The organism is Pedobacter sp. 10L46_2 (assembly GCF_056395165.1).
On sequence record NZ_JBFTIZ010000033.1, the window covers coordinates 1 to 56,930 of the forward strand.

Below are 56,930 nucleotides of genomic sequence, written 5' to 3' on the forward strand. Positions count from 1 at the left end.
CAAGACATCCATGTGATATTTATACCAAGATCTGCAGCAAATTTCTGACACATGGGATTACTCGCTGTACCTGTTAGAAACATTGAGGACGTGATGAGGTTGATGTTATAACAACTTAATGTTAAATAGCCTCCTAGCTTACGGTGCGTTTCCGGTTTTTCTGGAACTGAATCGAAATTAAGGGCCATAGACTTCATGATCGGATAAATAATACCACCCCCTCTTGCAGTATTACTTGGAATAGCGGGTGCCAGTACAAGATCTGCAAGGCCCAATCCATAACCCAAACCTAGAGAGCTTCGGCCAAACACTCTGATAAAAAGGTAGGCAATTCTGCTTCCAAGACCCGTTTTTATAAAGCCCCTTGCGATGAAAAATGAAATGCCAATTAGCCAGATAACCTTATCTCCAAAACTACTTAAGGCCATTGAGATCGACTTACCCGGGTTTCCTGGTGCCAACACCCCTGTTAAAGCAACTATTGCGATAGCAATCATAGACATGGTACCCATGGAAGCTGCTTTTAAGATAATACCTAAAATAGTTGCTAAAAAAATAGCCAGCAAATGCCATGCTTCGGGCTTTACACCTTCTGGTACTGGTAAAAACCAGATTAACAACCCAAAAGCCAATGTAGCCAGCATCATTTTGTAGTTGATCTCTTTCATAATTTAACGGATTAGAGTGAATTAGATAATTAAAATCTTGCCTGAACCTGGCAAATAATCCTATTTGTATTGTACTGCGTTGTATTGGGGATATTTCTTTCGTATCTGTCCATTAGCAATCCCAATTGAACTCTAATGGCGTATGCTTCAGCAAAGGCCGCACTGATCATTGGAATATAACTTTGTCGGGAATTTCCCACTTGCTTAAAATCTGAATCGAGGTATTCATATCGCACTGCAAATTCCAAACTTTTGAGTCTAGCATTTTTAATACTGTAAGCCACATTTGGCAATACATAGATGCCGCGCATTGCATACTCACTTACCGGGATTACCAGATTTTCCTGGCCAAAGAATGCAACACTGTTTATCCCTTGTTTATATTCTGAAACAAGTTCTATACCCCACCGCTCATTCAGCTGCTTTTTATAATCAACATCGGCACCATAAGCCCATATTTTTTGGCCCATGTTTTTGCCAACTCCACCACTGGCACCCAACTGCGTAGTTTTACCTAAACCAACTACAATTCGGGCAGGAATTATTTTACCGTCGTCGTTATCACTTACCTGATTTCGGTTGTTGCCATTAAAAATACCTATATAATATTTTACAGGAACATCAGTATTTTTAATCTCTCCAAAATAAGTGGCACCTATTTGAAAGCTCTGCCAACTGTTTGAACCAAAAAGATAATATTGATTTGAATAATCAATGGAACGTACAAAATCAACAGGATAATTATCTTCCTGACCAAATTGAGGCCTGAACTGACCGAATTGGAAATTCACATAATCATTAATACTGTACTTAATGTATGCGTTTTCGAGCACTTTGTTTTGAGGGTTGCCTGTAAAATCACCAAAGTTGACCAGTATAACAGCGTTAATTCGATCGTTTATAGTAGCATTCAATTGTAAACGTGCCCGTTTTACAGAAAAAGAATTTCTGGAAAAATGCTCATCGCCGGCATGATGCATACCAGCAATATCAATATCGTCATCAAGCGAATAATTAAATTGAGTTTGCAGCATTCCTGAAAAATTGATCTTGGCTTTTTCAGAAACGGGAACGCTTATTCCTTGTGCTTTACTTAAAAGGGGGCTGCAAAATAAAAAGACGACCAGGAGGTGAGAACGACATTTCATAGGGATGATTTGTGTAAGTGTTTCTGTTAAAGCAAATTAATAAAAATTTGAAGTTAAAAAAAGTGTTCAGAGTTATTATTTTTAATAATGTATATCATTTTATTATAAAATGTTTCATTTTGAAAAATGTCCACGCTCATCTAAAGTAAAACAGCCCTGTCGCTATTTGCAACAAGGCTGTTCCGGAATTTAGCAATCGTTATTTCTAGAAATTTGTGAGGGCAAATACATTCCCTGCAAAATCTGCTACATAAAGGGTGTTTTCAACAACTGATAAATCAGCAAATATTGGAGCGCCCAGATTAATTTTCCTCAGTACATTTCCAGAATTTTCATCCAAGACATAGATATATCCATCAGAGGCTCCAAGAAGAAGCTTATTTTTATACTTAATAACTGAACATTCTACAGTAGCCGACTCGGGACCTGCATACGGAGCAGAATAAACAAGCGCATTGCCAGTAGTAGTATTCCACGTTTCTTGTAAAGTATTAACATCATAAGCAACAACTCCATGTTTAGCGGTTGGCATAATAATATGCTTATCTGTAACCAAAGGTGCTGCCATTACCTTAAATTCATAATTGGCATCAATTTTTTGAAGTGTCTTTCCGGTTTGAGGATCTAACACAAAAATGGCGTTCAGACCAGTGATGTATAATTTACCATTTACATACTTCCCGGTACTGCTTCTAAAACGCAAACCTTCGTCACTTCTTTTCCATAGTAATTTACCAGTTCTTTTATCATGACCGAATAGACTTTGCCAATTACTGCCGGTAATTATGACATCGCCCGCAATTGTCATCTTTTCAGGTGTACCTTCTCCTCCTCCCCACTCTTTATTTACCCAAATAGTTTTACCTGATTTAACCTCAAGTGCCTGGAAATAACCTTCAGCCCCTGTATAATAAATACCGTTCTCTGCTACCCCTGCAGAGATGTAGCCAGGCAAGCTCTTCATGCCCAGGTCTTTCTTCCAAACCAATTCACCAGATGATGCTTCTAGCGCATAAGTAAAGCCTTCCATATCTGTACATAGTACCAATCCGCGGTCATAAGCTATTTCATGTTTGATGGAGTTACGGGTTTTATAATGCCATAAAACTTTTCCACTCTGCGGATCAAGTGCTGTAATTCCGCAATTGATATTGTTACCATCATCTATTGTAGCCGCAAATAGTCGCCCTTCGGCAAACAGGGGTGCAGTTTTCCATATATTTCCTTTTATGTTACTTATCCATTTTAATGATGTTTCTGTATCAATTTTAAAAGACTGTTTCTGTATGTGCTGCTCGCCATCTGCAAAAACAACTTCGGTTTGTATTGTTAAAGGTTTCCCTTTTGCCAACTTAGTCACGGGTATTTTCCCTTCCCAATTCCAATCAGTATTTGCGGTCAAAGCTGTTTCGGCCAGCTTATTTCCTTTACCATCATAGATTATGCTCTTAACATTCATTACAGTAGTTTCACTATCGTAAACATTCGCATTTACGATTAGTGCTCCGTTTTTCACCTTTACCATATCCGACCCGGATGGAGTAGTTACCACCAGGTGCTTATGCAAATAAGTATAATGTGGTTTTACTTTTTTTACACCATTTTTATCAATTTCTATAGACAGGAATTGTCCTGCAGAGTTATCTATTCCCCCTTTATCAGGTGGTGCAGATGAAATGTAATGAATCCCTGTCTTTTCGCTTTTCCTTACAAAATTATTGTGCCAATGGCCATAAACCCATGCTTTTAAATTATTATCATTTAAATTGATAGAATCGTTTTTACCTTTTAAAATGAATTGATCGTTGTAAGTAAGGAGATCATGATTAAAGATAATTACGGGTTTGTTTTTATCTACAGCAGCAAGGTCATTTTTCATCCAGCTGATTACCTCATCCACTGTATACGATGGCTGAAAATCGCCAGACCTCATTGGAGTTACAATAAAATGTGCTGGTCCGGCATCAAAAGAGTAATATACCGGGCCAAACAAATTTTCAAACAGTTCCTCGCCATAAGCCCCTTTAACGAGGTCATGATTACCAATACAGTAAAAAATTTGCTTACCCAATGTTTCAGATGTAATCTGGTTGGCATGGAAGTTTAATCCCTTTTCGTAACAGATATCGCCGGTATGAACAATAAAGCTGATGCCCTGTTTTTTTGCATAGTTCTTTACATTCACAATCCAATCGTTGTACTTATCAGTCTCGGTATCCGTAATCTGAAGCATTTTAACAGATGTTCCGGCACTTGTAGGATCTTCAACTAAACCAAAATTATATACCTTATCTGTCGTCTCACCTACTTTGATATAATGTTTATCAGTTAGTTTATAACCAGCAGGAATAGTAATGAATATAAACCTCGTTTTTGAATGACCAGGCAGGTTAAAGCTACCCTCTTTATCTGTGCTTAATACATTTTGCCCATCAGATACGGCTACATTGGCTATACCCGGCTCAGATGTATCAGCAAGTTTGTTCTTATTTTTATCTAGAAAAACCTTTCCCTTAAATTGGGCATTTGCTATACCAACAAAAGATAAGTAAAAAAATAAAATCGCTAGTATTCTCATGGTTTGTTTGTGTGTAAATTTAAAAAGCAGCAGGCGATTAAACCTGCTGCCGGAGAGTGCTGTCATTTTAATATTATTACCAGCCAAACACTTGTTTTAAGGCCGGGTTAACTACAGTTTCACTTATTGGTATTGGCCTGTAATAATACTTTGGTTCAAGAAATGTTCTCGGCTGATCTCTATCGCGCGTAAATGCTACAAAACCAGAAGTGCCATTAGTAAGGTAAAAATTCTGGTCCTTACCGTCTTTATCTTTTAAGTAGTATTTAGATAGGTTCTTTTTCACATCCTCTGGGAGATTTGCGATCGCAGATTCATCATTAGGAGAGGTTAGAATTGCAATATCAGGTATACCATCTCCTGTAACATCCAATCCACCCATTGCCGGAACATACATCCCTTGCTGACTGTTTTGTAAAACTTTACCTACTTTCCAACGAACTATATCATCATACCTTAAACCTTCGCAAGCCATCTCCACCCTTCTTTCCCTGCGAATTTCAAGCAATACCGCTGTATTTGCTCCCATGGCATTAGGGTAAGTAGCTGAAAGTACCGGATCTAGTGCTACCCCCATGCTTAATGCAGGCATTTGCACCCTATTCCTTAACTTATTAATTGTCTGATCCAGGTCGGCTTGAGTAATCGTTCCGGATTCAGCCTTTGCCTCTGCATTTATCAAAAGAACCTCAGCATATCTAAATATTGGCAAGTCTGTGTAGTTCATTACCCAGCCTTGCATTAAATCAGCAGAACGGGGATAAAATTTAATTTGATTATAACCTCCAAGGGTTGGCTTTATTCTATATGGCGCCGTAGCATTATTCGGCCCTCTAAATGCCGGATTAATAATAGTTTCTGCCATACGAGGGTCGCGACCGGCAAACACTTCTGTATATAACTTGGTATTGTAGCCGGGTGTTGAGGTAAATGGAGAACCATCTGTTTTAAGATAAGTATCAGCCAGATTTTTACTAAGAGACCAGATATAGTCTAATACTGTATGGCTATTTATTCGCGGCTAAATTTGCACTTGAAAATAAGGCACGATAGTCTTCACCAGCCTTTCCTGTATTGTAGATAACAAAGCCACCGTCTTTTATAATTTGGGCCGTAGCGGTTATAGCAACGTCAAGAAAACGCTGATAGTCGTTTGTTAATGCTATCTCATCATGGTATTTCCTAAAAGTACCCTCGTGAAGCGCAAAGCGTGCCAATAAAGTAAGTGCCGCCCATTTGGTGACGCGTGTATTGCTTCCATCTGCTTTAATATTATTTGCGGCATAAGTAAGATCGTTCAAAACCGAATCGGCAACCATTGCTCGTGGATCCTGACCTTTATAAAGATTAGGATCTTCGGAATTTACAACCTTTGAAAACCATGGTACATTGCTATAGGTTTTGATCTTTTTAAAATAATAAAGGCCACGGAAAAAACGGGCAATACCTACATAATGATTAATTAGTGTTTGATCACCTTTTACCTGATTAATATGATCAAGCATATAGTTAATTTGACGCAAATCTGCCCAGTCCTTTTTATCCCAGCCACCAACGTTTGAAGATGATATGCCGCCTCTTACCAGATTATCAACCTCACCATTTGCATTATAGTTAGCAATATTATCAGAGTTAATATCATCGTACGAAGGGCTCAACTGCTTGTAAAAGCCATTGCTATATGTTTCGAGGTCTGATGGTGACTGAAAAAAGACGGCGTCAGTAATTTGTGTTTGAGGATTACGTTGCAAAAAATCCTTCTTGCAGGCTGTTATTGCTATAGCTATAAATCCTATTATAAGGATATAATTTATTCTTAGTTTCATAATACTTTCTGCTTGAGTTAAAAATTAAGGTTTAAACCAAAAGAAAAGGTTTTTTGGAATGGATAGACCTTACCATCGAGCCCTTCAGGATCCAGATTTGCTTTAATATGAGATACATCAAATATGTTTTCTGCACTGAAGTAAAGGCGCAGTTTATCCAGTTTTATCCGATTCGTTAAAGTTTTTGGCAGTGTATAACCAAGTGTTAGGTTTTTTAACCGTAAATAAGAAGCATCCTGCAAATATTTAGTCTGTGGATTTCCAAGTTCAGTAGCATCTTCTGCAATATAGGCTTTAACCCTCGGGAAGTAAGCATCTGGTGTTTCGGGAGTCCAGTGGTCAAGATTATGAACCTGAACATTGGCCCATGGTTGTGCATAAACGCCCCAGAAATAATGGTTGCTTGGACCAGGATACCAATCTCTTTTACCAACACCTTGGAAGAATACCCTTACATCAAACCCCTTCCAGCCTGCGTTCAAGTCTATTCCATATTGGTACCTTGCCCTATTATTACCAATGATCTTCTGATCTCCATGATCGGCAAGTGTATTTTTACCTTTATCTATTTTGCCATCACCATTTAGGTCCTTGAATTTTAAGTCACCCACATCAAATTTATACCCTGTATCATCAGCCCCAACAGCAGTTTGGTCAGCATGGTTAGCAAGTTCTTCTTTGTTCTGGAAAAAGCCTTCTGTTTCCAAGCCCCATATCTCTCCGATTTCTTTACCAACATAATGATCAGATAACAAACCATTTGGATTATCAAATCTGGTAATATACGAACGACTATCGCCCATATTAAATCCTATGTTATAGTAAAATTGGCTTTCAGCGAGCATAAATCTGTACCGGGTATAAGCATCAAAACTCAAATCAAAACGATTTTTGAGAAAGCTTACATCACCACCAAAGTTAATTGTTGATACCTTTTCCCAGGTTAAACTTGGGGCAACTGCTCCTGGAGGGAGAACTTGAATGGGTCTTTTGCCATCAAGAATCTGATCAATCTGCCCAGATGCCATAGAAGGAATGTATAAATATGAATCCACATCCTGATTACCCAATGAACCATAAGACGCACGTAGTTTTAATAAATCAAGTCCGATGCTTTCTGCTACAGGCTTAAAGAAATTTTCACCCGTTACTACCCATGCAGCTGAAGCTGAAGGGAAAAATCCCCAACGATCGTCGCTTGGGAAACGTGAAGTGCCATCATAACGGCCATTTAATTCCAGAATGTATTTATTATCAAAAATATAATTCAAGCGATAAAACCATCCCCTTACTGCCCAATCTTCAATTCGTTCACTACCGGTCATATCACCGGTTGCTAAAGAAATAGACGGTAGTGTATTGCTGATCAATCCCTTGCGTGTAACAGAATTAGTGGTACGATATCTATATTCCTGATTAAAGCCTGCCAATACTTGCAAATAGTGTTTTAAACCAAAGGTTTTATGAAAATCTGTATAAATGTTATAAATATTATGTCTCACAAGCCTAGTATCATTTTGAGCCCAGGTTGGGTTCGAACCACTATAACTTATGGCCGAATTAGGTCCTGTTTTATATGGTACGGGTACATCAAACGATCTGCCTGCAGTATCTATTCTTCTAAAGGTAGCATCAGCCTTTAAATCCCATACATCCTTTACCAGTTCAGCTTTGGCATTAAATGTTGTTTGAAAATTATTGCTTCTGGTTACACTACGTCCGCCACTTTGTAATCTTCCCAATAGAGCGGCACCGGTCGAGGTCCAGCTTCCATCAGGGTTCTTTGGAACATCAAGAGAACTCTGCCTGTTAACATTATGAAAGAAGCCTTCCCCGCCATAAACAGATTCATCATAAGTGCTAGACATAAAAGAGGTATTATTACCAAGAGTTAACCAATTCCTTAGCTTATAATCTGCTTTTGCTCTTAAATTATACCGATCATAGTTATCATTTCCGTAGCGCAACATTCCTTTATTTGTGAAATATTCACCTGAAGTATAATAGCTTAGTTTTTCGTCTCTTTTAGATATGCTGAAATTAGCGCTATAAGTTGGGGCAGTGTTATGATACACCTCATTCATCCAGTTTGTAGATCCATAATATGCCCATGCATTAGGATCTGTTGGCGATATAATTACAGACGGAAGAGAAGGATTTTCTGAACGTTGTCTGGCATACTCTCTTACATTTTCTGGAAACAGGTTGTATAGCGGATAAGCAGCATCGTGCTTAAACTCCATGGTCTTAAGGGGATCAGTTACAATATCAGGAACCTTACCCAAGGTACGTATTGCGTAATAAGTATTTGCAGATACCTTAAGATCGTTACTCTTAGCAGTTTTTGTTGTAATCAAAATTACGCCAAAAGCTCCTCTGGCACCGTAAATTGCAGCTGATGCTGCATCCTTTAAAGTCGACACACTCTCTATGTCATTAGGATTTAAAGCCATTAATTCATCGGCAGTAAATGGCACATTATCAACCAGAATATAAGGTGATCCGCCATTTAGTGATGTATAACCTCTGAGGTTAAAAGCTGGTGCTTTATTAACCTGTCCACTTGAAATAGTTATATTAAGGTTTGGAATTAGTCCCTGTAAACTAGCCCCTACGCTTGAAAAAGGCCTGTTTTCGATTTCTTTACTGGTTATTCCATCAACTGCACCGCTCAAATTTATTTTTTTCTGTGTGCCATATCCAACCACAACAACTTCATTCAGAATCTTCTGATCGTCTTTTAAAACGACATTGATCTGTTGTTGTGTACCTACAACAACTTCCTGAGTGGTTAAACCCATATAAGAAAACACTAAAATATCAGCAGAGGACGCTACATTAAGTTCATAAACTCCATTTACATCAGTAGTTACAGAAGAAGTGGTCCCTTTAATCTGTACCGTTACTCCTGGCAATGGTATACCAGTTTCGTCGGTTACTTTTCCCTTTATCAATTGCTTCTCTCCAGACAATTCATTCCTCTTCCTGAAGATCACAATATTTTGATCTATCTCCCTATAGGAAAATGGCGTCTGATCTAATAAACGTACAAGCACTTCGGTTATCGGCTCGTTAGATACGTTTATCACAATTCCTTTTACCTTTCGTAATTCATTGTTGTTATAAGAAAAGTCAAGCTTACTTGTTTTACTGATCTTTTCAATTGCTCTTTCTAATGATTCGCCATTAAGGTTGAGAGTTACCCTAACATCTTTAAGATTCTGGCTAAAAACAGTTTCTGCTAAAAGGGTTCCGGCAGAAGTAAGTAAAGTAGCAAACACTATTAATCCTACCTTCATTATCTTAAGAATTAGTGTAGTAATGTTTTTTTTCATATTTTTAATCGTTTTATAGTTTAAATGAAACACAAAACAGCCATACGGAAGATTTTTCGACGAATTACCCGCATGCTGTACATTTAGATCAGTATCTGCTCCAACAGGTACTGATCATTATTTTTTCTGGTCTAATTACACCCGTTTCCTGTTATCAGTACCTCCTTTTCTTTAATTTGATAAGTAATTCCCTGAATCAGGGCGATTAGATCTAAAGTTTCTTTAAGACTTTGTTTCGCGTTAATGTTGAAGGTATTCTGGCAATTCTTAAATAATTCCTTGTCATAATCTATTTTAACTCCGTATGCATTTTCAACAGCGAGAACAGCCTCTTCAAAATACACTCCGTTTAAATTAACTTTGCCATTATTCCATTCTGTTTTTTCAACAGCCTTAGTTGTAAGTGTTTTCGGCTTGTGGGTAACTTTATTATACACCACCTCTTGATTGGGGGTAAGTACACTGATCTGTTTGTCATGATTACTAACCGCTACCTTTCCGGTTACAACAGATACTGAGGCTGTAGAGAGGCTTTTATAAGATTTAACAACAAATGATGTTCCCAGAACAAATGTTTTTAACGATGAGGACTCAACAATAAAAGGTACTTTTTCATTGTGAACCACATTAAAGAACCCCTCCCCGTCTTCCAGATAAACTATCCTTTTCGCTCCAAACTTTTTGGGATATTTTAAGGTACTAGCGGCGTTAAGCCAAACAGTGGAACCATCGGGTAGTGTAACCAATTGGGTTTTGCCCATAGGCACTTTAACTATTACAAAGTCGTTGGCTTTAAAATAAGAATTGTAATAAAACACGATACCAGCCGAGAGCAGAACAAAACTAATGGCCGCAGCCATTGCCAGCATCAATTTCTTACTTATACGTTTTTGCTTGTTTGCGGATTGTTTGTCATGAGCATACCTGCTTGCAGTAATGCGCGCAAGCATCTCCTTGCGTAACTGCTCTTTGTCATCCTGATCCTCAAAAAATTCTGAAGGATCGGAAATGCCAAATTCTTTATAGATTTCTTTTTTATTCTTAGCGTCCATTCTAAATACATAACGAACAAGAATTAAAGAGGTACTATGTAGAAATAAAATATTTTAATTAGCCTGATATTTAGACCTAAGTCTTTTAAGAGCACTCGTAATTTGATTTTTTACGGTTTGAGAAGAAATGGATAATTTGCCGGCTATTTCATTAACCGAAAGCTGTTCTTCCCTACTCATTAAAAATACCTTTCGCATTCCGGAAGGCATATCTTGAATTTCTAATTGCAATTGCTGTGCCATGTCCTTAGATACAAGTTGGTCAAACACATCATTATCTGCGAAAGGATGGGTCTTTATTGCTTCATCATCGTGCTTAATACGAAGTGTTTGCCTGCGATTAAGATCGGTAAGCTTATTTTTGAGGATCACGTAAATGTATCCGACAAATGTAGTGGTGATATTGATCGAATGACGTTTAACCCAGATGAGCATAAACAGATCATGTACAACATCCTTTGCCTCTTCACGGTCATTTAGTTTTTTACAGGCAACAGCGTACACCAAGTCCCAATAGCGTGCATAAATTTCATTAAATGCATCATCGCTATCATCTTTTAGTAAATCCAATAAAGCTAAATCAGTCAGGCCCTTCAAAAGATGTTGGTTTTAAAATCGTTTGGTCATCACAATGTATTAAAAATTTCAACAAAAGTAAAACTCTAAAAAAGCTTAAAGACTAACGATACATTAACTTTTTATTAACTTATGGAAACTATTTAAAATTTCACATCGCTCTGGATTTGCCCTGATTCTTAAGCTAAAACGGATGTGCTGTAACTTTAACACATTGCACTTACGGCATAAACAGAAGTTGTTTTATTATTTAAATAGTCCTAAATATATTTACTGAACTCATAAACCCACATCAAATGGTGGGATAAACATAATAGCATTACGTATTGTAACCCCAAGTATGGCCTGGCTTTTGCTATTGGTCAAAACATGAAACTGTTTTCGATATCTATCCTTTTTCTATTTTCTATTTTTACAAGTACGCAAGTCAAAAACACATCCGACGACTACACATGGTCTAAAGAGGAGCTAAAAATGGCCAACACCGCGGGCAACTCCAGTTACCTTACCGGGGAAGAAAAGGATCTGGTTATCTATATGAATCTGGCGCGTATGGATGGCGAAAAATTCTTTAATACTTATTTTCAGGATTTTGTGGAGGCACACAACAAAAAAGCCATGAAGTATAGCAACTATGATGAGCTTAAAATAACCACAAGTAATAAGTACTACCGGAGTCTGGCACAGCAGATTAGAGCGGTAAAGGATCTTCCAATGCTTTGGCCAGACGAGGCTTTAAGCATAGTAGCAAAACAACATGCAAGGGATATGAACCGCAACAATTTTAGCGGGCACAATTCCAGTGACGGAAGGTCGGTTAAAGATAGAATATCAGAGATTTACCCTAAAAGATCCAATGGTGAAAACCTTGCATTTGGTTTTTCTTCGGGTCTGGACAATATTTGTATGTTATTGCTTGATAAAGGTGTTCCAGATCTTGGACATAGAAAAATGATCTTAAATGATTCCTATGGGTTAAACTATATTGGGGTAAGTATTCAACCTCACAAAAAATACGGCTATTGTGCAGTAATTGATTTTGTGGCATTACCCAGGTAGTTCCTCGTCATCAATATTTCAAAAAGAACATATCGTAAATTTATTGTTAACAAATCGTTTTCAAAATACTTAGTTTTACTGCCTCTAATTAAAGGCAGTTGAAAATTAAGAACACAAAAGAGGTAAATCTTTACCTGGCACTGGCATACCGGTTTTTTATTGTATTGGTTTTATATACGCTTTGCAGATTGGGCTTTTATGCCTTCAACCATAGCTTATTTCAAGGCATTACTTTCTCTAAGTATCTTGTTATCCTATATGGAGGTGTGAAATTTGATGTTTCCGCCCTGCTGTACATTAACCTTATATTTATATTATTACATGTTATTCCCTTCACTTTCAGGTACAAGGAAGGATATCAAAAGTTCTGCAAATGGCTTTTCATTATCACCAACAGCATAGGTATAATGGCAAACTTTGCCGATTTTGCCTATTATAAGTATACCTTAAAGCGTACCACAGCAACAGTTTACAGTCAGTTTAAAAACGAGCAAAACAAGCTTAAACTATTAGGTGACTTTCTTGTCGACTATTGGTACCTTCTGATCCTTTTTGCGGTGTTTGTGTGGTTATTTATTAAGCTTTACGAGCTTGTTAAAATTAACAAAGCACCTCGTTTCACCTGGCCTGTTTATTTATTACATACCGCGCTTATGCTAGGTATAGCGCTAGCCTGCCTTACTGGAATTAGAGGCGGCTGGGGTTTTGGAACTAGGCCAATTACACTTAGTAATGCCGGTGAATTTGTGGATACACCTGATCAGATGAACCTGGTTTTAAATACACCATTTTGCATATTCAGAACACTTAAAGCTTCTAAGTTAAAACCTGTTCATTTTTATGATGAACAGACATTAAATTCTATTTACAATCCGATCCACATCCCTACTGATACCGGTAAGTTTAAGCCGCTCAATGTAGTTTTTCTAATTATTGAAAGTTTAGGGAAAGAGCACGTGGGAAGCCTAAATACTGATCTGGACGGAGGAAAATACAAAGGCTATACTCCTTTTCTTGATTCTTTGATTTCCCAGAGTTACACCTTCACTCATACCTATGCCAACGGCCGCAAATCTATTGATGCTTTGCCTTCTGTTATTACGGGTGTTCCAAGTATCAGAGAGCCCTTTATTCTTTCCATCTATTCTGGCAATAAAACTACCAGCATTGCTAAGCTATTAAGTGATAAAGGATATGAGACGGCATTTTTTCATGGTGCCCCAAATGGTTCAATGGGTTTTTCATCGTACACCCACCTTGCAGGTATAAAACATTACTTCGGACAAAACGAGTATAAAAACACTGGTGATACCGATGGTACTTGGGGAATTTGGGATGATCCTTTTATGCAGTACATGGCGCAAACCATGAATACCTTTAAACGGCCGTTCTTTTCAAGTTTCTTTTCTTTATCATCTCATCATCCGTTTAGGTTACCGGATGAATACAAAGGCAAGTTTCCTAAAGGCCCTCTTCCGGTACAGGAAATTTTTGGCTATACAGATATGGCTTTGCGCAACTTTTTTAAAACAGCGTCAACTATGCCTTGGTATAAAAACACCTTGTTTGTCCTTTGTGCAGACCATGCAACTGTTTCTTACTACCCTGAATATCAAACAACACCAGGATATTTCTCAATCCCAATTGTGTTGTATTATCCGGGCGGAAACTTAAAAGGAAAAGCTGATAAAGTTGTGCAACAGATAGACATCATGCCAACCGTATTAAACTATTTACATTACGATAAGCCTTATTTTGCATTAGGTTTTGATGCATTTAAAGAAGGTAATGATAACTTTGCTGTGAATAATAACGATGGTACTTTTAGCTTTTACCAGGGCGATTATCTGTTAATTAATGATGGGAAAGAAAATAACGCTTTGTATAATTTAAAAACAGATCGTTTAACAAAAAACAACATTCTGGAAAAAGAACCGTTAATTGCAGAGAAAATGGAGAAATACCTGAAAGCATTTATCCAGCAATACAATAACAGGATGATTGAAAATAAACTAACAGCAAACTAATTGCATGAGGAAAGCCTTATTAAAAATAATAGATTTCTTTTATCCTCCATTCTCTCGCTGGCTACCCATTCATACATTCAGATACATGGTGTCTGGCGGCACCACTGCAGCCACTGGAATTGTAGTATATTATATTTGCTATAACTGGGTATTGCATCAAAAAGATGTTCATCTCTCTATACCTTTCTTTCCGAACCTAATTACTGCACCAACAGCAGCTTTGGCCATAGAATCTGTAATTACTTTCTTTATTGGTTTTATATTAAATAAGTATTTGATTTTTACAAAATCAGACTTAAAAGGACGGATCCAGTTGTTTAGATATGGATCTGTAGTAGCTACAAATATTCTGCTCAACTATGCCCTGCTTAAGGTGTTTTTATCTTTCGGATTTTACCCAACTATTTCCAAGATTATTATTACCACTATTCTAACTGTTTTCAGTTATTTTTCTCAAAAGCACTTTTCGTTTAAAGTAAAAAAGTAGTTCGCTGTGTCTATAATCCAATTAATTTTACTTGTTTAAAGCCTGTTATAGCCTTAACTTAGACGCTTCATATTCAATTTTAGAAATGAGCGATTTTAATGACTTTAATAATCCACAAGTAGCTAAGTTGCCAACGCATCTAAAGCAATTTATTGTAGAGCAACATTACGAAAGATATACGCCAGTCGATCAGGCAGTATGGAGGTATGTGATGCGTCAAAATTATAGCTATTTAAAACATGTTGCTTATTATCCATATATAAAGGGCTTACAACGGGCAGGTCTTAGTATTGAACATATTCCTGATTTGCAAAACATGAACGACAATCTTGGCAAAATAGGCTGGGGTGCAGTTACTGTGGATGGATTTATTCCACCTTCGGCATTCATGGAATATCAGGCATACCGTGTACTTGTTATTGCAGCCRATATCCGTCAGATTAATCATATAGAATATACTCCTGCTCCCGATATTATTCATGAGTCGGCAGGTCATGCACCAATTATTGCGGATACTGATTATAATAATTACCTAAGTTATTTCGGCTCTATTGGTGCCAAGGCGATGTTCTCTTCAAAAGATTTTGACTTGTACGAAGCTATACGACACCTCTCTATATTAAAAGAGGCTGCCGATGTTCAGGAACAGGAAATTGCAAGGGCTGAACAGCGCTTACAACAAATCTCTGAGGATATGGGCGAGCCTTCAGAAATGGCTTTATTGAGCAGATTACATTGGTGGACTGTAGAGTATGGCCTGATAGGCACCTTAGAAAACCCTAAGATTTACGGRGCTGGCCTGCTATCATCAATTGGAGAAAGCTCCTCGTGCATGAAGCCCGATGTAAAAAAATTATGGTATAATAAAGACACCATAAATTACCCATACGACATTACTAAGCCACAGCCTCAATTATTTGTAACCGAAACTTTCCAAAATCTGATTGATGTTTTGGAAGATTTTGCAGATACAATGGCATTCAGGCGCGGAGGTTCAGAAAGTATTGTTAAAGCTATTGAATGTAAAAACCCGGCAACTGCTGTTTACAGTTCTGGTTTACAGGTAACTGGAGTATTTACAGATATGGGTATCGATCAGAATGATGAGCTTACGTTTATAAAAACCACCGGACCATCGGCCCTTGCTTTTGAAGGTCAACAACTTGAAGATCATGGCAAATTTCATCACAAAGATGGTTTCTCATCGCCGGTAGGTAAACTGAAGGGAATGGATACGCCGCTGGAAGATATGGACACATTTCAATTATTGAAATGCGGTATCAAGCCTTTTAATCTGGCCATCCTGGAGTTTGAAAGTGGTATTTCTGTAAAAGGTATTGTTAAGATCATCCATCAGAAAAATAAAAAAACTTTCCTTATCAGGTTTGAAGATTGTACAGTTAAGGAAAGTAACGGAAATATACTTTTCCAACCAGACTGGGGCGTATACGACATGGCTGTTGGTGCGACCATTGTTTCTGTATTTAATGGTGCGGCAGATAAAGGTTCTTATGAGGAAATTACACATGTGAGCGATAAGCACACTCATAAAGTAAGTTACGACGAGAATACACAAAAGCTTCATGACATCTATAAAAGCATGCGTTTGATAAGAGAGAACGAGGCAGGCTTTGAGCAATTACCTGTTTTGTTTGAAAAAATAAAGACAGAACATCGCCAGGATTGGCTTTCAGCACTTGAAATGCTTGAAATTTTACACCATAAAAAACTTTTCCCCGAATTGGAAAAAGAGGTCCGCAATTATTTAGAGCTTAAGTCTGAGAACGAAGCTGAACATAAAAAACTGATTAATGATGGATTACATGTAATCGAAAATCCCGTTAGTCAATTAATCACTGAAGAAGATAATTAATGAATATAGTATTAACCGGTGCAAGCAGCGGAATTGGTTTTGAAGCCGCTTTAGAATTTACATTAAGTAGTGAGAACAAGGTAGTATGCATTGCCCGGTCTTCTGATAAGTTACGTAAACTTTTGGAAATAGCAAAAGGCATTAATCCTGATTGTACACTGCTGCCCGTAGAGTTTGATATTGTAAATGACGACTATGCGGCCCTAATCCCCTTTTTAAAAGAAAGACTTGGCAAGGTTGATATTCTAATAAATAATGCTGGCGCATTAATTAATAAACCATTTCTGGAAACTACTCATGCTGATCTTTATGAGATGTTTGAAAGCAATGTTGTGGGGCATTTTAGTATGATCCAAAACCTAATTCCTTTGATGGGTGAGAGTAGTCATATCGTAAACATTGGCAGTATGGGTGGGTTCCAGGGAAGTGTTAAATTTCCGGGGCTTTCGGCCTATTCTTCGAGCAAATCTGCTTTACATACTTTAACTGAATGCCTGGCATTTGAACTGGCAGAAACTGGTATTAAGGTAAACTGCCTGGCTCTTGGTTCTGCGCAAACAGAGATGCTTGAGCAAGCATTCCCGGGTTACCAATCGCCGGTTTTAGCTTTCGAAATGGGTAAATATGTCGCTGATTTTGCCAGAACAGGACATAAATTTTTTAACGGAAAAGTAATTCCTGTTGCGGTAACAACGCCATAATCAACAACTTATCAACATTTTTAGGGTTCAAAGATAATTTTAATATCTTTAACCCGATTGATATGAAGAAAACCATTATTCTATTCAGTGTAATACTTTTAAGTTTTACGGCAGCTAAGTCGCAAACTTCTATACCCGTTCAATTTCAGGAACTGGTGCATAAGCTTAGCCAGGAAGTACCAGATCAGGATAAGAAATCAGCAATCAATGCTTCGCCAAATCGCTTATTGGAATTTGCAAGATCTATGCTTGGTATCCGGTACCGCTCGGCTTCCAGTAGTCCTAGCAAAGGTTTTGACTGCTCCGGCTTTGTCAATTACGTTTTCAGCAATTTTGGTTTTAAAGTGCCTCGTTCATCCAGAGAATTTGCAACAAGTGGTGAAGCCAAAAAGCTAGAGGACGCAAAAATTGGAGATGTAATCCTGTTCACCGGAACGAATAGCAGATCAAGAACCCCCGGCCATGTTGGGATTATCTATTCTATAGATGGAGATGAAATCAAATTCATTCATTCTTCTTCGGGAAAGAAAAGAGGAGTAACAATTACCAGTCTGGATGATGGTTTTTACAAAAAACGTTTTATAAAAGTAATCAGTATCCTATAGCAATACTATCTTTAGCGCGTCGTTCACCTTGCCCTGCGCCAGCCACTCTTTAGCAAGTTCATGGAGCTCACGTTCACGATTATTAGCATCACCAATAGTTGCGTCTAAAATCTCCTTAACATCTGGTACATTTCTGAATGCGTCAATTTCATCGTCAGTTGGTAAATGTTCCATATTACCAAGTTTCCCTAGGTCGTTACCCGTTAATACAGTTGAATTACGAACTGCTTTAGGTAATGCGTCCACACCTATTCCAAGTGTTGTTAATGGCTTAGCTACTTTAAACAAATTTTCTGGTGTCACCCTGCAATACCAATCGCCCCCTAAGCGTGCTACAAGATCAATTTTCGCCTGATCAATTTTCCCCTCTTCGTCTAATATCTCTTCTTTAATGTGAATTAGCTTTACCTCGGCCAATATAAGGTTCCCTGCCCCTGGATTTTCTCCCAGGTGAATTACTTCCCTGACCACACATTCCATCTGCACAGGAGCCTCTGCAACCCTTGGTGGCTTAACCAATTGTGAAGGGAGCATGGTAAACCCGGCCTTTTCAAATTCATTTATTCCTTTTGGGTATTCAGTACTCGCTAAACTGGTTTGCTGTACCATAGGATAATTTACAATATTAATAACACACTCCTTAACCTCTAATATGTTTTCGAGTGTATGTTTGGTTGTATTGTCCCGTACCCTTCTTGCCGGAGAAAATATACACAATGGCGGGTTGGTACTAAACATATTAAAAAAACTAAAGGGGCTCAAATTAATATTTCCAGCCTGATCGATAGTTGTGGCAAAACAAATTGGTCTTGGTGCAATTGCATATTGCATATAGTTCTGCAATTGCATAGGGCTTAAATCGGAAGTATTGAGGGTTAGCATAAAGTTATTGATTGATATATGTTATGTCATCACGACAAGAGCCCGTCATCTCTCCTATCGTCGAGATGACGTAGACATACGAGATGACGTAGCCATAATAGTCGAAAGGAAATAATTACTTCTTCTTCAAGGTCAAAATAGAAAAATCGGTATCGACCTTCTTAATGGTATTACTTAAATGACCAAGACCTGTGATTTCCATTTCTACAACATCACCGTCCTGCAGCCATTGAGGCTTAAAATTTGGGTCATTTAATAATCCTGTACCATTCAATTCAAGAAAACATCCTGTTCCAACAGTACCGGATCCGATTACATCGCCTGGTAAAATATCTACACCATACGCGCAACGTTCAATAATTTCAGCAAAAGTCCAGTCCATATCTGCCATGTTTCCTGCAGACACTTGTTTACCGTTCACGGTACATGTCATTTCAAGATTATAAGTATTACCAGTGTGTCCTGATTTAGCTGAGGTTTTGTATTCTAACAACTCATCTGGAGTTACCAGCCATGGTCCTATTACGGTAGAAAAATCTTTGCCTTTGGCAGGCCCAAGATTTAACAGCATTTCTTCCATTTGTAATGTTCTGGCACTCATATCATTCATAATGGTAAAACCAGCTATATAATCATCTGCCTCTGCAGCTGTAATATTTMTTCCTTTTTTGCCTATTACTGCGGCTACTTCCAATTCAAAATCAAGTTTTTGGAAATGATCGGGCATACATTCAATTTCGCCGGGACCCTGGATGGCATTATGATTGGTAAAATAAAAGATTGGATATTGGTCAAACTCCGCAATCATATCAACTTTACGATTTCTTCGGGCAGCAGCTACATGCTGACGAAATGCATAACCATCTCTGCACGAGGCTGGATGAGGTACCGGAGCAAGCAATTCAAAAAAAGCTTCCTGCTTTGGTGACAGCTCTCCTGATTTGATCTGACTATCAACTTTTTTTGCACGGCCCATCAAAACTTCACCACCTTGCAAAAAGGCATTCATCTCATCAGGCAATTGTTTATCGCATGAATTTAAATTGTAAATGTGTCCGTTTACAAAAACACCAAGGTGTTCTCTGTCTTCTGTTTTATAGGATACCAGTTTCATATGATCAATAGTTTTTTGTAGTTATTCAAATCTATATAAAAAATAAGGCAAACAGACTAAATAATTTTCGCAGAGAATTATCGCCTACAATTTGTTGATTAGCAGATTAAATACTTAATTTAGCCACCGCAAAAGAAAAATGATACAAAGCAATTTTATATATCAGAGTCAGATAGCCAGGCAAGCATTGGCTTCATTTAGATATGCCATGCTTTCCAAAATCATTTTCGCGCAATATTCCCTTTAAGCTCCAAACCATCCTGCTTTATTTAAAACGTTTTGCACGTTTTAATCGTTATTAAATTACATTTTAACCAAATACCTACTGCTATGCCTATATATCATACCTTAGGAACTATACCTGCTAAACGCCATACTGTTTTTCGTAAACCAGATGGTAAATTATATGCAGAAGAATTAGTCTCTACTGAAGGGTTTTCAAGCCTATATTCACTCGTTTATCACTGCCATCCACCTACTATTGTAAAGTCATTAGGAGAACCATATTCTGTAGAGCCTAAGATTGCCCGTGAAAAACATTTACGCCATACCAGTTTAATCGGTTTTAATATCAAACCTGAAGATGATTATTTACAAAGTCGTAAACCAGTATTGGTAAACAGTGATTTACACATTTCTCTGGCCGCTCCAAGAAAATCAATGACCGATTATTTCTATAAGAATAGCCAGGCAGATGAGGTAATTTTTATACATGAAGGTACCGGCACCTTAAAAACAGGCTTTGGAAAGATCCGCTTTGAATATGGCGACTACCTGGTAGTGCCACGGGGAACCATTTATCAGATGGAATTTGATGACGAAAAGAATCGTTTGTTTATTGTAGAAAGCTTTAGCCCTATCCGATCACCTAAGCGCTATCGTAATGAATATGGACAATTAATGGAACACTCCCCTTATTGCGAGCGGGATATTAAGCGACCAACAGATCTGGAAACCATTGATGAATTTGGTGATTTTAAGGTGCTGATTAAAAAACAAGGACTAATGTATCCTTATATCTATGGAACCCACCCTTTTGATTTTATAGGATGGGATGGCTTTCATTACCCGTGGGCATTCTCTATTCATAACTTCGAACCAATTACTGGTCGTTTGCATCAGCCACCGCCTGTTCATCAAACATTTGAAGGACACAATTTTGTGATCTGTTCTTTTGTGCCCCGCAAATACGATTACCATCCCCTTTCTATACCTGCTCCTTATAATCATAGTAATGTAGACAGTGATGAAGTACTTTATTATGTTGACGGAGATTTTATGAGTAGAAAGCGCGTAGTTAAAGGCCAGATTACTTTACACCCGGGAGGTATTCCGCATGGCCCACATCCGGGTGCAGTAGAAAAGTCTATAGGCAAGGAAAGTACAGATGAGCTTGCAGTTATGATAGATCCTTTCAGACCATTAATGCTTACTGAAGATGCAGTTAATATTGAAGATGAAAGTTATCATAAAAGCTGGCAGGAAAATATCGAGTAAAAAATTCAGCTGTTGCCCGCTTCCTCAAAATCTTGAAGGGAAGATTTTGTATGTCAGTTCACAACACAGAATTTTTTAAGGAAAAAGAAGATAAAAACTAACTTATTATTCAAATAATACTAAAATGACTACACAAACATTTGCAGAAAAGATTGCCAAAGCGCAAGATTTTCTTCCTATAAATGGAACAGATTATATAGAGTTTTATGTAGGAAATGCCAAACAGGCTGCGCATTTTTATAAAACAGCATTTGGCTTCCAATCATTAGCATATGCAGGTCCGGAAACAGGGGTACGTGATCGGGCATCTTATGTACTGCAACAAGGAAAAATCAGATTGGTATTAACAACGGGGTTAAAATCTGACAACCAGATTTCTGAACATGTAAAAAAACATGGTGATGGAGTTAAAATATTAGCCTTATGGGTAGACGACGCTTACAGCGCTTTTGAAGAAACCACCAAACGTGGCGCTAAGCCATATTTAGAACCGGTTACTAAAACTGATGAGCATGGTGAAGTACGCATGTCAGGTATTTATACCTATGGCGAAACGGTACATATGTTTATCGAGCGTAAAAACTATAATGGTTCCTTTTTACCGGGATATCGGGATTGGGAAAGTGATTACAACCCCGTTGATACGGGTTTGCTTTATATAGATCACTGTGTTGGCAATGTGGGCTGGAACCGAATGAATGAAACTGTTAAATGGTACGAAGATGTAATGGGTTTTGTAAACATTCTTTCGTTCGATGACAAACAGATCAACACAGAATATTCAGCCCTGATGAGCAAGGTGATGAGTAATGGGAATGGCTACTCTAAATTCCCGATCAATGAACCAGCAGAAGGCAAAAAGAAATCGCAGATCGAGGAATATCTGGAGTTTTATGAAGGCGAAGGGGTGCAACATATTGCTGTAGCAACTAAAGATATTTTAGCTACGGTAAAGGAATTAAAAGCTCGAGGGGTTGAGTTTTTAAGTGCACCCCCTGAAGCCTATTACAATATGATGCCAGAACGAGTTGGAGAAATTGATGAAGAAATAGTACAACTAAAAGAACTTGGAATTCTTGTAGATTGTGACGAGGAAGGCTATTTGCTCCAAATATTTACTAAACCGGTTGAGGATCGTCCGACTTTATTTTTTGAAATAATACAACGTAAAGGGGCCCAATCTTTTGGTGCAGGAAATTTCAAAGCACTGTTCGAGTCTCTGGAACGCGAACAAGAACTAAGAGGGAACTTATAAAAAAAATAGTTACTTTCGGGGTTCAAGGCTATAATGTGCAAATGGAGATTAATAGAGTTAACAAGATAATGCTGTTTTGTATACATTTCAAAGCAGCATTTAAATTATTTCAAAAAAACGATCCATTACGTTTAGCTGGGGCCACCGCTTTTTTTGCAAATTTTGCACTACCTCCTATCCTGATTATATTAATTAGACTTTTTGGGTACTTTATTGACAGAAAAATACTCGCTTCAAGAATGTTCGAGCGTCTGGCCAGTATTTTGGATGATACCAGTACAGGGCAAATCAGACAGACCTTAAGAAATATAAGAGGAATTGATCATAAATGGTATGCAACTTTACTCAGCTTTATTTTCTTCTTATTTGTAGCCACTACACTGTTCACTGTTATTAAAAATTCTATGGACCAAATCTGGTCTATTGCAAATAAAGAACATGCAGGGTTTATGTTTAAAATGAAGTTAAGGGCACGCTCAATGATAATCATTTTACTGGCCGGACTGTTATTTACGATGGGTTTTATAACCGATAGCATTCAGGCATTTATTGGTTCGTACATAAACACGGCCGCTCCTACTTTTGGAAAAATATTTCTTTCAATGTTAAATCAGCTTTTATTTATAGCCATTGTAATGATCTGGTTTACAGTACTGTTTAAATTTTTAACTAATGGCCGGCCAACCTGGAAAGCTGCACTAAAGGGCGGTTTGTTAACAGCGGTATTATTCACAATAGGTAAATATATACTAAGAATAATGCTTCCGCTCAGTGGAATAGGCAACATTTATGGTACTTCTGGTTCTATTGTTCTAATTATGTTGTTTGTATTTTATTCTTCTTTTATATTCTATTTTGGGGCTTGTTACATTAAGGTACTAAGTGATTCCAAAGAAACTCCTATACGCCCGATAAAAGGGGCGTTTGAATATGAAATAAAAGAAGTGTTAAAAAACACTTAGCATACCTGTGGTTTGGAAATCTGCTCAAACCCATGCATTTCAAATACTGCCAGCTTACTTAATAAATTGTAATGTAAAGTGCCAAAGAAGTTAACAATCCCATCTTTGTTTTTACCTTCAATACAAATGTTTTCTTTAACAATCTCCTGGTGTTCTAATTTATGATCAGCAAGAAGGACATCTTCATCCTGAATTTTCACATCATTTGCCTCGATTGAGAACTGATTTAGCAGCTTAGAGAAGCTTTGACCGTTTAGCAATAGTTCTTTGATATTCATGATCAATTTGATTTAAGTAGGGACGGAAGCATCATCAATTTTAAAGCCAAAAAGAAAGGGTAAATGATTTACATTTACCCTTTTATACAAAATGTGGAAAACTTTTATTTACTAGAACACCCTGTAAGCCAGTCCGAAAGTAAAAAGGCTCAGTTTGGTATCGTTATAGCCATCTTTTCCGATTTTAGAAAGCCCGGCTTCGTATCTTAGATCAAGACCTAAATTACCAATATCGACACCTGCGCCAAATTGCCAGGCGAAATTCTGTCCTTTAAAATTACCTTTAAATACGCTTCCTGCGGCTTGTCCAAATGACTGTTCATCGTCCAAAATAAAGGAAACTACGGGACCTGTATTTAACCTTAGGCCAACACCAGCTGCGCCAAGTTTTGTACCTATCAGTATAGGTACATCTAAACTGGTAAACTTAACTTTATTTTCTTCTCCTGAACTCGCTTTTAATGTGGTGTTTTTACCACTCAAATAAAGCTCTGGCTGCAAATGAATACCTGCTGCACCGATGCGGGTCCATATACCAGCATAGTAACCAGCCCTATTGTCACTGCTAAATGTATTTTCCGTACTTAATTTTGAAAGGTTTGCTCCGGCCTTTAAGCCCATTTGGAAGCTAGGCAACACCTGACTAAAAGCAACCAGATTAAAGCAAACAAATAATGCTGATAAGATTAATTTTTTCATATTAGAATGATTAGTATTTTATTAATTAAACGACTATTACTATGTAAAACTAAGAATATTTTTAATTTGTATCTAAATTACGTAGTTTTATCTTAAAAGATCAACACAATATCATTGTTGTCCTCTTATCCCTCATTATTATTACCCTGCTGTTTAATGGATTTTACATTTAATTTATACTCGATTGTTCTAATTTTATTTGGCACAGCTACTCTCCTGCTATCTTATTATATCTATAGAAAAGAAGGAGGAGCCGTTCGCTTTTTTGGCATTATGATGTTCTCAAGTGCCATATGGTCATTTGCGTATGGCTTTGAGTTAGCAAGCACCACAATTGAACAAGCAAAACTTTGGATAAGTATTGAGTATATAGGTATCTCTCTGCTTCCATTATCCTGGCTTCTATTCTGTTTAAAACTATCAGGAAAGGATCATTGGTACCAGAATAAAATAAATATGTTTATTCTAATTGCCACAGCAGTTATTCCCATATTAATGGTTTGGACAAATGATTATCACCATTTACATTTTAAAAGTTACCATATGGACACTACAGGGGATTTTCCAATGGTTGCTCTTGAAATGGGACCATCATTTTGGATATTCACTTTATATTTCTATCTGTTATTGGCTACTGGAAGCTACTTATTAATTATCACGTTTCGCAAATCAGACCCTATTTACAAAAGTCAAAATTATAGTATAATAATAGCTGCATTTATACCCTGGATAACAAATATCACCTATTTTTTGGGGTTCAGACCTTTCGGTCAACTCGATATTACCCCTTTTGCTTTTATTATTACAGTATTTTTAATCAGCATTGCCATCTATCGTTTTAAGCTCTTCGATATTTTACCTGTTGCAAGGGAAAAAGTATTAGAACTAATGCAAGATGGTTTCGTTATACTGGATAGCAAAAACAGGGTAATTGATTATAACTCTTCTTTTAGAAGATACTTATCAGATATTAAGAAAAGTAAAATAATAGGAACTCAGATTGAAGCGCTTTTTCCCGACCACAAAAAGCTTGCTGCATTGATTAAAGAAAGGCAATCGGGGAAAATCGAATTAAAAATAGAAAACCATAACGGATCATTTGAACTGGAAGCAGAAATCAGAACTTTAAATGAAAATCAGCTTAAATTAAACAGCGAGGCGGTCATTATAAAACTACAGGACCTTACTACATTAAGAAAGGAAGCGCTACGTTCTAAATCACAGACAACAGAACTTCAACAGCTTAATCAACTTAAAGACAGGGTATTTTCCATAATCGCTCATGATTTACGAGGGCCTTTGGTTAACCTTGGAGAAATCCTTAAAATGACCTCAGACGATGTAATTACTATTGAAGAATTCAAAACACTGTCGCCCACTTTAAGCAGAGACATTTTATATACCACAGAACTTTTAGATAATATTTTGCATTGGTCTAGAAGCCAATTAAAAGGTTATGGAATCGATCGGGACTTCTTTGATCTGAAAAATATCCTGGTCAATGAAATCAACTATCACTTACCAGCGGCAGAGGCAAAAAATATTCGAATAATACAAGATGTTTTTCCAGGTGAGATGGTTTATGCTGATAGACTGATGATACAGATTGTAGTTAGAAACATATTAAACAACGCCATTAAGTTTTGTAATGAAAATTGTGAAATACATATAACAGCTGTATACAAAAATGGCTTTATTGAACTTCGTATCGAGGACAACGGCGTTGGAATGTCAGAGATTGCACTCCAAAAAATACATAATGGAGATAACATATCCACAAGGGGTACAATGAATGAGAAAGGCACAGGATTAGGCCTGGTGATATGCAAAGAGTTTATGGAGAAAAATGATGGCAAACTTATAGTCAGAAGTGAACTGGGTAAAGGCTCTTCTTTTTGCATATATCTACCGGTAGATCTAAAGTAAAATGCCCGCAAGTTGCGGGCATTTCATTGCGTTTAGACTTTTATTTACCTGTGGCGTCGTTTATAGCTTGCTGTTCTTTTAAGGCATCAACATTGTTTTTGTTACCAAAGTTTTGAGTTTTATCTGCAAAATAGTCGAGTATGCCAACAATCGTGTCCAAATTATCTGAAACTCTTTGATGCATATCAGGCAAATCCTTCTCTAACCTTTTATCTCCAAGCTCTATATTATCAACTTCAATTTTCCCTATTTTTTGAATTATTGCTTGTTGTGAGTGCTGTAAGTCTTCTAATTCTCTTACGATTTTCTGCATCAATTCAAACTTCTTTAAAGTATCCATATTCGTATTTTAATTAAGATTAATATTCATTTTATATTATAATTCAACCAATTACCCTGCCAATATGTTTTGATTTTTTTAAAAAGCATTTATGCTGAGGATACTCAGGATGAAAAAGAAATATCGCAACTTGCTTATGCCAATATGATGGCAGGCAAACTTCCGGAAGCAGAAAAAAATTATTTAAAGCTCCACGATAAACAACCTCAGAACTTACCAGTATTGTTTAGCCTTGCAAATATCAACCTTAGAAGAGGAAACGATGAAAAGGCCAAGGCATATTACATGGATATCCTTAAAATCGATAGCACAAATTTTACTGTATATAAGCAATTAGCCAATTTGAATAAGGGAGAAATGAACCTGGCTAAAATAGGTTATCTTAAAAAAGCGAATGAAATAAATCCTATTGATCCGGATGTGGTATTTGATTTGTGCGAGCTCTATTTTAAAATGAACTTTTTTGACAAGGCAAGTAATATATTACAACCGGCCTTAGATGCAGATAGCACAAATCTGCAACTGCTCAAAATGAAAATGCCTATTAGTATGGCGAATAAAAAATATGATGAAGCTATCAAAACCGGAGAGAAATTATTAAGTTATGGTGATAGCTCGACCTTTGTCCTCAATAATCTGGGAAAATCTTATTTTTTCATTCTTGATTACAAAAATGCATTAAAGAATTTTTTAGTAATAGAAAGTAAGTCGATGGATAGCGAAGCATTATATTATTCCATTGGACTTAGCTACAGAGGATTAAAAGATTATAAAAATGCTATTCCTTACCTCGAAAAAGCAATACAAGAAGGAATATCAACCAAAATTGCCAGCTATTATGGCTTACTTGGAGATTCATTTGAAGGTGTAAACAAGAATACTGAAGCAAATGCAGCATATAAAAAAGGCCTCCAATTCGAAAACAATGGAAGCCTGTTGTATAATATTGCTCTTGTCTACGAAACAAAGCTTAACGACAAGAAGAATGCAATTGACTATTATGAGCAATACTTAAAGACAATCAACCCTAAAGAGCAAACAAAGCTGATCGGATTTATTAAAAACAAGATTGTCGAATTAAAAAGATAACTACCTGTTTATTAGTCTGGCAACGTATTTACCTATAATATCAAACTCAAGGTTTACTGTGCTACCTACATTAACCTCATGTAAATTAGTGTGTTCAAAGGTGTAAGGTATTATGAATACAGAGAATTCATCAATATCTGAATTTACTACCGTTAAACTGATACCATTAACTGACACAGATCCTTTTTCTACGGTAACATTCCCACTATTAGAATCATACTTAAACCTGTACTCCCAGCTCCCGTCAAGCTCAGCTCTCTTAATGCATACTGCTGTTTGATCTACGTGGCCTTGAACAATATGCCCGTCCAATCGTCCATTCATTAACATGCAGCGCTCCAGATTTACTTTATTACCTATCCTTAACTCATTGAGATTGCTTTTCTGCAGCGTCTCTTCTATTGCCGTAACCGTATGAGTATTTTCTGACAACGCTACCACAGTTAAGCACACCCCGTTATGCGAAACACTTTGATCTATCTTTAGCTCATTACTTAAATTCGATTGTACGATATAATGTTTGTTTGTACCTTCCGACATTATATCTGTAACCTCCCCAAGTGTTTCTATTATTCCTGTAAACATATTTATTAATTAAACTTAACTCTATTTTTTCTCCAGTTGCTCACTACTTCCACCTGGTTTTGTATCGGCACCACATCGGGCTTTTTCAATGAAATTACCGCAATTAAAGCTGCCATGAGGGCCTCATCCTCATCTTCATTTTTCAAACTTTCTGCACTAAAGTATTTACTTACAAAATGAGTATCAAAATTACCACCTTTAAAAGCATTGTGCTGCATTACAAATTTCCCAAAAGCAAGAGTAGTTTTTATACCCGTAATGTCATATTCATCAATGGCACGGATCATCCGTTCAATTGCCTCTTCCCTATCCTTACCGTATGTGATTAACTTCGCAATCATTGGATCATAATAGATCGGAATTTCCATGCCCTGTTTAAAACCATCATCAACACGAACTCCGTTCCCCTTTGGTGTATTGTATGTTTGCAATACGCCTATATCCGGCAAGAAATTGTTTTCCGGATCTTCAGCATATACTCTCAGTTCAAGCGCATGCCCATTAATCTTCAAATCCTCTTGTTTATAGGAAAGTTTTTCACCTCTGGCAATCTTAATCTGTTCTTTTACCAGATCCAAACCGGTTATCATTTCAGTAACGGGGTGCTCTACCTGAAGTCTGGTATTCATTTCAAGGAAAAAGAAATCGAGGTTTTCATCCAGAATAAACTCAACTGTTCCAGCACCCACATAACTTACAGAACGCGCTACATCTACTGCACAGGCTCCCATCTTTCGACGAGTTTCTTCAGTTAAAATACTAGATGGGGCTTCTTCAATTACTTTCTGATGTCTTCTTTGAATAGAGCATTCACGTTCAAATAAATGAACAATATTACCATGAGTGTCTCCAAGAACTTGAATTTCTATATGTCGTGGCGACGAAACATAACGTTCAATAAATACAGATCCATCACCAAAGGCTGATGTAGCTTCACTAACTGCCAACTGCATTTGCTCTTCAAAGTCGGTCACTTGCTCTACCACCCTCATTCCTTTTCCACCGCCACCGGCAGCAGCTTTAATCAGAATCGGGAATCCAACTTCAATGGCTCTTGCCTTTGCTTCTTCAATATCGGTAATTGCTTCTTCGGTGCCCGGCACCATGGGAATATTATATTTCAAAGCAGCTGCTTTGGCCGATAATTTATTTCCCATAATTTCCATTGCCTCAGGCGTTGGCCCAATCAGAATTAATCCTGATTCTTTAACTAACCTTGCAAAGCCAGCATTTTCCGATAAGAAACCATATCCAGGATGTATTGCTTCAGCTCCGCTAGCCTTGCAGGCTTCTATTATTTTTTCTCCTAATAAGTAAGATTGATTTGACGGAGCCGGGCCAATGCAAATTGCTTCATCAGCATAAAGTACATGTAACGCTTCTCTATCAGCCTCAGAAAATACAGCAACTGTTTTTATTCCCATTTCACGTGCAGAACGCATAATGCGCAATGCGATCTCACCTCTGTTGGCTATAAGGATTTTATTCATCTGTTAAAGTTATTTATGGGCAATTGGATGTAAATGTATTATGTTTTCGATTGCCATGTCAATCATCTCCGAAGAAACATCTAAATGGGTGACCATTCTGATCGTATTTGGACCAGTAGTATTACAAGCAATACCTTTTTCAGCCAAAAGAAGAACGATATCATTAGCTCTAAATCCAGGTGCCACATCGAACAGCACTATATTTGTTTGGACAGGCAGTACAGACGACACATAATTAACTTCATTTAAAGCACCTGCCAATGCAACTGCATGCTGATGATCGATGGCTAAACGCACTACATGATGGTCTAAGGCATAGATTCCCGCTGCTGCTAAAAAACCTGCCTGTCTCATCCCGCCACCAAATGCCTTACGTATCTTCCTTGCCTTTTTAATAGTTTCCTGAGATCCTAGCAGTACAGAGCCTACGGGAGCACCAAGCCCCTTTGATAAGCAAACCGATATTCCGTCGAAATACTTTCCGTAGTCCTTTGCATGATCGCCGGTAGCAATTAAAGCATTAAATATCCTTGCCCCATCTAAATGAAGTTTTAATCCTTTAATATTACAAAGTGTATGGATCGGTTCTATTTGATCTAAAGTATAAGCTATGCCTCCGCCCTTATTTACTGTATTCTCTAAAACTACCAGGCTGGAGTTTGGATAGTGAATATTATTTTCATTTATTTCTGGTTCAATTAACTCCGGTGTTAATATCCCTCTGTCTCCATATAACAGGCGAACTGAAGCCATAGAGTGATAAGCAATACCGCCACCCTCATAACGATAAACATGAGATGTTTGGTCACATATCACCTCGTCCATAGGCTGAGTAAAACACTTAATTGCAATCTGATTGGTCATTGTACCTGATGGGCAAAACAATCCGGCTTCCATATTAAATATACCCGCCAATTTCCTTTCCAATTCATTTACTGTCTCATCTTCGCCAAAAACATCATCACCTATTTTTGCACTCATCATAGCTGCCCGCATTTCTGCTGTAGGTTTTGTTACTGTATCACTTCTAAAATCAACTTTTATCGCCATGTTATTTTTTACTGAATACAAAGATTTATTTTTAATGTTCTTAATGAAAGAAAGATTGATAATATTACAAAATACAATATAAAATAACGGCTTTAGATAAAAAAAGAATTAACAACGCCTTTAAACAGATAAAAATCATATTATCGTTCATTTTTAACCAAAAAACTACTATTATAGCGGCTGTAACCTAAATTCATAAAAACAAGAAATTTTATAATTTGGATTTTAAAATAACAAGTGTATTTTAGCCTTAGTGTTTATTTAACAATATGGTAATCTAAAAATCACGAGCAAAATTAAAAAAAACACTGTTTTTAAGCATTTAAAGGCAGAAAACTAACAACTAACCAAAACTAAAAAATTAAATTTATGAAAAAAAACCATACGAAAGTTGTAGGATTATTTACTTTTATCCCGAAAAAATCAAATTAAGATGATAGTTATTGCAGATGGTGGTTCAACTAAAACCAATTGGTGTTTAATTAATGAGGCTGGTAGAAAAATTCATTTTAATACAGAGGGCTATAACCCGTACTTTTCGAGCACAGAGTACATAGTAGAGTCATTAAGAAAAACCTTACCTGATCACTTGGAAACTGACAAGTTGAAAGAGGTAAATTATTATGGAGCGGGCTGTTCTACAGACGCCAAACGTAAAATTGTTGCTGATGCAATGAAGCAGGTTTTCCCAAATGCGGAAATCAATATCGGCCACGACTTATTAGCTTCATGCAGAGCATTATTAGGCGATGAACCTGGTTTTGCCGCAATCTTAGGAACAGGAACAAATTCTTGTCTATACGATGGAAAAGACATCACTTTAAACATTGATTCACTTGGATATTTCCTTGGTGATGAGGGAAGTGGTTGTTTCATTGGAAAAAGAATTCTTTCAGACTACATGAAAGGCTATATGCCAAAAGGCCTTAGAGAGAGCTTCTATGATAACTTTGCATTAACCAACGAAGATATTTTTGACCATATTTATAACAAACCATTGCCAAATCGCTTCTGCGCAAGCTTTAGTAAGTTTTTATATGATTTCAAAGACAATTATGAAGATTATACATTCTCCACAGTTGAATATGCATTTACTGCATTCTTTGAAAACCTTGTAATTCATTATCCTAACTATAAAGAGCATTCGTTAAACTGCGTAGGTTCTGTTGGTTATAGCTTTAGAGATATATTGAGTATAGTAGCAGACAGATATGAGATGGGTGTTGGTAAAGTTATCCGCTCACCTATAGATGATCTAGTTGATTATCACTTGTTAGTAGCCAACAAGTAATAGCTAAAAATAAGCACAATAAAAATGGCCTGTATCATTGATGATACAGGCCATTTTTATTATATCGCACATGCTTAAAAAGAAATCTCCTTTTCAAACAATTTGGCATATTTCCTCTTGTCAAATTTATACAAGGTAGCCGCCCTAAAGGAAACACCTTGTTGCTTTTCCTGAAGGTCTCGTAAAACGCCGAAGCTTAGCATTTTCTTTCTAAAATTTCTTTTATCCAATTTCTTGTTCAAAATAATTTCATAAACATTCTGCAGCTGGGTTAGTGTAAACTTCTCCGGCAAAAGCTCAAATGCTATTGGTTGATGTTTAATGCGGCGCTTTATCTTTTCAAGCCCTTTATCAAAAATCTGCTGATGGTCAAATGCCAGCCTTGGCAAATCTTTTACATTAATCCAGTGTGCCCGCTTTGCATAGGTACTAATAGGCTTTACAGCCTTATCACCACCTAAACGCAAAAGTGCATAATAGGCAATACTTACTACCCTTCCCTGTGGATGTCGGTTAACATCGCCAAAAGTATAGTACTGTTCCATATAAATGTTACTTAGTCCGGTAAGCTCGTTTAAGATCCTGGAGGCCGATTGGTCTAAACTTTCAACCTCTCCAACAATATTACCCGGCAATGCCCACCAGTCTTTAAACGGCTCTTCATTTCTCTCGATTAAAAGGATCTTTAATTCTCCCTCGTCGAATCCGAACACCACACAGTCAATCGAAAAAGTGGAATCAAACTTTGGTAAGACTTCTTTCAAAATATTAAATATTAATTACGCTAATTACTCGTTATACAACATGAATTTCTCCATAAAGATAGATAAGAATCCCAATTTAGCAATATTTTCCATTCCTTTGAAACCGGGTTCAAGCTAGACACTTATTATTCTGTTTCAATATATTAAATTTTTAAATATTAAAGCAAATAAATATACTTGTCCCCAAATTACACAGAAAATAAAAAATAAATTACTTAGTGTAAAAAATACACCCTATATTCGTATAATAAATCATGAAACCAAATATCAAAAATATCGCTGTGTTGACATCTGGAGGAGATGCTCCGGGAATGAATGCTTGTATTAGAGCTGTAGTAAGAACCGGAATATACAATGGTATAAATATGTTTGGAGTTTTGCAGGGATACCAGGGATTAATAAACAACAATATTAATCCAATGGATGCAAGGTCCGTAAGTAACATTATCCACCTCGGAGGAACAATATTAAAAACAGCACGTTGTCTGGATTTCAAAACTGAAGAAGGACTAGATATTGCTTTTGAAAATTTAAAAGCAAGAGACATAGATGGACTAATTGTCATCGGTGGAGATGGAACTTTTACAGGAGCCCAGAGATTTGCAAAGAAACATGGCGTAAAAGTTATAGGTATTCCCGGAACTATTGATAACGATTTATACGGATCAGATTTTACTTTAGGATATGATACGGCAATAAATACAGTTATTGAAGCCATCGACAAAATCAGAGATACCGCCGACTCGCATGACAGGTTGTTCTTTATTGAAGTAATGGGCAGAGATTCGGGGTGTATCGCCTTAAGAAGCGCAATTGCCAGTGGTGCAGAAGCTGTTTTATTACCTGAAAGGGAAACTAGTGTTGATGAATTGGTGGCGCAACTGGAAGCAGGTGCATCTACTAAAAAATCTTCGAGCATAGTTATTGTTTCTGAAGGACATAAAGACGGTGGAGCTTTTGACATTGCCAAAAAAGTTAAGGAGAGGTTTAACCACTATGATACAAAAGTGACTATCTTAGGCCATCTTCAACGTGGAGGCAGCCCGAGTAGTTTCGACAGGATACTTGGAAGCAGACTTGGCTTTGCTGCTGTAAATGAACTTTTGAAAGGAAACACCATGCAAATGGTTGGCCTGCGTGGTAATGATATACACACCACCACTATTGAAGAAGCACTTACAAAGCATAGCTTTAAATTGGAAAGTGATTTATTGGAAATGACTAAAGTCTTATCAATATAAATATGATTGCAGTAGTTTATAGCGGATCAAAAACAGCGTTCTGGAAAATTGCACGGGATGGAAAAACCATCGCCGAATGCACTATGCCCGGTATAAACCCTTGTTTTAACGATCAAAAAGCAATACTGCAATTTTTAAATAAGAAGGCTACGCTGATTAATCATGCCGAAAGCATAAAGAAAATATATGTGTTTGCTGCAGGAGCTTCCTCAGTAGAAAGAAGGAACGAATTGGCAGAAACGCTTGGTATCTTCTTTAAGTATAGCAAGATCACCGTTAAGGATGATCTATATGGAGCAGCAATTTCAGCGTGTTACAACAACAGTGGCATCGTGGGTATATTAGGCAGTGGTGCCAACTGTGCATATTTTGATGGTAAAAGCCCCGAGAAAAATAACTTTGGCCTTGGATTTATTCTGGGCGACGAGGGTTCAGCAACCTACCTGGGAAAGATTCTTGTAAAAGCCTTTCTTCAGGAAAAATTACCAAAAGATTTGCAAAGTGAGTTTGAGGTTAAATACAATCTGGACAGACCGCAAATACTTGAGCGTGTGTATAAAAAACCAATGGCTCAGCAATTTTTCAGTTCTTTCTTCGATTTTTTCCTTGAAAACCGCAACCATAAATATATACTAGATCTAATAGATAAAGCGTTTGAAAGTTACTTCAATATATATCTGTTACCAACAATAAAACTACATCCTGGAAAGGAAATACATTTTGTAGGTCTTGTTGCAGGAACATTTCAGGAGCAACTAAGGGAAACAGCAGAAAAACACGGATTAAAAATAACATCAATTACTAAAGAACCAATATATAATTTACTAAACTACTATTCAAATTAATAAGATGAGCAAAATTGGAATAAACGGCTTTGGCCGTATCGGCAGACTGGTTTTTAGAGCTGCTTTAAAAAGAGGATTAGATATCGTTGCAATCAATGACTTAGTTGAGCCTGATTACATGGCTTATATGTTAAAGTATGATACTACACATGGTCGTTTTGATGGTACTATCGCTGTAGAAAATGGAAATCTTGTAGTAAACGGAAAAACCATCCGTATCACTGCTGAAAAAGATCCGGCAAACTTAAAATGGAATGAAGTTGGTGTAGAAACTGTTATTGAGTCGACTGGTTTATTCTTAACTCAAGCAGACGGTGCAAAACACATTGCTGCAGGTGCAAAAAGAGTGGTATTCTCTGCTCCGGCAAAAGACGATACCCCTACTTATGTAATGGGTGTAAATCATCATAAATTAACTGCAGACCAAACGATCGTTTCAAATGCATCTTGTACTACTAACTGCTTAGCACCAATTGCTAAAGTATTAAATGATAATTTTGGTATAGTAGAAGGTTTAATGAGTACTATTCACGCGGTAACTGCAACTCAAAAAACAGTTGACGGTCCTTCAGCTAAAGACTGGAGAGGCGGACGTGGTGGTTTCTCTAACATCATCCCTTCATCAACAGGTGCTGCTAAAGCTGTAGGCTTGGTACTTCCTGAATTAAAAGGTAAATTAACTGGTATGTCTTTCCGCGTTCCTGTAGCCGACGTTTCTGTAGTCGATCTTACTGTACGTTTGGAAAAACCTGCTACTTACGAAGACGTAAAAAAAGCCATGAAAGCTGCCTCTGAAGGTGAGTTGAAAGGCGTATTAGCATATACTGAAGACGAAGTAGTTTCTTCTGATTTTATCGGTGATGAGCATGCATCAATTTTTGACGCTAAAGCTGGTATTTCATTGAATGATAACTTCGTTAAAGTGGTTTCTTGGTATGATAACGAATGGGGCTATTCTAATGCATTAGCTAAATTCGTAGAGTACTACGGAAACTTAAAGTAAAACCCGTTCATACAGGTTTATATTTGGTTAGAAAAGGGATGTGCGTGGATGCGACATCCCTTTCTTTATTTCTAGCCTCTTATACCCCATGTATTTCAACCAGTAAGACTCCCACACTAAGGTTCAACATGTGTTAATAATTCTGTTAATTGTATTGCGATATTGAATGCTAATATAGGCATCTACGCTATGTATCGAAGGTCTTGTCCCCCATTTTGTCCCCGTGTTTGTCCCTATTAAATTTATTAGAATCATCCATCAGTACGGCTATTAAATCTCTTTTGAGTTCGCTGTTAAACCGAAAGGCTGGCTGAACCAACCCTACCCGCAATAATGTGTTATGTGCCATAGTTATATTAAATTATAGCACTCAAAAACCAAGCTTTCAAAGCAATTAAGGAACGGAATAAATGGGCTATAAGGCTGCTATGTGAGCGTTTATGCCATAGTTTCTTTAAGCGTGTTGTGGTGACAAGCTTAACTTTGTGTAATGATTAATACACTCGCGAATTCACACTTCGTACCTATTTGTAAACACTTATCCGCGTTCTTTTCCAAAGCAGGTAGTAACCAAGTGCCACTCCGAGAATTGTCATGGCAATGGCTAGACCACCATCTTTTACTTTATATTCATCACCGTAAAGTTTTATATCAGTGCTAGTAATAAGTAGACCGAGAAGAACTAACAGTAGCCATATGCCGCAAATTACGATGGTTGTTATCCACTTGTATTTGGGAGCAATCCAATGCGCCAAAGTTACTGAGAGGAAGGAGATTATCAATCGACTTGAGGCATAATTATACTGCTTTAAGGATGACCCGCTAACAAAATAAGATAGAATAAACTCGATGATCTATGAAGCAAGTAATCCAATTCCTATGGAAAGAGGGAGCAAAAATACCCAACGTAAACAATAAAAAATGGAGTCTCGGGTGATTATTCTTTTGGTAGTAATAATTACTGGAGTGTCTAACTTATTACATATCTCATTCCGAAGTTGGTCTGGAATATTATTCCATGTAGTTTTAGTTGTTAACAACAACTGGCAGTCACACTCATCTTTAACAACCTCAATGATATTGCAGTACCATTGATAATAGCACCGCTCTCTCGGCTTAGGGGGAATAAAGCCTCTTCATATTGGTATCCCAGTAAACTTCAGTAGCACTTCTCCATGTCCAGTCCATGTTTTTACGATAAAACATAGAGTTACCTTGCAATTTCAATTATGTCATATTGGGATGTGGTACTAGCATACCTTTGCACAAAGCAGGTATTCTACCCATATATCAAAAAAATTATTTGCGGACACGACTCAATGTTTCCTGAGACATCCCAAGATAAGATGCGATATATCCAAGTGGAATTCGATTAAGTAAATATCCTTCATGAGATAAAAAACGTTCATATCGTTCTTTTGCAGATAATGTGCGTAAAGAAATTGCCTGTTCCTCTGATCTTACATAGTATGCCTCAATCAGTTTTCTTCCAATATAATTGAACCGAGGATGTTTTGTATAGATTTCCTCCAGATGACTTTTACTCAATTGAAGAAGCTCGCAGTCCTCTATTGCTTCGAGGTATTCCACTGAAGGATTTCCAGTAAAGAAACTATTAACAGACACAACGATATCATTCTCTATTAAGATCCAAGATACCTTTTCATTCCCATCAGAATCGATATAAAAACTTCGTAAAGCACCAGATTTGATAAAATAAACATGCTTACTAATATCTCCCGGTAAGAGCAAATATGTCTTCTTGCAAACAGTCAATACTTTACTTTTTGAGAGAATATCAGAAATAACATCGTCGTTAATTGACTGGATGGCAAGAAGCTTTTTAAAAATTGAAGAATGGATATCATCAGCCATATCGTTTTTGATTTTTGTCAAAAGTAGAGTAAAACTAATCATTTAACTTGCCCAAATCAATAACTGATCAATTATGAAAATAGACAACTACATCATTAGTAAATTAACCTTTATGAAGGTAATTTTCCCTCTATTTTACGGACTTTTTGTAGTGGCATTAGGTGACAAACTTTCATTCCCCATGTTTGCCTATCTTTTGATAGCTCTGTTAAATCTTGAGACCTCGGCACTAGGGATTATTGGATATGGGAGTATCTTCTATCTCATATTTACCGGCTTTTATCACTTCGATAAAAATTGGAATTATCGATGGACAATAGCTTGTAGTTTAGCACTCGTACTCTTAACTGCAATACCCATATATTGCAACATCATTAATGGTGGTCGCTACGTATTTATCTTCATTGCCATTGCATTACTGATGGCTGCATTTGTTATATACGGCAGTATTTTAGGCCTTCGCATATTAAAGTTTGCAAAAGATTAATGTAGTTTACTTTCATTCTCCAGATCCATATGTAAAAACCATTTTATGAATGTCGTAACTTATCCCTTCATGTACCATTGTTTTACTTTTCTCTGGTAAGAATTTGAAACCGACTGACTCATAGCATCTAATTGCCGCATAATTCTTTTCCCATGTAAAAAGTTCAACAGTATCAATCTTAAAAAGTCGCTTAGATTCTTCTACTAGCAATTCAATAAAGTATCTGCCTAATCTTTGACCCCGAAGACTTGGTTCCCCCACAAGAATCCTGGCTAGCCTAGGGGCGCCACTTTCTTGAGGAATGATCTCACCAAAAGCAAACGGAAGCTTTTCTAAGGTATAACCTATATAAAGTAGACGATCTGGATAGGTATTCTTATAATCCTGGATTTGCTGTTCTGTTAAAGGATAAGAAAAATCTGTGCCCGAGAACTGAAGCAAAAGTTCAGCATCTGTCACCCAAGATTCTAATAATCTGAAATCCGAACTATCATATGGTTTTAGCATGTTGACGATATCTTGTATCAAATCTATAGCTATAGTATTATACTTCCAAACTCAATAAAAATCATATCTAAGATAGGTCTTAGTTCATCATCTGATCAATGTCACACTTCCTTTTAATGGTTTATCACTTTTGCTGCTTTTTATCTGATAATAATAAACTCCAACCGGAACATCAGTGCCTTTGTAGCGACCATCCCATACGGGATTTAGACCCCTCGTTTGAAAAACCAGCACTCCATATCGGTTGTAAATTGTAATCGTAGCACTAGGATCATTTTCCAGTCCGGCAACATACCATAAATCATTTATGCCATCTCCATTAGGGGTGAATGCATTAGCCACAATGATCTCTTTACACCAAGAAACAACTTTATAAATAACTTTGGCGGTACAACCGTTTACATCCGTTACAGTTAACTTGTAGTCACCTGGCTTGGAAACGGTAAATGCATTGCTTGAGCTAGTCAATCCATTCCAATTATAGCTCAGATATCCTGGTTCAGCAATCAAAGTAACCTGTTCACCAGATGTTGTACAGATTTTAGAATCCAGGGGTTCAGTCAACAAAATCCGATCGTTTACTAAAACATTTACCACATTGCTTTTGGTTGTACAACCAAAAGCTGAGGTAACCTCTACAAAATAATTGCCTGCTTGATTTACCTGAATCGAAGATGTGGTTGCCCCCGTGTTCCATCGGTAAGTTGAATTCGGGGCAGTTGAGACACTTAAGCTTGCCGATTCTCCATAACATAAGCTTTTCGTTGGAACGGTATTTACTGAGATTACAGGAAAGGGGTAGATTTGCAAATTAAATGGGTTCGATTTCTTTTTACATCCCTCAATATTTTCAAAAATAGCCTCGTATATCCCAGCCGAGGATACCTGGATTTCCGTCTTATTCTCCATAGTCCTTAATTCAATACCGTCCTTATACCAATGTATCTTATGGCTTTTCGTGTTTTCGATCTTCAACAAAGCGATATCGCCGAAGCAATAAGTTGATTTATTGGGGGTAATAATAGGCGCAGACAATATAGCTATATCGATCGCCACGGCTGACGAGGTTACAAAACTCCCGGCACAATTACTCACCTCTACCCTATAACTACCTTTTGAACTAACCTTTAACTTAGCTACACTCTCCCCTACAATTTCAGCATCGTCCTTAAACCATCGATAGGTATAACCGGGTTTATCAATGGTTGAAAGTTCTTTGCTATTCCCCTCACACAAAGTAATTTTTGCGGGGTAGTTGAATGTAATTTCTGGAGTAGTCTCTGTATTTATGACAAAGTTTTTAGAATGCATGCTCACCCCTTCACACATGCCAATCAGTTCAGCCCTGTAACGTCCTTTATCCAAAATCCTAACAACTGATTTTCCTGCCCATTCAGGTAAATCCACACCGTTCTTTGTCCAATGAATAGATATTGCACCATTATTTATAGGATCTGTAAAGTTGGCATTAACTTCCAGGCTTTCATTTCCGCAAAGTGTAAAAATAGATTCCTCTACAGTTTCCATATCAGGGTCTTTATCATAAGTGAATCTGGCAAGTAGCTTTTCTTCATAAATTGCACCATCTAGTTGCGGATATACCTTTTTCACGCCCTGATCAGTAGCCAGCCAAATTACATTTTCACATATATACCTTGGATCATAAGCAGGTCTACTTCCCTCTGGAGAAAAACTTCTATAATCAATTGCAAAATTATTGACCCTGGCATTTAGTCCTGGCAACTTTTTAAAACTGACCTCTTCTATAGGAACCCAATCAAACAGCATACTTTTAACAAACTTTTCGGTGTAAAATAATCCAGTATTGGAGGCTGCCAATACAAATGTAGTGGGCGATAATACGTTAAACATCCGTAATTCCTCTATCGAATTGATTTGTTCATTTTTAATTGGCTGCGTTAATCCAATACCACAACGCCCCCAATACTGAATATATAATCCATTATTTGTTCCCCAATATTGAGAATTCTGATTTATACCCATATAGTCACTGCCTTTATCATAATTAAACATAGTACAGTTAAAATCTCCATATGGGTCATGCTGCGGTATATTGGAAACATATATTGTGTAATCAATATGTTGAATTACACTTTCTCCCTGAGGCCATCCACATCTATAATTTACATCCAAATTTACTTTAAACTCTACTCCTTTGATACCTGATTTTGTAATTTTGTAGCCTCTGAAATCAAAGCCTTGTTCACGATAAATGTCATACAACATTACTGTATTATCATTTCTGATGATTCTATATAGATATTTATCAGTTGCAACCACCAGACGATCATCGCGCCAATAGTCATCAACATCAGGATAGGATTCAGTATTCTTCATACCATCAAGCTTTACGGCAATTCCATTTATCTTCGTAATTTCAGGATCATCCAGAGGAATCATGTTTTTGTTACCATTTTTAACATGAATAAGCCGTTTGGGTTTTACAGAAAAGTAAATATCCTGCGTACTATAGCCAGCAAGATCGTCCACCAGCTCTCCCACTGTTTGTGGATAAATAGAAAAGTCGCCAGCAAGCATCGATTTATAATAAACTATTCCTGATGCAGTTAATGCCCAGACCGTATGATCATCATATGTTATTATAATCTTTTTGATGTTTTCTCCAGAAAGGAAACTTTCCCCTGATCGCAATATCAATTGTGCATTTGCTAATGATATGCCAAGAACATAAAACAGGCAGATTAATAGAAATCGATGAGAGTGAAGCATTTTAGATATTTAACACTAATGTATTCAAAGTATAGCAAAATATACTTTGCTTTTTGAATTTCTATTTAAATCTATTACCTACAGCGCTAACTACAATGTTACCAAGTTATATTTGGATATTTAATGCCAGAATTTAACTTTGTTTAAACCAAATATTCCTCTTATCTCAAAATTTTATGAAAACTATTTTTTACGCCCTTTTAACAACCGTTGCTTTCTCAGCTTGTCAAGGCAATAAAGAAAATGCTGCAACTTATGCCCCGAGAGTGCTAACTGCAACAGAAAAGTTCAATTATTATCCCGAAACCAGAGGCGACACCTTAGCGCTTATTACTGCCGAAAGTGATAAAAAAGCGGCTGAAGAAACAGAAGAAGTATTTAATGTAAAATACAAGGATACAGTCATTCAAATCCAAACAAATCCGGCAGACAAAGCCTCCGCTATAGGTAAATTTTCTACTGCTGAATATGTAAACACTCAAAAAACCGCTTTACTGGTTCAAATTGCCGACAACTCAGGTCTGGTAGCTCCTGTATATTTAATCACAATAACAGATAAAAAACCAGACGTGATTAGCCTTTACAGAGCATCTAAAGGTAAAGAGGATAAAAAATATACCAAGGGAATTATCAAAACCGGAAGAGATGGTTATTTAGTTAATAATGATTTCTTTGTTGCCAATGTTAACGCTAAGGTTTTCTTAATTAAAAGACAAAACCCGGACGAAAGAATCCAGGGAGAATTCATGCTGAAATCTCCGGATAAACAAACATTTGCATTTCTAGGCGAAAAATCTTTCTTCCAGGTGCACTATCCTACAGGAAAAACATATGATCAACCTTTAAAAACTTTGCCAACCGCAAAAGGAAATGACCTGTTTGTATGGATTCAGGAAAACTATAAATGGGATAGAGATAAAGAAGGCATTTCACACTTAATCCCTAGCGACAACGATAAGATTGTCGATTTAAAATCATTCAAGTAAGCATTACAAGTTTTACATAAAAAAGCGCCTGTATCAACACTTATGATACAGGCGCTTTTTTATGTACATTAGATCAACAAAATAAAAAAACTGCATGAAAACATCATTTAAGGTCCCTTTATTTGCAATGATTGCGATTCTAACATCTTGTCAAAATACCGACAAAAAGTCGACAGCAGACGGCACGGCTTTATCATCCTCAAACCCCTTTCTTAACCAGAGTAAACTACCTTACCAGGCGCCTGATTTTGATCATATAAAAGATAGCGACTTTAAACCTGCTTTCGAGGAGGGAATGAAAATTCATTTAGAAGAAATCCAGAAAATTGCTGGCAATACCGAAACGCCGACATTCGAAAATACGTTTGTAGCAATGGAGAAATCAGGTGAAATGCTCACAAGGGTAAATCGGATATTTGGCCTTCTTACAGGTGCAAATACAAACGATGATCTACAAAAATTACAAGAAGAAATTGCACCTAAACTTGCTGCTCACCAGGATGCTATATCATTAAATCCAGAGCTATTCAAAAGGATCGAATCCATTTATAATACAAGAGAAAAGTTAAAATTAGATCAGGAATCAAAACGATTAGTAGAGTATTACTATCAGGCATTTGTTTTAGCCGGAGCTAAACTTTCAGAAACAGACAAAACAAATCTTAAAAAGCTGAATGAACAAGAGGCCTCGTTAAGTGCTAAATTTTCTAATCAGCTTCTTGCTGCTGCCAAAGCAGGTGCTTTAGTTGTTAATGACAAATCAGAACTTGCAGGCCTATCAGAAGGTGAGCTTGCTGCTGCCGCCCAAACTGCGAAGGCAAACAAGTTAGAAGGCAAATGGATGTTATCTCTTCAAAACACCACCCAACAACCTTCACTACAAATGTTATCAAACCGTGCAACCAGACAAAAGCTATTTGATGCTTCCTGGAACCGTGCTGAGCGAAATGACACAAATGACACCAGAAAAGCTATTGTAGAAATAGCAAAAATCAGAGCAGAGAAAGCAAAACTTATCGGCTTTCCTAATTATGCTACATGGAAACTGCAGGATCAAATGGCTAAAACTCCGGCCGCAGTTGAAACCTTCTTCTCTAAACTCGTGCCCTCCGCAACAGCAAAAGCCAAAGCTGAGGCTGCTGATATCCAGGCTGTAATTGATCAGCAAAAGGGTGGTTTTAAAGTAGAGCCGTACGATTGGAATTACTATGCAGAACAGGTTCGCAAAGCGAAATATGATCTGGATGAAAATCAGATAAAACCTTATTTCGAATTAAACAAAGTACTTCAGAATGGTGTATTTTATGCTGCCACCCAACTTTATGGCATCACTTTTAAGGAGCGTACGGATCTTCCGGTATACCATAAGGATGTTAAAGTATACGAGCTCTTTGATAAAGACAATACTACCATAGGCTTGTTTTACTGTGATTATTTTAAACGCGACAACAAATCTGGAGGCGCCTGGATGGACAATATGGTTGGCCAGTCTAAGCTATTGGGTACTAAACCTGTAATTTTCAACGTATGTAACTTCACTAAACCTGCAGCCGGTCAGCCGGCATTAATCAGCTTTGATGACGTAACCACAATGTTCCATGAGTTTGGTCATGCGCTACATGGTTTCTTTGCAAACCAGCAATATCCAAGCCTATCTGGTGCCAATGTTGCCAGGGATTTTGTGGAGTTCCCATCTCAGTTCAATGAACATTGGGCAATAAATCCAATGGTATTTAAAAATTACGCTGTTCATTATAAAACAGGTGAGCCAATGCCACAAACATTGATTGATAAAATCAAAAAAGCCGGTACATTTAATCAGGGTTATGCATTAACAGAAGTCCTTGCCGCCGCCGCCCTTGATATGCAATGGCATAAGCTATCAGCAACGGATCCTTTGCAGGATGCAGATAAATTTGAAACTGCCGCCCTACAAAAAACACATCTTGACCTGTCGTATGTTCCATCACGCTACCGTTCTTCTTACTTCTTACACATTTGGGGAAATGGCTATGCAGCGGGTTATTATGCTTACCTGTGGACAGAGATGTTAGATCATGATGCATTCTCCTGGTTCGAAGAAAACGGAGGATTAACCCTTGCTAATGGGCAACGCTTTAGAGACATGATACTTTCAAAAGGCAATACAGAAGATTATGGTAAAATGTTCAGAGATTTCCGCGGACATGATCCAAATATTTCGGCAATGCAGAAATACAGAGGCTTAATTACAAAATAACAGATAAAGGGAACCGGTTAATTACCGGTTTTCTTTTTTAAACCTTCCTCCTATCCAAACCGATAAAAACGACAACACGAGGAATACAACAAGCACATAAAAACAGTTTACAAATACTGTTGCGTACCCATACTTCGCCACGTCTACAAAAGGGTAAGGGTAAAATCCTGATGCAGATCCTCTGTATAAGATAAACATCAAATAAATAAAAGGGTAAATAAGCCAGCTAAAGGTATCATTCCATTTCAATGAATCCTTGGATACAAACAAGAACCAGTATAGCACAAATAAAATAGGAATAATTAAATGGAGTAACTCATCAACTACCAATTGTAAACCCTTTGGTTCCCACGTAAACCTCATACACCGCAGTTGCTGTAAGAGTAGTCGGCTTTGTAAAGAAACCGCTGTCCTTTCGTTTCAGCAAAAGTGAAGTAAAGCACAATGCCACAAGAATATTAGTTAAAACAGTAAAGTAGCTAAAGTATCGAATAACCGACTCATCAACCGGCACAATATTGCTTTGCATAGTAAGATAAAGCTGCGCTATTAGTGCAAACCAGCCCAATATAACACCTGTTATTAACAACCAATTACCACCTTTGGTATCGCTCTGTTCCATGTATACCAAGTTACGGAAAAAGGAATAATTAGCGTAACATAAATCTCAGGCCAAAAAAGTTTAATCATTAGCTATTAAGGAAGAATAATCTTATTCTCTATCCCCTATCTTAGTATTATTAACCAAATCAATAATCTTCCTATAAACGAAGCATTCATGTCTATTTTAAAAGTATTTATAACCACAGGTATTCTCACTGCATTCGTATTTAACTCATCAATAGCACAAGACATTGAACGATGGGACAAACAAGTAAATGAAAAAGAAAATCCTAACGCCAAGTGGTTTAAAGAAGCAAAATTTGGCATGTTTATTCACTGGGGTCTATATTCAAAACTTGGAGGCGTATGGAATGGCAAGGATTATTACGGTAGTGGCGAATGGCTAATGCATCAGGCCAAAGTTCCTGCTGCAGATTATGCAAAAGTTGCCAAAGAATTTAATCCCGTAAAATTTAATGCAGATGAATGGGCCGACCTTGCAAAGGATGCTGGCATTAAGTATATGGTAATTACCGCTAAACATCATGAAGGTTTTGCAATGTACGATTCAAAAGTAAGCGATTTCAATATCGTAAAGGCATCTCCTTATGGGAAAGACCCTATGAAAGCGCTTTCAAACGCCACAAGAAAAAGGGGTATACAATTTGGCTTTTACTATTCCCAGTTCCTGGATTGGCACGAACCAAATGGTGGTGGTAACAAATGGGACTTTGATGAAACAAAAAAGGACTATCTAAAATATTATAAAGAAAAGTCAATTCCGCAGCTAAAGGAATTGCTTACCAATTATGGTGATCTGGGTATTGTTTGGTTTGATATGCCAGGCGGTCTGGATAAAAAACAAACTCAGGAACTGGTAGACAGCATGCATGCCCTACAGCCTAAGAGCCTGTTTAGCAGCAGGGTTGGACAAGGACTGGGAGATTATCGCACCTTTGGTGATTCTGAAGTTCCTGCAACGCCAATTAAGGGTGCCTGGGAATCCATATACACGCATAACGATTCATGGGGATATATTAGTCATGATATGAACTTTAAATCTCCAAAAGAAATCATCCAGCTCCTTGCAACCGTAGCTTCTAAAGGTGGTAACCTTATGCTAAACGTAGGACCTGACGGAGAGGGTAACATCCCTCCTTATTCAGTGAAATATTTAAGAGAAACCGGTAAATGGCTCCAGGCAAATGGCGAAAGTATTTATGGAACAACCTACGGATTAATCCCTGCCCAACCCTGGGGTGTTACCACATCTGCACCGGGCAAACTATACCTTCATGTACTAAATAACCCTGGAAACGGAAAAATCAGGATACCAGGCGTAAACGTAGCAGTAAATAAAGTGTATCAGCTTGCAAACAAACAACCGGTTAAATGGATAAAACAAGGCAGCGATATTATTGTAGACATGCCTAAATCCTTAAACGAACACAACACGGTGCTTGCTGTTCAGTTCAGTGGCAATCTTAACGATGGTTATGCGGCCTCAATACCACAGGTTTCATTACAGTATGAGTTCAATACAATAGATGCAGTAAATGCTGAGGTTAAGGGAAATGCAGAAATAAAATCGCTTACTTACAGCCATTATTTTGGCGACTGGAAACACACCACCTGCGTAACAAACATGAGCAGCCCTGGGGATGAAGCTTCTTTTAAGTTTTCGGTAGCAGAACCGGGCGATTATAAAATATTATTGGAATATTCATGCCCTGAAGCAAGCAGTAAACAAGAAGGTCTGATGAGCTTTAACAACACAACCTATAAGTTTCTAACATTAAGAACATCGGAGTTTAGTGCAGGCAAACCATTGTTATTTATTAAACACCCCGTTGCCATCGTTTCTGTTGATAAACCTGGTATTTACACCATAAAATTAACTCCAGACACTGATGGAAAAGCTTTATTTAGTTTAAAGTCTATTATTCTGCAACCGGTATTGTAAAAACATTACTTCCCAACTATATCTTGGTAAAGAAATTCAGAAACTCCTGTTTTTTTGTCCGGCTTAGGTTGATGACAGTGTTATTAGTCATAACTACTTCCCCTCCTTCGCCTCTGATATAGTGTTTTATATAATCGAGGTTAATGATAAAGGATTTATGTGCCCTAAAAAACGAATGATCGCCCAGGGCCTCTTCAAATGACGAAAGCGTTTTACTGACTAAATGAACCTGCCCGTCGTTCATCATAATGTTCGTATAACAACTGGTAGCTTCCAGGTATAATATTTCTTTTATCTTGATAAAATGAAGTCCCTTACTACTGGATAAAGCCAACGTATCCATGATTCTGGTTTGTGTAAAGTGCTTGGCCATTTGAAACTGTTTCTTAGAAGCAGCAGTTTCGTTGTTTAAAAACCTGTCTACAGCATCTTTCAGTTCCGTTTTATCAATTGGCTTTAATAAATAATCCAATGCATTTAACCTCAATGCAGCAATTGCATACTGATCATATGCGGTAGTAAAAATTGTCTGAAAGTTAAACTCATCAAATTGTTCCAGAACATCCAAACCACTCATTACAGGCATTTCTATGTCCATAAAAACAATATCCGGATGGCTTTCTTCAATAATTAATTTAGCCTCAGTACTTTTCTGACAAGTAGCAACCACCTCAATTTCCTTACAGCACTGGTTAAGCAAGTGCTGTAGTGTTATTATACCATGCTTCTCATCGTCAACGATAATAGCTCTGATTGCGTTCATATCTAGATAATTTTAGGTCTATAACTTTTAGTCCTTGCCAATAAATTTAATTCATTAATTCGTAAAACACGAAAACCAATTAGTAAACGGTAAGTTTTAACTATCAAATGGTTATCTCTTGGAAAAATTCTTTTACAAGTTTAATAAATCATGTTAAGATAAATATGAACAGCAGTACCTATTGCCTGGTTGTGTTTATTATACAGGTCCTCAATTACAATCTGGCTATCGCTGCTCAATAGCTTCAACCTGCTCGATGTAATATCAACCCCATAAGATTTATGTTTAAACTGGCTTGGCATAAAAGATCCGGCTGCAACACGACCAATGCCATTGTCTTTTATTGTGATATGTAATATGTTCTCATCACTTTTTTCTATCAATACTTCCAAAAGCCCCATCCCCTCTTTATTTCTTAACCCATGCCAAATGGCATTCTCGGCAAAGGGTTGCAAAATAAGCGGAGGAACTTTTAAAGATTCCGGATGGATATCCTTGCTGAACTTAATAATATATTCAAAACAATGTTCCAGTCGAACTGCTTCCAGATTCAGGTAAAGCTTCAGCGTATCAAGCTCCTTATCCAAAGAAATAGCGGTGTGTTTAGAATTATCCAATATATTTCTCATCAGCTTAGAGAAAGTGGTAATATATTCACTCGCCTCTTCAGTTTTGTGTTCAATAACAAAGCTATTAATAGAGTTAAGTGTATTAAACATAAAGTGCGGATTCATTTGCGATCTAAGGGCCTGCATCTCCGCATCTTTGAGCTTCCGTCTATACTGCTCTTCTATCTTATGCTGATGAAATAAATACCTGTAAACATAAACTATACCCAATATAATAAGCCCAAACATCAGAAATAAAAACCATTGCGTTTTATAAAATGGGGCGGGTAAATATACTTTTACCAATAATCCTTTTGATTGCCAGTTCTCCATGTTGTCCCCGGCCTCAATTAATAAACTATAGTCTCCGGGAGCAAGATGTCTTAAAGACAATTCAGCCTTATTACCTAAGTAATTCCATTTGGTCTCATCTTTAAATTTATAGCGGTATATTATTTTTCGCTTGTCAATATAAGTAAGTGACGAGAAAAGCAATTCCAGTTCTGTTTCTCCTTTTTTTAGCTCAATATTAGGGTTATTTGTATTAATGGTTTTGCCATTTATCTTAATGCCGCACAGTTCCAGTTTGTTTACCAGTTGGGATCTTACAATTTTACTTACGTCAATAAACGATAAACCGTACTCAACCCCAACAACAAGATTCCCATTTTTCAGTTTTCTAAATCCGTAAATCAAATCGTCGCCTGGTAATCCATCTATTTGCGATATTCTGATTACTTTATCGGTATTTTTATTGTAAACATTTAATCCTTCCTCTGTCGCAAACCAAATATTTCCATTATGGTCTTCTGTAATCCCTTCAACCCTATCATTTGCTACATCATAGGTTTTAGTGTTCAACAACTTTTTTATCTCTCCATTAGCATTAAGCAGGTTCCAACCGCCATATCCTGAAACAAGTACATTATTATTCGCTGCCGGGGCAATCCGGTTATAATAATCGCCAGAAAACATCGAATGATTGGCATTTGCTTTAAACTTACTTACTTCAGTAAAAGCCTTTTGCGATTCATTATAGATGGTAATCCCGAAATCTTTAGGCATCCAGCCGATCAACCAGATCTTACCGTCATTGTGAACATATATATCATTCCACAAATTGTCAGACCAAAACTGTTTATCATTCATCACCAATCCCTCCTCTTTTTCAAGAGAAGGCCATTTGTAAACCTGAACAGGCTGTCCGGCAGGCAATATCCAAAGTTGTTTATTTTTATAAAGAATGCATTTTCTTATTGCCCCATTTAAGGGTATTGGCAGCTTTTTAATCTTTTCGTTATCAACAAGGAAAACACCAACATTTGTACTTACAAAAAGCTGATTGCCATTAAGCTGTAAACTCTCACATTTAGCGTTCTCATCTGGTAGTGGGAGTTTGCGCCAGACTGATGCCTTGCTATAAATCCATATTAAGTTATCCCTGCCACAGGTGTAGATATCGCCATTCGGCATTTCAGCAATATCCACCAACATATTCCCCGGTTTTTGGAAATCAGCGGGCAGCATCTCATTATTTATCGAAGCATAGCGATTAAACAGTTTCACCAACCCCTTATTTGTGGCTATCCAAATAACTTTCGTTTCGTTATTTACAATAACTTCATTAATGATCTGTCCTTGTGTTTTATAAAGTAGCTTAGGTGTTAAATCGGTATCGCTTAACAGATATACGAACTGATCAGAATACAATAACGTCTGGTTAAGCCCATCAAAAACTATTTTGCCTAATCCAATAATCCGGTCATTGCCGGGCAAAGAAGGGAATTGTTTTATCTCCTGTGTAATCAGATTATACTTGGCAAGCAATCCGGTAGTTGTCCCGAAAAGAACTTCTTCTTTATTGATTCGCAATGCGGAAATATAGTTTAAGCTCCTTAGTTTAGCATCAGGATGAATACTAAGCTTATCTGTACTCTTTTGCCAAACATATAGTCCACGATTTGTAAACACCCAGATTTCGCCTTTTTGTATTTCTAAAAAAACGATATTCCTCTTTATCTTATCAGCATTTTTATCAGTAAAGAACACTTTACCCCTGGAACCGTTAGCATTATAATATTTAATGTTGTTAAAATCACTGCACCATATTCTATCCTCCGAATCAACAAAAATATTCTCAAAATGATCATTATTTGGATCAGTATCATGATACTTATTGGACACAATCACCTTTGGCTTGTCATAAAAGTTCTTTAACAAGCACAGGCCATTATAAACATCGTGGTAATAAATAACATCGTTTTTAACTAAAAGCGAGGTAATATTGGTAAGGGCTGCTGGATGCTCTAAAAAACGATAACCATCATATTGCGATAAGCCTCTTCTGGTTGCCAGATACAGATAACCGTTTTTACTTAAACTGAGCTGTCTCACATAATCAGAGGGCAGTCCCTCATCAAATCTGATAATCTCATCCTTTAAATGACTTTGCGTCTTGCCATAAAAAGGCAAAATACAAAGCCACAATAAAATGTAATTAACAGATGCTTTAATGCCCATTGTGTATTAAACTTATCAATTTGCAGCGTAATTTGCAAATGATTAGTCTACAACAATAAAGTCATCGTCTCTATTTTGCCACCGGAGGTTTCACTTCGGTTGTATCTTTTTCAAGAGTAGGCACAACGTAGCCACCAAAATCCAGGGTCACTTTAGGAAATACCTTTTTAAGCTTTACCTCATCATCTTTAGTAATCCCTGTTTGGTATAAGTAAATACTATTTAATTCTTTTAAACCTTTTAATTGCTCTACTCCGGCAGCAGTAACTTTAGTACCAACAAGATTTACATATTGCAGATGACTTACACCTTTAATCAACGCTATTCCTTTATCAGTAATTGCAGTTCTGCTTAAATTAAGACGGATCAGATTATCGAGTTTAGCAACTGCCTGAATCCCTTTATCATCTAAAGCGGTGTTGGCAAAATTAAGCCAAACCAATTGTTTGTTTAACGGCTCTAAAAGCTTTAACACATCAGCATTTGCCTTTGCAGTAACAAAACTGGCAGATAAATAATTACTGGTACTTAGTACAGGAATAACCACTACACCTGCCTGTTTAAGCTTTTCAATAGCCGCAGCATCTGCCTTTCCAATTTCTTTTTCAGGAATATCAGCTAACTTATTTTCTTTTTTAGCTGCTCCGGTCTGGAAACTTAGCAGAAGTGCTTTTTCTTTCTCTGATTGTTTAAAATCCTGCACCTTTTTGTTAAAGTCTGCTCCTTGTTTTACCCACCACTGCAGCAATTCAATCTCTTCGGCAGTAAGCTGTGGTTTTTCTTTTGGAGGCATATGATCCTCATTAGAAGGCGGCAAAAGCAATCTTTTGATCAACTCACTTTCCTCAGCACTTCCCGGAACCAATGTTTTACCGTCTTCGCCTCCTTTTAATATAAAATCCTTTCCGTCGAGCCTCAGTTTTCCTTTCTGTTTTTCTGCACCATGACAATTATAGCATCTGTTTTGCAGCAGGGGCTGAATCATATGGGTATATGCCATTGCCTGTTGTACATTTGCGATTGGCGGTATAGCGGCCTTTCCTTTCCCATCATCTTTTAACGCAGAGCTGATATAATCAGATCCATGAGTAAGTGAACCCCCATAATGCCCGGTAATGGTTATCAGAACGATTAAAATTATGGCTACCAGGTTTAATACGCCTTCTTTAGCCTGCTTTTTATACATCGTATAAACAAGCAGCGAAATAACCGACACGCTAATGCCTAGCCACTGATGGATGCCAACCATATTGCTATCGTAATCTCCACTTTGCGACAACAAATAACCGCTTACTGAAGAAAAAACAGCACCCAGTCCTCCAAGTAAATAAATAAAGGGCACTGCTGGCTTTAGCGCAGAAAACTTGGTATTAATAGTTAACAGTTGAAAAAGGCATCCCAGCAACAAAATACCTATTGGTAAGTGAACAAGAATAGGATGAAACCGGCCGATAAGGTCGGGAATGGATAATAATGTCATCTCTTACAACTGATAACGCTTACGCAGCAGGTTCATCATATAAACATTTATCGCCCATTGGTCGGCCACTGGCTGTCGGGTGTAGGGCAAGGTCTGTAAGTAATCAGGTGGACCAAATTCTGTTAAAATGGTCATCCTTTCGCCTTTCAATTTCTTACGTTCTATAACCTTATCCCACCATGCAAGATGTGCTTTTATAGCACCATCCCATTCTGGTGCGCGCGGATCGTTAACCTGTGCTCCTTGCGGATGGCCAACTCTGGAATGAATATGACTTACCCTTTCCAATGCAATATCAATAGTTGCTTTCTGATCTGCCAGCAAACTTTCATGTACCACACACCAGTGCGATATATCCAGAGTTAACCGCAAATCAGGATTTTTCTCAATAAAGTTTCTTGCTATAGGTGCGCAGAAAAGCATTCGCCCACGATGTGTTTCATGATAAATCGGAACACCGGTTTCTTTACTCTTTTTGGTTGTATAATCTATAAATAGCTTGTTCTCCTCATAGGTAAAATAATCTTTACCAGAATGACAGTTCACATAAACAGGCTTTTGAAAACTATTCCCTGTTGCTGCATCCAGATTTTTCTTAAAGGCATTTAAATGTACTGCTGGCTCACTCTGGCTGCCACCGCATAAAAAACCCACCTGTAAACCATGTTTCTTTAGTGCGGTAAATAAATTCTCCTGCGCTTTGGCATCATCTCCAGGCCACCAAACCTCAATCCCCTCATAGCCTTCTTTTTTTGCTAAAGCGCAAAACTCATCGGTAGTACCAGGGAAACCCCAATCGGTAGCCATAAATAACAATTCATAGCCTGCCTTTGCTTTAACGTAAGGAATTTCCTGAGCAGCTATTTCGCCTAGCGGAATCAATAATCCGGCAGCTGTTGCCGTTGCAGTAGTTTTTAAAAAATGTCGTCTGTTTTGGTGCATTTATAATTGCGGTAAAAGTTCTTTAAGTAAATTAATTAAGCAATAACATCATGAATAACCTTGCCGGCGACATCCGTCAGTCGGAACGGGCGACCCTGAAAAGGATAAGTAAATTTCTCATGATCAAAACCCAGTTGATTCAGTATGGTGGCTTGAATATCAAAGGCATCCACCTTACCACTTATGCCGCTGTATCCGATCTCATCAGTTTCTCCATGGGTAAAACCTTTTTTAATGCCGCCTCCGGCCATCCAAATGGTAAAGGCATCCGTATGATGGTCTCTTCCATTATACGGGTTCTGAACCCCGTTACGGTTCTCCATCATTGGCGTACGACCAAACTCACCACCCCAAACAACCAGGGTTTCTTCAAGTAAGCCACGCTGTTTCAAATCCAGAAGTAATGCTGTAATCGGTTTATCAATACTGCGGCATTTATTCTTCAGTCCTATATTTAAGGAATTGTTAGGTCCATCACCATGCGCATCCCAGCCCCAATCAAATAACTGTACATACCTTACCCCTTTTTCAACTAATTTACGGGCAAGCAGAACGTTATTTGCAAAGCAAGATTTGCCTGGTTGTGTTCCATACATTTCATGTATGTATTCAGGCTCATCATTAATATTCATCACCTCTGGTGCAGAAATCTGCATCCGGTAAGCCATCTCATATTGCGATATACGCGATAATATCTCAGGATCATTGTAAGCCGCATACTCTTGTTCGTTAGATGCATTAATCGCATCTATAGAAGCCTTGCGCAAATCACGGCTCATTCCATGAGGGTCTTTGATAAATAATACCGGGTCTCCCTCACTTCTGCATTGTACCCCCTGATATACAGAAGGCAGGAATCCACTGCCCCATATGCTCTTACCGGCATCAGGAAAACTTCCGCCACTGGTAAGTACCACAAAGCCCGGAAGGTTCTGATTTTCGGTACCCAATCCGTAAGTAGCCCAGCTGCCCATACTTGGCCTGCCTAAACGAGGGCTCCCTGTATGGATTAACAACTGCGCGGGCGCATGGTTAAACTGATCTGTCGAAACTGCCTTTAAAAAACTAACGTCATCTACCATTGTAGAAAAATGCGGAAGGTTATCGCTAACCCATGCCCGGCTTTGGCCATGCTGTGCAAACTTTGCCTGCGGGCCAAGCATTTTAGGCACTCCGGTAATAAAAGCGAACTTCTTACCTGCCAGCAAAGATTGCGGACAATCCTGTCCGTCCATCTTCATCAGCTCCGGTTTATAGTCAAATAATTCCAGCTGAGAAGGTGCACCTGCCATATGCAGGTAAATTACACTCTTAGCCTTACCTAAAAAAGGTGGTGCCTTTGGTAACAAAGGATGCACCGGATCATACAAAATATCATTATTGGTTTTACCTCCCAAACCACAGCTGCCCAACAAGGCTCCCATAGCCACGGCACCAAGTCCCATTGCACTTTCTTTAAGGAAATGCCTGCGTGTAAAAGCCCTGAGTTCAGTTTCCTGAGCTTCTTTTACCAGGCGATGTGCGTTCAATTCATCTCTTGTCATTACAATTAGTTTTTTGTTACCGCTTCGTCCAAATTCAACATTGCATTTGCCACAACCACCAGAGCGGCTGTTTCCGGATACTTATCCGTTTGCTGGCCTCCAAGAATTTGCTTTGCTTTATCGGGGTGTACTTTATAGTCATTCAATGCCGTTAGATAAAGGTTATCTAACACCTTAAGTTTAGCACCTGATATAGGCTTATACATCATCCACTCATATCCTTTAGCAATTTGACTTTTTATTTCTTTCCCACCCTCCTTCTTCATTCTTAAAGCAAAATATTTAGCCATATCTATATATGCCGAGTCGTTAAGTGTAACCAATGCCTGCAAAGGTGTATTGGTTCTGATCCTCCGCGGACTACAAACTACTCTTTGCGCTCCATCAAAAGCAATCATAGATGGGTATGGCGAGCTTCTTTTCCAATAAGTATAAATTGCTCTTCTAAATTGGTCTTCACCTGTAGCATTATTCCAGGTAGCTCCATTGTATGGCGAATTCCAAATACCATTTGGCTGCCAAGGCATTACACCCGGACCATACATCTTAGCACTTAATATTCCACTCACAGAAAGGTGCTGATCTCTGATCTGCTCTGCAGTCAGTCTCATTCTCGATCCACGTGCATAATACTTATTAAACAGATCTTTCTTTTTCGTATCCTCAGTAACTTTCGAATCTTGTCTGTATGTTGCACTCATCACCATTTCCTTAATCAACCGCTTCATACTCCATTTGTAATCATTCATGAGTTGCCACGACAAATGATCCAGCAGTTCTTTATGAGTCGGGTTCATTCCTTGTGTGCCCATATCCTCCAATGTTTCTACAATACCTGTCCCAAACAGCTGCTCCCACAAGCGGTTGGCCATAGTTCTTGACAGCAAGGGGTTCCTTTTATCCGTAAGCCACATGGCAAGCCCTTGTCTGTTTTGAGGTGCATTAGCCGGCATGGCGTAGGCTAAAGATTTAGGAACGCCGGCATGTACTTCTGCTCCAGGTGTAATCCATGCTCCTCGCTTAAACACAAATGTTTTGCGGGATCTGTCCGACGGATTTTCAACCATAATAGGTATCGTTTGTACGTTGGCATTCAACAGCGTCCAGAATGTCGCTTTGTTTTCTTCATATCCCGGCTTACCCTTCCCAGGAAACTGTGGTGAGAAACGGAACCAATCAAAGTATACAATAACTTCGTCCCTATTAGTTGCTGTTGGATTAGTATAAGTCAGGTAAACATCATGCACACCGGTCTGAGCTTTAAAATCAACAGCCAGATTTCGGTAACCGGGGCCTTCAGGAACTTTCCATGAGGCAATTACCGGCCCGCCAGGCTTATCTAACCTTAACTGCATACTTCCACCCGGCTTACCAGATGAATATCTATAAATCAGCTGATCAACCTTGTTTAGGTTC

The 56,930-nt window shown here is 37.6% G+C and carries 47 protein-coding genes; 19 read left to right on the forward strand and 28 right to left on the reverse strand.

Going from position 1 to position 56,930, the window contains the following annotated elements:
* The 8 genes from AC1DDX_RS05635 to AC1DDX_RS05670 form a co-directional block, all read right to left on the reverse strand.
* The coding region (locus AC1DDX_RS05635) for an anion permease (protein ID WP_477621849.1) at positions 1–668 on the reverse strand (668 nt) is incomplete at its 3' end.
* A gap of 29 nt (positions 669–697) precedes the next feature.
* Entirely contained in the window at positions 698–1,816 is a 1,119-nt protein-coding gene (locus AC1DDX_RS05640) for a porin (protein WP_288880562.1), read from the reverse strand.
* A 205-nt stretch (positions 1,817–2,021) separates the two neighbouring features.
* Positions 2,022–4,394 carry an outer membrane protein assembly factor BamB family protein gene (locus AC1DDX_RS05645; RefSeq protein ID WP_477621850.1) on the reverse strand — a complete coding sequence of 791 codons (2,373 nt, stop codon included), beginning with the start codon at positions 4,392–4,394 and terminating at the stop codon, positions 2,022–2,024.
* 76 nt (positions 4,395–4,470) lie between these two features.
* Positions 4,471–5,409, reverse strand: a complete 939-nt coding sequence (locus AC1DDX_RS05650) for a RagB/SusD family nutrient uptake outer membrane protein (protein ID WP_477621859.1) — start codon at positions 5,407–5,409, stop codon at positions 4,471–4,473.
* On the reverse strand, positions 5,402–6,220 hold the full coding sequence (locus AC1DDX_RS05655) for a RagB/SusD family nutrient uptake outer membrane protein (protein ID WP_477621851.1): 819 nt from the start codon (positions 6,218–6,220) through the stop codon (positions 5,402–5,404). Before AC1DDX_RS05655 ends, AC1DDX_RS05650 begins: the two co-directional genes overlap by 8 nt.
* 17 nt (positions 6,221–6,237) lie before the next feature.
* Positions 6,238–9,555 (reverse strand): TonB-dependent receptor, encoded by a 3,318-nt coding sequence (locus AC1DDX_RS05660; RefSeq protein ID WP_477621852.1) that lies wholly within the window; start codon positions 9,553–9,555, stop codon positions 6,238–6,240.
* A gap of 131 nt (positions 9,556–9,686) precedes the next feature.
* The gene (locus tag AC1DDX_RS05665) at positions 9,687–10,607 is read right to left on the reverse strand and encodes a FecR family protein (protein WP_172660745.1); all 921 of its coding nucleotides are present in this window, start codon (positions 10,605–10,607) and stop codon (positions 9,687–9,689) included.
* A gap of 54 nt (positions 10,608–10,661) precedes the next feature.
* Positions 10,662–11,204 (reverse strand): RNA polymerase sigma factor, encoded by a 543-nt coding sequence (locus AC1DDX_RS05670; RefSeq protein ID WP_172660746.1) that lies wholly within the window; start codon positions 11,202–11,204, stop codon positions 10,662–10,664.
* Positions 11,205–11,552: 348 nt separating this feature from the next.
* Between AC1DDX_RS05670 and AC1DDX_RS05675 the strand changes: the two genes are divergently transcribed.
* From AC1DDX_RS05675 to AC1DDX_RS05700, 6 genes are all read left to right on the forward strand, one after another.
* Entirely contained in the window at positions 11,553–12,242 is a 690-nt protein-coding gene (locus AC1DDX_RS05675) for a CAP domain-containing protein (protein ID WP_172660747.1), read from the forward strand.
* A 98-nt stretch (positions 12,243–12,340) separates the two neighbouring features.
* A complete protein-coding gene (locus tag AC1DDX_RS05680; protein WP_337715666.1) occupies positions 12,341–14,269 on the forward strand; it encodes an LTA synthase family protein in 1,929 nt (642 codons plus the stop codon).
* 4 nt (positions 14,270–14,273) lie between these two features.
* Complete coding sequence (locus AC1DDX_RS05685) at positions 14,274–14,756, forward strand: GtrA family protein (RefSeq protein ID WP_172660749.1); 483 nt, start codon at positions 14,274–14,276, stop codon at positions 14,754–14,756.
* 85 nt (positions 14,757–14,841) lie between these two features.
* Positions 14,842–16,629, forward strand: coding sequence for an aromatic amino acid hydroxylase (locus tag AC1DDX_RS05690; protein ID WP_477621853.1), 1,788 nt, complete (start codon positions 14,842–14,844; stop codon positions 16,627–16,629).
* Positions 16,629–17,330: an SDR family oxidoreductase gene (locus AC1DDX_RS05695; RefSeq protein WP_172660751.1), complete on the forward strand. Its 702-nt coding sequence runs from the start codon at positions 16,629–16,631 to the stop codon at positions 17,328–17,330. The genes AC1DDX_RS05690 and AC1DDX_RS05695 overlap by 1 nt, the downstream gene beginning before the upstream one ends.
* A 62-nt stretch (positions 17,331–17,392) precedes the next feature.
* The gene (locus AC1DDX_RS05700) at positions 17,393–17,935 is read left to right on the forward strand and encodes a C40 family peptidase (RefSeq protein ID WP_172660752.1); all 543 of its coding nucleotides are present in this window, start codon (positions 17,393–17,395) and stop codon (positions 17,933–17,935) included.
* Here the strand turns inward: AC1DDX_RS05700 and AC1DDX_RS05705 are convergent.
* Positions 17,930–18,817: a flavin reductase family protein gene (locus tag AC1DDX_RS05705; RefSeq protein ID WP_337715669.1), complete on the reverse strand. Its 888-nt coding sequence runs from the start codon at positions 18,815–18,817 to the stop codon at positions 17,930–17,932. The genes AC1DDX_RS05700 and AC1DDX_RS05705 overlap by 6 nt on opposite strands.
* A 115-nt stretch (positions 18,818–18,932) precedes the next feature.
* Entirely contained in the window at positions 18,933–19,931 is a 999-nt protein-coding gene (locus AC1DDX_RS05710; protein WP_477621854.1) for a fumarylacetoacetate hydrolase family protein, read from the reverse strand.
* 330 nt (positions 19,932–20,261) lie between these two features.
* Here AC1DDX_RS05710 and AC1DDX_RS05715 point away from each other — a divergent pair, with 330 nt between their 5' ends.
* From AC1DDX_RS05715 to AC1DDX_RS05725, 3 genes are all read left to right on the forward strand, one after another.
* The gene (locus tag AC1DDX_RS05715) at positions 20,262–21,428 is read left to right on the forward strand and encodes a homogentisate 1,2-dioxygenase (RefSeq protein ID WP_288883787.1); all 1,167 of its coding nucleotides are present in this window, start codon (positions 20,262–20,264) and stop codon (positions 21,426–21,428) included.
* Between the two features lie 124 nt (positions 21,429–21,552).
* Complete coding sequence (gene hppD, locus AC1DDX_RS05720) at positions 21,553–22,683, forward strand: 4-hydroxyphenylpyruvate dioxygenase (RefSeq protein WP_288883788.1); 1,131 nt, start codon at positions 21,553–21,555, stop codon at positions 22,681–22,683.
* Between the two features lie 41 nt (positions 22,684–22,724).
* Positions 22,725–23,645 carry a YihY/virulence factor BrkB family protein gene (locus AC1DDX_RS05725; protein WP_172660757.1) on the forward strand — a complete coding sequence of 307 codons (921 nt, stop codon included), beginning with the start codon at positions 22,725–22,727 and terminating at the stop codon, positions 23,643–23,645.
* Here AC1DDX_RS05725 and AC1DDX_RS05730 read toward each other — a convergent pair.
* Both AC1DDX_RS05730 and AC1DDX_RS05735 read right to left on the reverse strand, forming a co-directional pair.
* Positions 23,642–23,923 carry a hypothetical protein gene (locus AC1DDX_RS05730; protein ID WP_172660758.1) on the reverse strand — a complete coding sequence of 94 codons (282 nt, stop codon included), beginning with the start codon at positions 23,921–23,923 and terminating at the stop codon, positions 23,642–23,644. The genes AC1DDX_RS05725 and AC1DDX_RS05730 overlap by 4 nt on opposite strands.
* 111 nt (positions 23,924–24,034) lie before the next feature.
* A complete protein-coding gene (locus AC1DDX_RS05735; protein WP_337715673.1) occupies positions 24,035–24,622 on the reverse strand; it encodes a porin family protein in 588 nt (195 codons plus the stop codon).
* 156 nt (positions 24,623–24,778) lie between these two features.
* Between AC1DDX_RS05735 and AC1DDX_RS05740 the strand changes: the two genes are divergently transcribed.
* A complete protein-coding gene (locus AC1DDX_RS05740) occupies positions 24,779–26,548 on the forward strand; it encodes a sensor histidine kinase (protein WP_337715676.1) in 1,770 nt (589 codons plus the stop codon).
* Positions 26,549–26,588: 40 nt separating this feature from the next.
* Here the strand turns inward: AC1DDX_RS05740 and AC1DDX_RS05745 are convergent, their stop codons facing one another.
* Positions 26,589–26,888, reverse strand: coding sequence for a hypothetical protein (locus tag AC1DDX_RS05745; RefSeq protein WP_048904240.1), 300 nt, complete (start codon positions 26,886–26,888; stop codon positions 26,589–26,591).
* A gap of 69 nt (positions 26,889–26,957) precedes the next feature.
* On the opposite strand from AC1DDX_RS05745, the gene AC1DDX_RS05750 reads away from it, so the two are divergent.
* On the forward strand, positions 26,958–27,977 hold the full coding sequence (locus AC1DDX_RS05750; protein ID WP_477621855.1) for a tetratricopeptide repeat protein: 1,020 nt from the start codon (positions 26,958–26,960) through the stop codon (positions 27,975–27,977).
* On the opposite strand, the gene AC1DDX_RS05755 is transcribed toward AC1DDX_RS05750, so the two are convergent.
* The 3 genes from AC1DDX_RS05755 to AC1DDX_RS05765 are packed head-to-tail and all read right to left on the reverse strand — an operon-like array spanning position 27,978 to position 31,102.
* Positions 27,978–28,562, reverse strand: a complete 585-nt coding sequence (locus tag AC1DDX_RS05755; RefSeq protein ID WP_288883791.1) for a riboflavin synthase — start codon at positions 28,560–28,562, stop codon at positions 27,978–27,980. It lies immediately after the preceding gene.
* Positions 28,563–28,567: 5 nt separating this feature from the next.
* Positions 28,568–30,052: an acetyl-CoA carboxylase biotin carboxylase subunit gene (gene accC, locus AC1DDX_RS05760; RefSeq protein ID WP_337715678.1), complete on the reverse strand. Its 1,485-nt coding sequence runs from the start codon at positions 30,050–30,052 to the stop codon at positions 28,568–28,570.
* Positions 30,053–30,061: 9 nt separating this feature from the next.
* Positions 30,062–31,102, reverse strand: a complete 1,041-nt coding sequence (locus tag AC1DDX_RS05765) for a threonine aldolase family protein (RefSeq protein ID WP_172660764.1) — start codon at positions 31,100–31,102, stop codon at positions 30,062–30,064.
* A gap of 433 nt (positions 31,103–31,535) precedes the next feature.
* On the opposite strand from AC1DDX_RS05765, the gene AC1DDX_RS05770 reads away from it, so the two are divergent.
* Positions 31,536–32,393 carry an N-acetylglucosamine kinase gene (locus tag AC1DDX_RS05770; protein ID WP_048904235.1) on the forward strand — a complete coding sequence of 286 codons (858 nt, stop codon included), beginning with the start codon at positions 31,536–31,538 and terminating at the stop codon, positions 32,391–32,393.
* Between the two features lie 74 nt (positions 32,394–32,467).
* On the opposite strand, the gene AC1DDX_RS05775 is transcribed toward AC1DDX_RS05770, so the two are convergent.
* The gene (locus tag AC1DDX_RS05775; RefSeq protein WP_048904234.1) at positions 32,468–33,157 is read right to left on the reverse strand and encodes an NUDIX hydrolase; all 690 of its coding nucleotides are present in this window, start codon (positions 33,155–33,157) and stop codon (positions 32,468–32,470) included.
* Positions 33,158–33,411: 254 nt separating this feature from the next.
* Between AC1DDX_RS05775 and pfkA the strand changes: the two genes are divergently transcribed.
* Genes pfkA through gap form a run of 3 tightly spaced genes read left to right on the forward strand, consistent with a single transcriptional unit; the run spans position 33,412 to position 36,246 of the window.
* Entirely contained in the window at positions 33,412–34,398 is a 987-nt protein-coding gene (gene pfkA, locus AC1DDX_RS05780; protein WP_172660765.1) for a 6-phosphofructokinase, read from the forward strand.
* Between the two features lie 2 nt (positions 34,399–34,400).
* Positions 34,401–35,243 carry a hypothetical protein gene (locus tag AC1DDX_RS05785; protein WP_172660766.1) on the forward strand — a complete coding sequence of 281 codons (843 nt, stop codon included), beginning with the start codon at positions 34,401–34,403 and terminating at the stop codon, positions 35,241–35,243.
* Between the two features lie 4 nt (positions 35,244–35,247).
* Positions 35,248–36,246: a type I glyceraldehyde-3-phosphate dehydrogenase gene (gene gap / locus AC1DDX_RS05790; RefSeq protein WP_337715680.1), complete on the forward strand. Its 999-nt coding sequence runs from the start codon at positions 35,248–35,250 to the stop codon at positions 36,244–36,246.
* 1,299 nt (positions 36,247–37,545) lie between these two features.
* Here gap and AC1DDX_RS05795 read toward each other — a convergent pair.
* Positions 37,546–38,121: a Crp/Fnr family transcriptional regulator gene (locus AC1DDX_RS05795; protein ID WP_477611749.1), complete on the reverse strand. Its 576-nt coding sequence runs from the start codon at positions 38,119–38,121 to the stop codon at positions 37,546–37,548.
* Positions 38,122–38,194: 73 nt separating this feature from the next.
* On the opposite strand from AC1DDX_RS05795, the gene AC1DDX_RS05800 reads away from it, so the two are divergent.
* Positions 38,195–38,608, forward strand: a complete 414-nt coding sequence (locus AC1DDX_RS05800) for a hypothetical protein (RefSeq protein WP_337715684.1) — start codon at positions 38,195–38,197, stop codon at positions 38,606–38,608.
* A gap of 12 nt (positions 38,609–38,620) precedes the next feature.
* Here AC1DDX_RS05800 and AC1DDX_RS05805 read toward each other — a convergent pair whose 3' ends face one another.
* On the reverse strand, positions 38,621–39,115 hold the full coding sequence (locus tag AC1DDX_RS05805; protein ID WP_337715686.1) for a GNAT family N-acetyltransferase: 495 nt from the start codon (positions 39,113–39,115) through the stop codon (positions 38,621–38,623).
* An 87-nt stretch (positions 39,116–39,202) separates the two neighbouring features.
* Entirely contained in the window at positions 39,203–41,866 is a 2,664-nt protein-coding gene (locus AC1DDX_RS05810) for a T9SS type B sorting domain-containing protein (protein ID WP_337715688.1), read from the reverse strand.
* 176 nt (positions 41,867–42,042) lie between these two features.
* On the opposite strand from AC1DDX_RS05810, the gene AC1DDX_RS05815 reads away from it, so the two are divergent.
* Together AC1DDX_RS05815 and dcp are read left to right on the forward strand one after the other, a co-directional pair.
* On the forward strand, positions 42,043–42,852 hold the full coding sequence (locus AC1DDX_RS05815; protein ID WP_172660769.1) for a hypothetical protein: 810 nt from the start codon (positions 42,043–42,045) through the stop codon (positions 42,850–42,852).
* A gap of 94 nt (positions 42,853–42,946) precedes the next feature.
* Complete coding sequence (gene dcp, locus AC1DDX_RS05820) at positions 42,947–45,091, forward strand: peptidyl-dipeptidase Dcp (RefSeq protein WP_337715690.1); 2,145 nt, start codon at positions 42,947–42,949, stop codon at positions 45,089–45,091.
* A gap of 21 nt (positions 45,092–45,112) precedes the next feature.
* Here dcp and AC1DDX_RS05825 read toward each other — a convergent pair whose 3' ends face one another.
* Positions 45,113–45,454 (reverse strand): Pr6Pr family membrane protein, encoded by a 342-nt coding sequence (locus AC1DDX_RS05825; protein ID WP_477621856.1) that lies wholly within the window; start codon positions 45,452–45,454, stop codon positions 45,113–45,115.
* Positions 45,411–45,713: a hypothetical protein gene (locus AC1DDX_RS05830; RefSeq protein WP_477621857.1), complete on the reverse strand. Its 303-nt coding sequence runs from the start codon at positions 45,711–45,713 to the stop codon at positions 45,411–45,413. Before AC1DDX_RS05830 ends, AC1DDX_RS05825 begins: the two co-directional genes overlap by 44 nt.
* Before the next feature lie 156 nt (positions 45,714–45,869).
* Between AC1DDX_RS05830 and AC1DDX_RS05835 the strand changes: the two genes are divergently transcribed.
* Entirely contained in the window at positions 45,870–47,657 is a 1,788-nt protein-coding gene (locus tag AC1DDX_RS05835) for an alpha-L-fucosidase (RefSeq protein WP_337715694.1), read from the forward strand.
* A gap of 16 nt (positions 47,658–47,673) precedes the next feature.
* Here the strand turns inward: AC1DDX_RS05835 and AC1DDX_RS05840 are convergent, their stop codons facing one another.
* The 6 genes from AC1DDX_RS05840 to AC1DDX_RS05865 form a co-directional block, all read right to left on the reverse strand.
* Positions 47,674–48,420, reverse strand: coding sequence for a LytR/AlgR family response regulator transcription factor (locus AC1DDX_RS05840; RefSeq protein WP_172660773.1), 747 nt, complete (start codon positions 48,418–48,420; stop codon positions 47,674–47,676).
* A gap of 140 nt (positions 48,421–48,560) precedes the next feature.
* Positions 48,561–51,548: a sensor histidine kinase gene (locus AC1DDX_RS05845; RefSeq protein ID WP_337715696.1), complete on the reverse strand. Its 2,988-nt coding sequence runs from the start codon at positions 51,546–51,548 to the stop codon at positions 48,561–48,563.
* A 70-nt stretch (positions 51,549–51,618) separates the two neighbouring features.
* The gene (locus AC1DDX_RS05850; protein ID WP_337715698.1) at positions 51,619–53,028 is read right to left on the reverse strand and encodes a c-type cytochrome domain-containing protein; all 1,410 of its coding nucleotides are present in this window, start codon (positions 53,026–53,028) and stop codon (positions 51,619–51,621) included.
* A gap of 3 nt (positions 53,029–53,031) precedes the next feature.
* Positions 53,032–53,970, reverse strand: coding sequence for a sugar phosphate isomerase/epimerase family protein (locus AC1DDX_RS05855; protein WP_337715700.1), 939 nt, complete (start codon positions 53,968–53,970; stop codon positions 53,032–53,034).
* Between the two features lie 35 nt (positions 53,971–54,005).
* Positions 54,006–55,514, reverse strand: coding sequence for a DUF1501 domain-containing protein (locus tag AC1DDX_RS05860; protein ID WP_288883806.1), 1,509 nt, complete (start codon positions 55,512–55,514; stop codon positions 54,006–54,008).
* A gap of 5 nt (positions 55,515–55,519) precedes the next feature.
* Positions 55,520–56,930: DUF1553 domain-containing protein (locus AC1DDX_RS05865; protein ID WP_477621858.1), on the reverse strand; the 1,411-nt coding region annotated here is incomplete at its 5' end.

Bases quoted from the DNA above. Each gene is read 5' to 3' on its own strand.
- AC1DDX_RS05640 (WP_288880562.1), bottom strand. From the start codon at position 1,816: ATGAAATGTCGTTCTCACCTCCTGGTCGTCTTTTTATTTTGCAGCCCC.
- AC1DDX_RS05645 (WP_477621850.1), bottom strand. From the start codon at position 4,394: ATGAGAATACTAGCGATTTTATTTTTTTACTTATCTTTTGTTGGTATA.
- AC1DDX_RS05655 (WP_477621851.1), bottom strand. From the start codon at position 6,220: ATGAAACTAAGAATAAATTATATCCTTATAATAGGATTTATAGCTATA.
- AC1DDX_RS05660 (WP_477621852.1), bottom strand. From the start codon at position 9,555: ATGAAAAAAAACATTACTACACTAATTCTTAAGATAATGAAGGTAGGA.
- AC1DDX_RS05665 (WP_172660745.1), bottom strand. From the start codon at position 10,607: ATGGACGCTAAGAATAAAAAAGAAATCTATAAAGAATTTGGCATTTCC.
- AC1DDX_RS05675 (WP_172660747.1), top strand. From the start codon at position 11,553: ATGAAACTGTTTTCGATATCTATCCTTTTTCTATTTTCTATTTTTACA.
- AC1DDX_RS05685 (WP_172660749.1), top strand. From the start codon at position 14,274: ATGAGGAAAGCCTTATTAAAAATAATAGATTTCTTTTATCCTCCATTC.
- AC1DDX_RS05695 (WP_172660751.1), top strand. From the start codon at position 16,629: ATGAATATAGTATTAACCGGTGCAAGCAGCGGAATTGGTTTTGAAGCC.
- AC1DDX_RS05700 (WP_172660752.1), top strand. From the start codon at position 17,393: ATGAAGAAAACCATTATTCTATTCAGTGTAATACTTTTAAGTTTTACG.
- AC1DDX_RS05705 (WP_337715669.1), bottom strand. From the start codon at position 18,817: ATGCTAACCCTCAATACTTCCGATTTAAGCCCTATGCAATTGCAGAAC.
- AC1DDX_RS05715 (WP_288883787.1), top strand. From the start codon at position 20,262: ATGCCTATATATCATACCTTAGGAACTATACCTGCTAAACGCCATACT.
- hppD (WP_288883788.1), top strand. From the start codon at position 21,553: ATGACTACACAAACATTTGCAGAAAAGATTGCCAAAGCGCAAGATTTT.
- AC1DDX_RS05725 (WP_172660757.1), top strand. From the start codon at position 22,725: ATGGAGATTAATAGAGTTAACAAGATAATGCTGTTTTGTATACATTTC.
- AC1DDX_RS05730 (WP_172660758.1), bottom strand. From the start codon at position 23,923: ATGAATATCAAAGAACTATTGCTAAACGGTCAAAGCTTCTCTAAGCTG.
- AC1DDX_RS05735 (WP_337715673.1), bottom strand. From the start codon at position 24,622: ATGAAAAAATTAATCTTATCAGCATTATTTGTTTGCTTTAATCTGGTT.
- AC1DDX_RS05740 (WP_337715676.1), top strand. From the start codon at position 24,779: ATGGATTTTACATTTAATTTATACTCGATTGTTCTAATTTTATTTGGC.
- AC1DDX_RS05745 (WP_048904240.1), bottom strand. From the start codon at position 26,888: ATGGATACTTTAAAGAAGTTTGAATTGATGCAGAAAATCGTAAGAGAA.
- AC1DDX_RS05755 (WP_288883791.1), bottom strand. From the start codon at position 28,562: ATGTTTACAGGAATAATAGAAACACTTGGGGAGGTTACAGATATAATG.
- accC (WP_337715678.1), bottom strand. From the start codon at position 30,052: ATGAATAAAATCCTTATAGCCAACAGAGGTGAGATCGCATTGCGCATT.
- AC1DDX_RS05765 (WP_172660764.1), bottom strand. From the start codon at position 31,102: ATGGCGATAAAAGTTGATTTTAGAAGTGATACAGTAACAAAACCTACA.
- AC1DDX_RS05770 (WP_048904235.1), top strand. From the start codon at position 31,536: ATGATAGTTATTGCAGATGGTGGTTCAACTAAAACCAATTGGTGTTTA.
- pfkA (WP_172660765.1), top strand. From the start codon at position 33,412: ATGAAACCAAATATCAAAAATATCGCTGTGTTGACATCTGGAGGAGAT.
- AC1DDX_RS05785 (WP_172660766.1), top strand. From the start codon at position 34,401: ATGATTGCAGTAGTTTATAGCGGATCAAAAACAGCGTTCTGGAAAATT.
- gap (WP_337715680.1), top strand. From the start codon at position 35,248: ATGAGCAAAATTGGAATAAACGGCTTTGGCCGTATCGGCAGACTGGTT.
- AC1DDX_RS05795 (WP_477611749.1), bottom strand. From the start codon at position 38,121: ATGGCTGATGATATCCATTCTTCAATTTTTAAAAAGCTTCTTGCCATC.
- AC1DDX_RS05800 (WP_337715684.1), top strand. From the start codon at position 38,195: ATGAAAATAGACAACTACATCATTAGTAAATTAACCTTTATGAAGGTA.
- AC1DDX_RS05805 (WP_337715686.1), bottom strand. From the start codon at position 39,115: ATGCTAAAACCATATGATAGTTCGGATTTCAGATTATTAGAATCTTGG.
- AC1DDX_RS05810 (WP_337715688.1), bottom strand. From the start codon at position 41,866: ATGCTTCACTCTCATCGATTTCTATTAATCTGCCTGTTTTATGTTCTT.
- AC1DDX_RS05815 (WP_172660769.1), top strand. From the start codon at position 42,043: ATGAAAACTATTTTTTACGCCCTTTTAACAACCGTTGCTTTCTCAGCT.
- dcp (WP_337715690.1), top strand. From the start codon at position 42,947: ATGAAAACATCATTTAAGGTCCCTTTATTTGCAATGATTGCGATTCTA.
- AC1DDX_RS05825 (WP_477621856.1), bottom strand. From the start codon at position 45,454: ATGAGGTTTACGTGGGAACCAAAGGGTTTACAATTGGTAGTTGATGAG.
- AC1DDX_RS05830 (WP_477621857.1), bottom strand. From the start codon at position 45,713: ATGGAACAGAGCGATACCAAAGGTGGTAATTGGTTGTTAATAACAGGT.
- AC1DDX_RS05835 (WP_337715694.1), top strand. From the start codon at position 45,870: ATGTCTATTTTAAAAGTATTTATAACCACAGGTATTCTCACTGCATTC.
- AC1DDX_RS05840 (WP_172660773.1), bottom strand. From the start codon at position 48,420: ATGAACGCAATCAGAGCTATTATCGTTGACGATGAGAAGCATGGTATA.
- AC1DDX_RS05845 (WP_337715696.1), bottom strand. From the start codon at position 51,548: ATGGGCATTAAAGCATCTGTTAATTACATTTTATTGTGGCTTTGTATT.
- AC1DDX_RS05850 (WP_337715698.1), bottom strand. From the start codon at position 53,028: ATGACATTATTATCCATTCCCGACCTTATCGGCCGGTTTCATCCTATT.
- AC1DDX_RS05855 (WP_337715700.1), bottom strand. From the start codon at position 53,970: ATGCACCAAAACAGACGACATTTTTTAAAAACTACTGCAACGGCAACA.
- AC1DDX_RS05860 (WP_288883806.1), bottom strand. From the start codon at position 55,514: ATGACAAGAGATGAATTGAACGCACATCGCCTGGTAAAAGAAGCTCAG.